The sequence below is a fragment of the Streptomyces sp. NPDC055815 genome, assembly GCF_053616475.1.
On record NZ_JBSHDU010000062.1, the window covers coordinates 1 to 51,430 of the forward strand.

The 51,430-nt window shown below is 71.5% G+C and carries 43 protein-coding genes, 2 tRNA genes and 1 pseudogene; 38 read left to right on the forward strand and 8 right to left on the reverse strand.

Translation table 11 applies throughout. The annotated features are described in order from the left end of the window. Positions 1–26: 26 nt before the first annotated feature. Positions 27–980: a hypothetical protein gene (locus tag ACWGN5_RS30765; protein WP_453521218.1), complete on the reverse strand. Its 954-nt coding sequence runs from the start codon at positions 978–980 to the stop codon at positions 27–29. Positions 981–1,118: 138 nt separating this feature from the next. Here ACWGN5_RS30765 and ACWGN5_RS30770 point away from each other — a divergent pair, with 138 nt between their 5' ends. Both ACWGN5_RS30770 and ACWGN5_RS30775 read left to right on the forward strand, forming a co-directional pair. Continuing rightward, positions 1,119–3,740 (forward strand): valine--tRNA ligase, encoded by a 2,622-nt coding sequence (locus ACWGN5_RS30770; protein WP_453521220.1) that lies wholly within the window; start codon positions 1,119–1,121, stop codon positions 3,738–3,740. 137 nt (positions 3,741–3,877) lie between these two features. After that, entirely contained in the window at positions 3,878–5,011 is a 1,134-nt protein-coding gene (locus ACWGN5_RS30775) for a sensor histidine kinase (protein WP_453521222.1), read from the forward strand. A gap of 1 nt (position 5,012) precedes the next feature. Here the strand turns inward: ACWGN5_RS30775 and ACWGN5_RS30780 are convergent. Then, positions 5,013–5,240: pseudogene (locus ACWGN5_RS30780) on the reverse strand (rod shape-determining protein); the annotation flags it as partial. A gap of 127 nt (positions 5,241–5,367) precedes the next feature. Between ACWGN5_RS30780 and folC the strand changes: the two are divergent. From folC to galE, 19 genes are all read left to right on the forward strand, one after another. Further along, positions 5,368–6,870: a bifunctional tetrahydrofolate synthase/dihydrofolate synthase gene (gene folC / locus ACWGN5_RS30785; RefSeq protein ID WP_453521224.1), complete on the forward strand. Its 1,503-nt coding sequence runs from the start codon at positions 5,368–5,370 to the stop codon at positions 6,868–6,870. 5 nt (positions 6,871–6,875) lie between these two features. Further along, entirely contained in the window at positions 6,876–7,232 is a 357-nt protein-coding gene (locus ACWGN5_RS30790) for a DUF4233 domain-containing protein (RefSeq protein WP_453521226.1), read from the forward strand. 66 nt (positions 7,233–7,298) lie between these two features. Continuing rightward, a complete protein-coding gene (ndk, locus tag ACWGN5_RS30795) occupies positions 7,299–7,712 on the forward strand; it encodes a nucleoside-diphosphate kinase (protein ID WP_041129227.1) in 414 nt (137 codons plus the stop codon). 211 nt (positions 7,713–7,923) lie between these two features. After that, a complete protein-coding gene (locus ACWGN5_RS30800) occupies positions 7,924–8,943 on the forward strand; it encodes a rod shape-determining protein (RefSeq protein WP_017239313.1) in 1,020 nt (339 codons plus the stop codon). Between the two features lie 62 nt (positions 8,944–9,005). Further along, complete coding sequence (mreC, locus tag ACWGN5_RS30805) at positions 9,006–10,007, forward strand: rod shape-determining protein MreC (RefSeq protein ID WP_453521229.1); 1,002 nt, start codon at positions 9,006–9,008, stop codon at positions 10,005–10,007. Then, a complete protein-coding gene (gene mreD, locus ACWGN5_RS30810; RefSeq protein WP_453521230.1) occupies positions 10,004–10,672 on the forward strand; it encodes a rod shape-determining protein MreD in 669 nt (222 codons plus the stop codon). Before mreC ends, mreD begins: the two co-directional genes overlap by 4 nt. Positions 10,673–10,691: 19 nt before the next feature. Then, a complete protein-coding gene (gene mrdA / locus ACWGN5_RS30815; protein WP_453521232.1) occupies positions 10,692–12,926 on the forward strand; it encodes a penicillin-binding protein 2 in 2,235 nt (744 codons plus the stop codon). A gap of 10 nt (positions 12,927–12,936) precedes the next feature. Beyond that, positions 12,937–14,136, forward strand: coding sequence for a rod shape-determining protein RodA (rodA, locus tag ACWGN5_RS30820; protein ID WP_453521234.1), 1,200 nt, complete (start codon positions 12,937–12,939; stop codon positions 14,134–14,136). 19 nt (positions 14,137–14,155) lie between these two features. Continuing rightward, on the forward strand, positions 14,156–15,673 hold the full coding sequence (locus ACWGN5_RS30825) for a CYTH and CHAD domain-containing protein (protein ID WP_453521235.1): 1,518 nt from the start codon (positions 14,156–14,158) through the stop codon (positions 15,671–15,673). A gap of 52 nt (positions 15,674–15,725) precedes the next feature. Next, the gene (locus tag ACWGN5_RS30830) at positions 15,726–17,654 is read left to right on the forward strand and encodes a TIGR03960 family B12-binding radical SAM protein (protein ID WP_369144227.1); all 1,929 of its coding nucleotides are present in this window, start codon (positions 15,726–15,728) and stop codon (positions 17,652–17,654) included. Between the two features lie 64 nt (positions 17,655–17,718). Continuing rightward, a complete protein-coding gene (locus ACWGN5_RS30835) occupies positions 17,719–18,354 on the forward strand; it encodes a hypothetical protein (RefSeq protein WP_453521237.1) in 636 nt (211 codons plus the stop codon). 230 nt (positions 18,355–18,584) lie between these two features. Then, a complete protein-coding gene (locus ACWGN5_RS30840; protein WP_453521240.1) occupies positions 18,585–19,376 on the forward strand; it encodes a TIGR03936 family radical SAM-associated protein in 792 nt (263 codons plus the stop codon). Between the two features lie 235 nt (positions 19,377–19,611). After that, entirely contained in the window at positions 19,612–23,448 is a 3,837-nt protein-coding gene (locus ACWGN5_RS30845) for an Rne/Rng family ribonuclease (protein ID WP_453521241.1), read from the forward strand. 243 nt (positions 23,449–23,691) lie between these two features. Continuing rightward, the gene (gene rplU / locus ACWGN5_RS30850) at positions 23,692–24,012 is read left to right on the forward strand and encodes a 50S ribosomal protein L21 (RefSeq protein ID WP_015033583.1); all 321 of its coding nucleotides are present in this window, start codon (positions 23,692–23,694) and stop codon (positions 24,010–24,012) included. Positions 24,013–24,025: 13 nt separating this feature from the next. Beyond that, positions 24,026–24,280, forward strand: a complete 255-nt coding sequence (gene rpmA / locus ACWGN5_RS30855; RefSeq protein ID WP_010041940.1) for a 50S ribosomal protein L27 — start codon at positions 24,026–24,028, stop codon at positions 24,278–24,280. A gap of 107 nt (positions 24,281–24,387) precedes the next feature. Then, the gene (obgE, locus tag ACWGN5_RS30860; protein ID WP_453521246.1) at positions 24,388–25,827 is read left to right on the forward strand and encodes a GTPase ObgE; all 1,440 of its coding nucleotides are present in this window, start codon (positions 24,388–24,390) and stop codon (positions 25,825–25,827) included. A 75-nt stretch (positions 25,828–25,902) separates the two neighbouring features. After that, complete coding sequence (locus ACWGN5_RS30865; protein WP_453521287.1) at positions 25,903–26,094, forward strand: hypothetical protein; 192 nt, start codon at positions 25,903–25,905, stop codon at positions 26,092–26,094. After that, a complete protein-coding gene (locus ACWGN5_RS30870) occupies positions 26,091–27,737 on the forward strand; it encodes a glycosyltransferase family 2 protein (protein ID WP_453521247.1) in 1,647 nt (548 codons plus the stop codon). Before ACWGN5_RS30865 ends, ACWGN5_RS30870 begins: the two co-directional genes overlap by 4 nt. 16 nt (positions 27,738–27,753) lie before the next feature. Then, a complete protein-coding gene (gene galE / locus ACWGN5_RS30875) occupies positions 27,754–28,740 on the forward strand; it encodes a UDP-glucose 4-epimerase GalE (protein WP_453521249.1) in 987 nt (328 codons plus the stop codon). Between the two features lie 65 nt (positions 28,741–28,805). On the opposite strand, the gene ACWGN5_RS30880 is transcribed toward galE, so the two are convergent. From ACWGN5_RS30880 to ACWGN5_RS30890, 3 genes are all read right to left on the reverse strand, one after another. After that, entirely contained in the window at positions 28,806–29,912 is a 1,107-nt protein-coding gene (locus tag ACWGN5_RS30880; RefSeq protein WP_453521280.1) for a glycosyltransferase, read from the reverse strand. Between the two features lie 62 nt (positions 29,913–29,974). After that, positions 29,975–32,845, reverse strand: coding sequence for a bifunctional glycosyltransferase/CDP-glycerol:glycerophosphate glycerophosphotransferase (locus ACWGN5_RS30885; protein WP_453521250.1), 2,871 nt, complete (start codon positions 32,843–32,845; stop codon positions 29,975–29,977). 364 nt (positions 32,846–33,209) lie between these two features. Next, complete coding sequence (locus tag ACWGN5_RS30890; protein WP_453521252.1) at positions 33,210–34,820, reverse strand: DUF6056 family protein; 1,611 nt, start codon at positions 34,818–34,820, stop codon at positions 33,210–33,212. Positions 34,821–35,060: 240 nt separating this feature from the next. On the opposite strand from ACWGN5_RS30890, the gene ACWGN5_RS30895 reads away from it, so the two are divergent. The 7 genes from ACWGN5_RS30895 (at position 35,061) to ACWGN5_RS30925 (ending at position 41,627) form a co-directional block, all read left to right on the forward strand. Then, the gene (locus ACWGN5_RS30895) at positions 35,061–36,056 is read left to right on the forward strand and encodes a glycosyltransferase family 2 protein (protein ID WP_453521254.1); all 996 of its coding nucleotides are present in this window, start codon (positions 35,061–35,063) and stop codon (positions 36,054–36,056) included. Next, on the forward strand, positions 36,056–36,517 hold the full coding sequence (locus ACWGN5_RS30900) for a GtrA family protein (protein WP_453521256.1): 462 nt from the start codon (positions 36,056–36,058) through the stop codon (positions 36,515–36,517). Before ACWGN5_RS30895 ends, ACWGN5_RS30900 begins: the two co-directional genes overlap by 1 nt. 121 nt (positions 36,518–36,638) lie before the next feature. Beyond that, a complete protein-coding gene (gene proB / locus ACWGN5_RS30905) occupies positions 36,639–37,742 on the forward strand; it encodes a glutamate 5-kinase (protein ID WP_453521282.1) in 1,104 nt (367 codons plus the stop codon). Positions 37,743–37,893: 151 nt separating this feature from the next. Beyond that, entirely contained in the window at positions 37,894–38,403 is a 510-nt protein-coding gene (locus ACWGN5_RS30910) for a hypothetical protein (protein WP_453521258.1), read from the forward strand. Positions 38,404–38,488: 85 nt separating this feature from the next. Then, positions 38,489–39,772: a glutamate-5-semialdehyde dehydrogenase gene (locus ACWGN5_RS30915; protein WP_453521260.1), complete on the forward strand. Its 1,284-nt coding sequence runs from the start codon at positions 38,489–38,491 to the stop codon at positions 39,770–39,772. Between the two features lie 88 nt (positions 39,773–39,860). Next, complete coding sequence (locus ACWGN5_RS30920; protein WP_453521262.1) at positions 39,861–40,445, forward strand: SCO2584 family spore wall biosynthesis protein; 585 nt, start codon at positions 39,861–39,863, stop codon at positions 40,443–40,445. A 99-nt stretch (positions 40,446–40,544) separates the two neighbouring features. Then, a complete protein-coding gene (locus ACWGN5_RS30925) occupies positions 40,545–41,627 on the forward strand; it encodes an SCO2583 family membrane protein (RefSeq protein ID WP_453521265.1) in 1,083 nt (360 codons plus the stop codon). Here the strand turns inward: ACWGN5_RS30925 and ACWGN5_RS30930 are convergent. Then, positions 41,612–42,760: a M48 family metallopeptidase gene (locus ACWGN5_RS30930; RefSeq protein ID WP_453521267.1), complete on the reverse strand. Its 1,149-nt coding sequence runs from the start codon at positions 42,758–42,760 to the stop codon at positions 41,612–41,614. The genes ACWGN5_RS30925 and ACWGN5_RS30930 overlap by 16 nt on opposite strands. Positions 42,761–42,889: 129 nt before the next feature. Here ACWGN5_RS30930 and ACWGN5_RS30935 point away from each other — a divergent pair, with 129 nt between their 5' ends. The 7 genes from ACWGN5_RS30935 (at position 42,890) to ACWGN5_RS30965 (ending at position 47,139) form a co-directional block, all read left to right on the forward strand. Then, the gene (locus ACWGN5_RS30935; protein WP_453521288.1) at positions 42,890–43,102 is read left to right on the forward strand and encodes a hypothetical protein; all 213 of its coding nucleotides are present in this window, start codon (positions 42,890–42,892) and stop codon (positions 43,100–43,102) included. Between the two features lie 83 nt (positions 43,103–43,185). Continuing rightward, positions 43,186–43,347, forward strand: a complete 162-nt coding sequence (locus tag ACWGN5_RS30940) for a hypothetical protein (protein ID WP_453225155.1) — start codon at positions 43,186–43,188, stop codon at positions 43,345–43,347. A 52-nt stretch (positions 43,348–43,399) separates the two neighbouring features. After that, the gene (gene nadD, locus ACWGN5_RS30945) at positions 43,400–44,020 is read left to right on the forward strand and encodes a nicotinate-nucleotide adenylyltransferase (RefSeq protein WP_369144211.1); all 621 of its coding nucleotides are present in this window, start codon (positions 43,400–43,402) and stop codon (positions 44,018–44,020) included. Between the two features lie 19 nt (positions 44,021–44,039). Further along, on the forward strand, positions 44,040–45,749 hold the full coding sequence (locus ACWGN5_RS30950) for an LCP family protein (protein ID WP_453521270.1): 1,710 nt from the start codon (positions 44,040–44,042) through the stop codon (positions 45,747–45,749). 107 nt (positions 45,750–45,856) lie between these two features. Next, a complete protein-coding gene (rsfS, locus tag ACWGN5_RS30955) occupies positions 45,857–46,321 on the forward strand; it encodes a ribosome silencing factor (protein ID WP_041129201.1) in 465 nt (154 codons plus the stop codon). Further along, the gene (locus ACWGN5_RS30960) at positions 46,318–46,971 is read left to right on the forward strand and encodes a histidine phosphatase family protein (RefSeq protein ID WP_453521284.1); all 654 of its coding nucleotides are present in this window, start codon (positions 46,318–46,320) and stop codon (positions 46,969–46,971) included. Before rsfS ends, ACWGN5_RS30960 begins: the two co-directional genes overlap by 4 nt. Positions 46,972–47,066: 95 nt before the next feature. Further along, positions 47,067–47,139, forward strand: a tRNA-Ala gene (locus ACWGN5_RS30965). 47 nt (positions 47,140–47,186) lie between these two features. Here ACWGN5_RS30965 and ACWGN5_RS30970 read toward each other — a convergent pair. Further along, positions 47,187–48,053 carry a helix-turn-helix transcriptional regulator gene (locus ACWGN5_RS30970; protein ID WP_453521272.1) on the reverse strand — a complete coding sequence of 289 codons (867 nt, stop codon included), beginning with the start codon at positions 48,051–48,053 and terminating at the stop codon, positions 47,187–47,189. Between the two features lie 101 nt (positions 48,054–48,154). Between ACWGN5_RS30970 and ACWGN5_RS30975 the strand changes: the two genes are divergently transcribed. Next, the gene (locus tag ACWGN5_RS30975) at positions 48,155–49,588 is read left to right on the forward strand and encodes an MFS transporter (protein ID WP_453521274.1); all 1,434 of its coding nucleotides are present in this window, start codon (positions 48,155–48,157) and stop codon (positions 49,586–49,588) included. A 137-nt stretch (positions 49,589–49,725) separates the two neighbouring features. Further along, positions 49,726–49,959, forward strand: a complete 234-nt coding sequence (locus tag ACWGN5_RS30980; RefSeq protein WP_015033559.1) for a hypothetical protein — start codon at positions 49,726–49,728, stop codon at positions 49,957–49,959. On the opposite strand, the gene ACWGN5_RS30985 is transcribed toward ACWGN5_RS30980, so the two are convergent. Beyond that, complete coding sequence (locus ACWGN5_RS30985; RefSeq protein ID WP_453521277.1) at positions 49,938–51,179, reverse strand: glycosyltransferase 87 family protein; 1,242 nt, start codon at positions 51,177–51,179, stop codon at positions 49,938–49,940. The two genes, ACWGN5_RS30980 and ACWGN5_RS30985, sit on opposite strands and share 22 nt — an antisense overlap. Before the next feature lie 122 nt (positions 51,180–51,301). Between ACWGN5_RS30985 and ACWGN5_RS30990 the strand changes: the two genes are divergently transcribed. After that, positions 51,302–51,374, forward strand: a tRNA-Ala gene (locus tag ACWGN5_RS30990). Positions 51,375–51,430 lie beyond the last annotated feature (56 nt).

The following is a 51,430-nucleotide window of genomic DNA, read 5'->3' on the forward strand; positions in this document are numbered from 1 at the left end:
CCCCTTCTCCGTGTGCGCGCCTCGGATCAGGCCTTGACGCGGACTTCCTTGCGGAGCTTGGCGGTGGTGGCGGCGGCGTCGTCGAGGGAGCCGCCCTTGCCCGCCATCATCGAGGCCATGTCGACCGGGACGACGAAGCCCACGGTGCTGTGGTCGGCCCACACGCACATCGGGATGGTGAACGCGGGCGCGCCGGTGGACGCGTCGGCCTTCGTCTTGGCCTGCTGGCACTTCAGGACCGCGCCGTCGAGGTCGGCGGGTGTGAACTCCTGGGGGCTGCCCTCCAGCTGCGGCGCGTCGCCGTTGCCGGCGTCCTTGTCGGCCTCGGTCTTGGCGCTGGCGAAGATGGCGTCGACGACCTTCTCGGGGTCCTCGATCTCGCCGTACAGACCGTTGAAGGAGAGCATTTTGGCCGCGAGCGGGTTGGCCTTGTTCTCCACCTGGTAGGAGGCCTTGACCTGCTGGGCGTTCTTGACGCCGTTCTGCTCGGCCTCCTTGAGGGAGTCGTCGCCGCTCGACTTGCCCTTGTCAGGGCCCTTCTTGTACTCGCCCAGCACCGTCTCCGGCGTGATCAGCTTGTGCGGGCCGTCGTCCGCGACCGCGCCGCCGCCACCGCCGCCGATCACGAAGTACGCGCCCACGCCGATCGCCGCGACGACCGCGACCGCGGCGATGATCCAGCCGGCCTTGGACTTCTTCGGGGCCGGCGGGTGGGGGACGTAGCCGCCGGGGCCCTGGGGGGCGCCGTACTGCGGCTGCTGGCCGTACGGGCCGGGCTGCTGGGGCTGCTGCGGGTAGCCGTAGGGCGGCTGCTGCGGCGGAACGCCCTGCGGGGCCTGCTGGGGGTACCCGTAACCCGGCTGCGGAGCCTGCGGCTGGCCGTACGGGCCGGGCTGCTGCGGCTGCTGGCCGTAAGGGCCCGGCTGGCCGTAGGGACCGGGCTGCTGGCCGCCGTACGGGCCCGGCTGGTTGTAGCTCATGGACAGGTTCCCCTCACAGGATGTTTATGTCTGCCGAACATCCTGGCGGAACCCGTGGCCGGTGAGTGCGGCGGGGGCCACACCGTTACCGAACCAAAGCGTTTCAGGACACCACCGGGACACCCCTAAACTGGCCCCGTGACCGAGAACACTCAGCAGCAGACAGCGCCCACCACCGAACTGCCGACCCAGTACGCGCCGGCCGAGGTAGAGGGGCCGCTGTACGAGCGCTGGGTAGAGCGCGGGTACTTCGAGGCGGACGCGAAGAGCGAGAAGCCGGCGTACACCATCGTCATCCCGCCGCCGAACGTCACGGGCTCGCTCCACCTGGGCCACGCCTTCGAGCACACGCTGATCGACGCCCTCACCCGCCGCAAGCGCATGCAGGGCTTCGAGACGCTGTGGCAGCCGGGCATGGACCACGCCGGCATCGCCACCCAGAACGTCGTCGAGCGCGAGCTCGCCAAGGAGGGCAAGTCCCGCCACGACCTGGGCCGCGAGGCCTTCGTCGAGCGTGTCTGGGAGTGGAAGGCCGAGTCCGGCGGCCAGATCGCCGGCCAGATGCGGCGCCTCGGTGAGGGCCTCGCCTGGAGCCGGGACCGCTTCACCATGGACGAGGGCCTGTCCCGTGCCGTCCAGACCATCTTCAAGAAGCTCTACGACGACGAGCTGATCTACCGCGCCGAGCGCATCATCAACTGGTGCCCGCGCTGTCTGACGGCCATCTCCGACATCGAGGTGGACTACCAGGAGGACGACGGCGAGCTCGTCTCCATGACGTACGGCGAGGGGGACGACACCATCGTCGTCGCCACGACACGCGCCGAGACGATGCTCGGTGACACCGCCGTCGCCGTCCACCCCGACGACGAGCGCTACGCCCACCTGATCGGCAAGCAGATCAAGCTGCCGCTGACCGACCGTACGATCCCGGTCGTCGCCGACACGCACGTCGACCCCGAGTTCGGCACCGGCGCCGTCAAGGTGACCCCGGCGCACGACCCGAACGACTTCGCCATCGGCCAGCGCCACAACCTCGAATCCATCGAGGTCCTCGACGAGCGCGGTGTGATCACCACCCACGGCCCCTTCCAGGGTCTGGACCGCTTCGAGGCCCGCTCCGCCATCGTCGCCGCCCTGCGCGCCGAGGGCCGGATCGTCGCCGAGAAGCGCCCGTACGTCCACTCCGTGGGCCACTGCTCGCGCTGCAAGACGACGCTGGAGCCGCGTCTGTCCCTGCAGTGGTGGGTCAAGGTCGAGACCCTCGCCAAGGCCGCCGGCGACGCGGTCCGCGACGGTCGGGTCAACATCCACCCGGCCGACATGTCGCAGCGCTACTTCGACTGGGTCGACAACCTCAACGACTGGTGCATCTCGCGCCAGCTGTGGTGGGGCCACCGCATCCCCGTCTGGCACGGCCCGAACGGCGAGCTGGTCTGCGTCGGCCCGGACGAGGAGCCGCCGACGGGTGAGGGCTGGACGCAGGACACCGACGTCCTCGACACGTGGTTCTCCTCCGGCCTGTGGCCGTTCTCCACGATGGGCTGGCCGGAGCAGACCCCGGACCTGGAGAAGTTCTACCCGAACTCCGTCCTGGTCACGGGCTACGACCTGATGTTCTTCTGGGTCGCCCGGATGATGATGTTCGGCCTGTACGCGATGGACGGGCAGCCGCCGTTCCACACGATCGCGTTCCACGGCATGGTCCGCGACGAGTTCGGCAAGAAGATGTCGAAGTCGTTCGGGAACACGGTCAACCCGCTGGACTGGATGGACAAGTACGGCTCCGACGCCCTGCGTTTCACCCTGGCCAAGGGCGCCAACCCGGGCGTCGACGTCCCGATCGGCGAGGACTGGGTCCAGGCGTCCCGGAACTTCGCCAACAAGATCTGGAACGCGACCCGCTTCGCGATGATGAACGGCGCCACGATCGAGGGCCCGCTGCCGGACGCCTCCGAGATGTCGGCGACCGACCGCTGGATCCTGTCCCGCCTGAACAACGTCGTCGCCGAGGTGGACGCCTACTACGACGACTACCAGTTCGCCAAGCTCGCCGACGCCCTCTACCACTTCGCGTGGGACGAGGTCTTCGCCTGGTACGTCGAGCTGTCGAAGACCACGTTCTTCGCGGGGGGCGAGGGTGCCAAGGTCTCCGGCCGGGTCCTCGGCGAGGTCCTGGACGTCATGCTGCGGCTCCTTCACCCGATCGTCCCGTTCGTCACCGACACCCTGTGGACGACGCTCACCGGCGGTGAGTCCCTCGTGATCGCCGACTGGCCGAAGGACAGTGGCTTCCGCGACGCGGCCGCCGAGAAGGAGATCGAGCTCGTCCAGCAGGTCGTCACCGAGGTCCGCCGCTTCCGCAAGGAGCAGGGCCTCCAGGACGCCCAGAAGGTGCCGGCCCGCCTCACGCTCGACGGCACCCCGCTCGTCGCGCACGAGGCGGCCATCCGCCAGATCCTGCGCCTCCAGCCGGAGGGCGAGGGCTTCTCCGCCACCGCCACCCTGCCGGTCGCCGGTGCCACCGTCGCGCTCGACCTCTCGGGCACGATCGACGTCGCCGCCGAGCGCAAGCGCCTCGCGAAGGACCTCGCGGCGGCCGAGAAGGAGAAGGCGCAGGCCGAGGCCAAGCTCGGGAACGAGGCCTTCCTGGCCAAGGCCCCCGACAACGTCGTGGACAAGATCAAGGGCCGGCTCGCCAAGGCGGACGAGGACATCGCCCGCATCCAGAGCCAGCTGGCGGCCCTGCCGCAGGCCTGATCCGGACGCCCGAAGGGGCCCGGAACCGCTTCCCGCGGTTCCGGGCCCCTTCGGCTTTGTCCGTTTGTGGGTGACATCACGCGACTTGTGACCGAAGTCCATGGGCCCGGGACGAAAGACCCGGGATGATGGAAGGCATGCTCCGCCTCCCCACCGTCCCCGCGCTCCGCCGTTGCGTGGACCGGTGGGCCGTCTCGCCCCGCGCCCTCGACGTCGTCGCCGCGCTCAGCGCCTTCGGCCTCATGGTCCTGGACGTGCCGGGGCTCGCCCGCGCCGACAACTCCCTCACCGGCGTCACCGCGACCCTCGTCCTGGCCGCCGGCGCGGCGACCCTGGTCCTGCGCCGCCGGCTGCCCTGGCTGCCGTACGTGGTGGCGCTCGGCCTGATGGGCTGGCTGCACGAGCTGACCATGATCCAGTTCGCGCTGTACTCGATCGGCCGGTTCCGCGGGCGGCGCGCCGCGATCGCCGCGACCCTGCTGTACGTCGCCGTCGCCTACGCCTACTTCCTCCTGCCCGGCTGGCCCGCCGAACACGGCGAGACCGTCAGCGACTTCCTCAGCCTCGTCGTCCCGATCGGCGTCCTCGCGGCGGGCGTCGGCATCGCCGCGTACCGCCAGGACCTCGTCCGCGCCCTGGAGGTCCAGCGCCGCGACGCCGCCGCCCGGCAGGCCGTGCAGGAGGAGCGGATCTCCGTCGGCCGGGACGTCCACGACCTGGTCGGCCGCGAGCTCACCGTCCTCGCGGTGCGGGCCGAGGTCCTCGCCGTACGGGCCAGGGGAGAGGCCCACCAGAAGGACTTCGAGGAGCTCGCGGACACCGCTCGGCGCGCCCACCTCATGCTCAACGAGACGATCGTGCGCCGCGCCGACCGGGACGCCGCCACCCCCGGCCTCGAAGGGCTCGCCGGGCTCGCGGGGGAGAGCGAGCGGATGGGCAGCCCCGTCGAACTGACGGTCGCCGAGGAGGCCAAGGCGCTGTCCCCGCTCCGGCAGGCCGCCGTCCACCGCGTCGTCCGGGAGTGCCTGACGAACGCCGCCAAGCACGCGCCCGGCCTCCCCGTGACGGTCGCGATCGGCGTGGCGGGACCCGATCTGCGGATCGAGGTGCGCAACCCGCTGCCGAAGAGCCCGCCGGACCCGGCGCCCGTCTCGACCGGCACCGGCCTGTTCTCCATGGAGGAGCGCGTCACGAGCATGGGCGGCACCCTGAAGGCCCGCCGGGAGGACGGCGCCTACGTGGTGACTGCACTACTCCCGACGGGGCTCTAGCTCAGCGGACCGTCTCCGCCTTCCCCAGGACCCGCTGGAGCCCGTCGAAGTCCTCCACGCACCGGCCCGAGCCCAGCGCGACGCAGTCCAGCGGCTCGTCCGCGACGAAGACCGGGATGCCGGTCGCCGAGGCCATCCGCAGGTCCAGGCCCGGCAGCAGCGCCCCGCCGCCGGTCAGCACGATGCCGTGCTCCATCACGTCGCCGGACAGCTCCTGCGGGCACTCCTCCGTGCCGGGGTCGATCCCCATGTCCATGATCGCCACGTTTGCCGGGGTGATCGCGCCGACGGTGGACCGAAAGTCCCGAAAGGGGTGGGTCCATCGTCCTGTCGGTGCCGCTCCGTAGACTGGGCCCGTGAGCGAGCCGAGCGACCAGAGCGACGACCAGTTCGACGACATCGTCGACACCGAGACCCAGCGCGACCCCGACCTGGCGGTGATCGAGGCCGGCAGCCGTACCCTGCGCACGCAGGGCGGCCCGCCGCAGGGCGACCCCGTGCCCAGCCGCCCCGAGGACCCCGAGCTGGACAAGGCGCTGCGCGAGGTCGAGACCGAGCTGTCCACCCGCTGGGGCGAGACCAAGCTGGATCCCTCGGTCACCCGGATCGCGGCCCTGATGGACGTCCTCGGCGAGCCGCAGCGCGCGTACCCCTCGATCCACATCACCGGCACCAACGGCAAGACGTCGACGGCCCGCATGATCGAGGCCCTGCTCGGCGCCTTCGAGCTGCGCACCGGGCGCTACACCTCGCCGCACGTGCAGACCATCACCGAGCGGATCAGCCTGGACGGCGCCCCGATCTCCGCGGAGCGGTTCATCGAGACGTACCAGGACGTCAAGCCGTACGTGGAGCTGGTCGACGCCCGCGAGGAGTACCGGCTCTCCTTCTTCGAGGTCCTCACCGGCATGGCGTACGCGGCCTTCGCGGACGCCCCGGTCGACGCGGCCGTCGTCGAGGTCGGCATGGGCGGCACCTGGGACGCGACGAACGTCATCGACGCCTCCGTCGCCGTCGTCACCCCCATCGACCTCGACCACACCGACCGGCTCGGCGGCACGACCGCCGAGATCGCGGCCGAGAAGGCGGGGATCATCAAGCAGGGCGCGACCGTCATCCTGGCCCAGCAGCCGGTCGACGCGGCCCAGGTCCTGCTGAAGAAGGCCGTGGAGGCGGACGCGACCGTGGCCCGCGAGGGCATGGAGTTCGGCGTGGTCTCCCGCGAGGTCGCGGTCGGCGGCCAGCTCCTCACCCTGCGCGGCCTCGGCGGCGAGTACGAGGACCTCTTCCTGCCGCTGCACGGCGCCTACCAGGCGCACAACGCCGCGGTGGCGCTCGCGGCGGTCGAGGCCTTCTTCGGGATCGGCGCCGAGCACGCCAGGACGCTGGACATCGACACGGTCCGCCGGGCCTTCGCCCAGGTGGCCTCGCCCGGCCGCCTGGAGATCGTCCGCTCCTCACCGACCGTCATCCTGGACGCCGCGCACAACCCGCACGGCGCGCGGGCGACGGCGGAGGGCATCAGCGAGGCCTTCGGCTTCTCCCGGCTCGTCGGCGTGGTCTCCACGAGCGGCGACAAGGACGCCAAGGGGCTCCTGGAGGCCTTCGAGCCGATCTTCGCGGAGGTCGTGGTCACCGCGAACTCCAACCCGCGGGCCACCGACGTGGACGCGCTCGCCGCGATCGCGGTCGAGGTCTTCGGCGAGGACCGGGTCGTCGTCGAGCCGCGGCTGCCCGACGCCATCGAGGCGGCCATCACCCTCGCGGAGGAAGAGGCCGAGTACGGCGGCGCGGGTGTCCTCGTGACCGGTTCGATCTTCACGGTCGGCGACGCCCGGCTGCTGCTGCGAAGGGGCTGAACCCGATGCGTGTGCTCTGTTCCTCGACGCTCATCGGCGAGTTCTTCGTGATCGGCTTCGCCGGTCTCGTCGCCATGAAGGACGACAGCCTCGCCACGTCCACCGTCTGGTGGGTCTGCGGCGTGGCCATGGCCGTCTCGGTGCTGCTGTGCGGGATGCTCACCAGGCCCGGCGGGGTGCAGCTCGGCTGGGCGCTCCAGGTCGGGCTGATCCTCAGCGGCTTCTTCGTCCCCACCATGTTCTTCCTGGGCGCGGTCTTCGCCGGTCTGTGGTGGGCCTCGGTGCACTACGGCCGTCGGATCGACGAGACCAAGGCCCGCTGGGCCGCGGCACAGGCCTCGGCAGGGCCTGACGCTGCGTAATCGACGGGGGTGCGGGCCCTGTAGCCTCGGAGGTCCCGCACACCGTTTTTCCGAAGGAGTCCCCCCGTGAGCCAGCGATCGCTCGTCCTGCTCAAGCCCGACGCCGTCCGCCGTGGTCTGATCGGCGAGATCATCGGCCGTATCGAGCGCAAGGCCGGCTGGACCATCACGGCCCTGGAGCTGCGCGAGCTCGACCAGGACACGCTGGAGCAGCATTACGGCGAGCACAAGGGCAAGCCCTTCTACGAGCCGCTCATGGGCTTCATGCAGTCCGGTCCGGTCGTCGCGCTCGTCGTCGAGGGCGAGCGGGTCATCGAGGGCCTGCGCACGCTGGCCGGCCCGACCGACCCGATCGCCGCCGCGCCGGGCTCCATCCGGGGCGATTTCGGCACCATCGTCCGCGAGAACCTGATCCACGCCTCGGACTCGGAGGAGTCCGCGGCCCGCGAGCTGAAGATCTTCTTCCCGGGTCTCGTCTGACGCGAAGTCAGCCGAACGATGCACACTGTGGGGCGACCGAAGGAATTTCGGCCGCCCCCAGGCATATGAACGCCAATCCCGGGAACGGATCGCCGCGTCCTGCCGTCACCAGTACTGAGGTGGACCAACGCGCGCCATCCGCGCGGGCGGCACTACGATGGAAAACTCCACGCCGCACCACTCTCAGCCATGGGAAATCAAGGGGAACTTCATGTCGTTCATCGGCCGTGACATGGCTGTCGACCTCGGGACCGCCAACACGCTGGTGTACGTCAGGGGTCGAGGCATCGTTCTGAACGAGCCGTCAGTCGTCGCCATCAACACCAACACCGGGGGCATCCTCGCGGTCGGCGCCGAGGCGAAGAAGATGATCGGCCGGACCCCCGGCAACATCGTCGCCGTGCGCCCGCTCAAGGACGGCGTGATCGCCGACTTCGAGATCACCGAGCGGATGCTCCGCTACTTCATCCTCAAGATCCACAAGCGCCGCTACCTGGCCCGCCCCCGCGTCGTCGTCTGCGTGCCCTCCGGCATCACCGGAGTGGAGCGCCGCGCCGTCATCGAGGCGTCGACCCAGGCCGGCGCCCGTCAGGTGCACATCATCGAGGAGCCCATGGCGGCGGCCATCGGCTCGGGCCTCCCCGTCCACGAGGCCACCGGCAACATGGTCGTCGACATCGGCGGCGGCACCACCGAGGTCGCCGTCATCTCCCTCGGAGGAATCGTCACGGCACAGTCCATCCGGGTCGCCGGCGACGAGCTGGACAACGCGATCATCCAGCACATCAAGAAGGAGTACTCGCTCCTCCTCGGCGAGCGCACCGCCGAGCAGATCAAGATCACCATCGGCTCCGCGTACGACCTCGACAAGGACGAGCACACCGAGATCCGCGGCCGCGACCTCGTCTCCGGTCTGCCCAAGACCGTGGTCATCTCCGCCGCCGAGGTCCGCAAGGCCATCGAGGAGCCGGTCAACGCGATCGTCGACGCCGTGAAGACCACCCTCGACAAGTGCCCGCCGGAGCTCTCCGGTGACGTCATGGACCGCGGCATCGTTCTCACGGGTGGCGGCGCCCTGCTCCGCGGCCTCGACGAGCGCCTCCGGCGCGAGACCGGCATGCCGATCCACATCGCCGAGGACCCGCTGGACTCGGTGGCGCTCGGCTCCGGCAAGTGCGTGGAGGAGTTCGAGGCTCTCCAGCAGGTGCTGGACGCCCAGCCGCGTCGCTAGCGACGACAGTTCAACCGAACAGCCGAACAACCGAACCACGAGGAAAGGCACGGCCGCCGCACGTGAGGGACACACGAGAGAGCCGGCTGCTCCTGGTGCTGCTGATCGCCATCGCGTTCGCACTGATCACGGTGGACATCCGCGGCGGTCAGGAGTCACCCGTCGACGGTGCCCGGCAGGCCGCAGCGGCGGTCTTCGGGCCCGTCGAGAACGGTGTGGCGGCCGCCGTCGATCCCGTCGGCAACGCCATAGGCGCGGTACGGGACTCCGGCGAGCGGCACACCCGGATCGCCGCCCTGGAGAAGGAGAACGCCGAGCTGAAGGCGAAGCTCGGCAGCGACGACCGCAACCGCAACCGGCTCCACGAGCTCGACACCATGCTCAAGACCGCCGGCGCCGGGCAGTACGGCATCAAGGGCGCCCAGGTCATCGCCATAGGAGCGGCCCAGGGCTTCTCCTGGACCGTCACCATCGACATCGGCGCCCGCGACGGCATCAAGCGCGACATGACCGTCCTCAACGGCGCCGGTCTGGTCGGCCGCGTCACCACCGTCGGCCCCTCCACCTCCACCGTCCTCCTCGCCAACGACCCCGACTTCACCGTCGGCACCCGCATGGAGAAGAGCGACGAACTCGGCTTCGCCACCGGCCAGGGCGACAGCCCCCTGCTCGTCCAGCTCCTCAACGGCAAGGCCAAGGTGAAGCCCGGCGACCGGCTCGTCACCTTCGGCTCCCGCGCCGACAAGCCCTTCGTACCGGGCGTCCCGGTCGGCGAGGTCGTCCGCGTCGACCCCTCGGGCGGCGGCCTGACCCGCAACATCTACGTCCGCCCGTACGTCGGCTTCACCAAGCTCGACATCGTCGGCGTCGTCGTCCAGGCCCCGCGCTCCGACCCCCGCGACATGGTCCTCCCGCAGAAGCCCAAGCCCGCGCCGACCGTCACGGTCACGGTCACACCGCCGCCACCGGACGGACAGCAGGCGAACGAGCAGGGCCAGGGACAGAATCAGAGCGACGGTCAGAACCAGCAGGCACAGCAGGACCAGGGGGGCGTGACACCGTGAAGTTCAACCGCATCCTCCTCTCCGCCACCCTGATCGTCGTCGCCCTCGTCGTCCAGGTCTCCGTCCTCGCCCGCCTCCAGCTCCCCGGAGCCGTACCCGACCTCGTCCTCCTCACCGTCGTCGGCCTCGCCCTCGTCTACGGACCGGTCAGCGGCTCCCTCATCGGCTTCACCGCCGGCCTCCTCTCCGACCTCGCCCCGCCCGCCGACCACGCCGCCGGCCGCTACGCCCTCGTGCTCTGCGTCATCGGCTACCTCGTCGGCCTCGCGAAGCCGGACAACGGCCGGCTGACCTCCGCGAGCGGCCCCATGGCCGTCGTCGTCGCCGCGGCCCTCGGCTCCACCCTGCTGTACGCCGGCGTGGGCGCCCTCGTCGGCGACACCGCCGCCCGCCATGTCGGCCTCGGCTTCCTGCTGTTCACCGCGGCCGTCTACGACCTGCTCCTCGCGCCCTTCACCGTGCCGCTCATCATGGCCCTGGCCCGCCGCGCCGAGAACGACCCGCTCGCCGACGCCGGCGGCGGCAACGGCGCCGACGTCGCCTCCGGCTGGCTCTCCTCCGGCACCGGCCTCAGGATCGGCGCCCAGCGCGGCGGCCTGCGCGTGAAGGCCGCACGGAGCCGCGCCTCACGCGCCGGACGCATCAAGGGAGTCAAGCGACTGTGACCGAGGGGGCCCCGGCAGCATGACCAACATCCCCGAGACAGGGCGGACCCCCCGGGTCCAGATCCGGCTCGTCGTCATCCAGATCCTCGTCTTCTCCCTGCTCCTCACGCTGGGGGGCCGGCTCTGGTACCTCCAGATCCGCAACGGCAAGGAGTACACGGACGAGGCGAAGAACAACCACGTCCAGCAGGTCGTCCAGCCCGCCGTCCGCGGCTCGCTCCTCGACGCCCGCGGCGTCCCGCTCGCCGACAACGAGACCCGGCTCGTGGTCTCCGCGTCCCGCACCGAGCTCATGAAGATGAAGGACGACGGCAAGGCCGTCCTCACCCGGCTCGCCGACGTCCTCGACATGAAGCCGCAGGACGTCATCAACAAGATCCGGCTCTGCGACTCCGAGACGCCCAAGCCCTGCTGGAACGGCTCGCCCTACCAGCCGATCCCGGTCACCGACGAGGCCACCACCCAGCAGGCCCTCCAGATCCGCGAGCGCGCCGAGGACTTCCCCGGCATCACCGCCGAGCCCACCGCCGTCCGCCGCTACCCGGCCCCCGGCAAGTCCCGCACCTCCCAGGTCCTCGGCTACCTCTCGCCCGTCACCGACGCCGAGATCGAGAAGGCCAAGGACACCGACTCGCCGTTCCTCCGCTCGGACCAGGTCGGCCGCTCCGGCCTGGAGCGCACCTACGACAAGGAACTGCGCGGCAAGGCCGGCGTCACCCGCTACGAGGTCGACAACCTCGGCCGCGTCATCGGCCAGGCCAAGAGCGACCCCGCCGTCCCCGGCTCCAACGTCGTCACCTCCATCGACGCCCGCGTCCAGGCGGTCGCCGAATGGGAGCTGCACAACGCGATGGTGGAAGCCCGCAAGACGTACGACAAGAACACCAGCGAGAACTACAAGGCCGACGCCGGCGCCGTCGTCGTCATGGAGAACAAGACCGGCCGCATCGTCGCCATGGCCTCGCAGCCCGACTACGACCCCAACGCCTGGGTCGGCGGCATCTCCGCCAAGGACTACGCCGCCCTCACCGGCAAGGACTCCAACTTCCCGCTCCTCAACCGGGCCATCCAGGGCCAGGCCGCCCCCGGCTCCATCTTCAAGGTCATGTCGACCACCGCCGCCGTCAACGCCGGATACGAGTTCAACGGCCGCTACCCGTGCCCGTCCTCGTACGCCATCGGCGGGCAGGTCTTCAAGAACTTCGAGTCCCAGGGCCACGGCTCCATCACCCTCGGCCAGGCCCTCGAAGTCTCCTGCGACACCGTCTACTACGCCCTCGCCCACCAGCAGTGGCTCAACGACGGCGGCATGAAGCCGAAGAAGGACGCCAAGGACTGGTTCTACCGGACGGCCCATCAGTTCGGCCTCGGCGCCGAGACCGGCATCGACCTCCCCAACGAGGTCACCGGCCGCGTCCCCGACCGCAAGTGGAAGCAGGACTTCTGGGCGGCCAACAAGGACTACTGGTGCAAGATCGGCAAGCGCGGCGGCACCTACGTCCAGCAGCTCTCCTACGAGAACTGCCTCGAAGGCAACCTCATGCGCGCCGGTGACTCCGTCAACTACTCCATCGGCCAGGGCGACACCCTCGTCACCCCCATCCAGATGGCCACCATCTACGCCGCCATCGCCAACGGCGGCACCCTCTGGAACCCCACCGTCGGCAAGGCCGTCATCAGCCCCGACGGCAAGAAGGTCACCGAGATCAAGCCCAAGTCCCACGGCAAGCTCCCCATGACGGCGGAGACCCGCGACTTGATAGAGGAAGCCCTCGCGGGAGTCGCCACCCGCGGTACCGCCGCCTGGCGATTCGGCGGCTGGCCGCAGGACAAGATCCCGATGCACGCCAAGACGGGTACCGCCGAGGTCTACGGCAAGCAGACGACCTCCTGGTTCGCCACGTACACCAAGGACTACGCGATCGTCATGACGATCTCCCAGGGTGGTACCGGCTCCGGCGCCTCCGGCCCCGCCGTGCGCAACATCTACGACGCGCTCTACGGACTCGACGACGCCGGCAACCAGGACCTCAAGCGGGCCCTGCTGCCGCGGCCGCAGGCGACCCTGCCGAAGATCGAGGCCGACGGCTCCATCGACGCGCCCAAGATCAAGCCGTACGACCCCGAGGTCGGGAAGATCGACCCGAACGCGCCCGTGAAGGCGGACGGCACCACGCCCGACCCGGACCCCACGAAGAAGCCGGACGACGACGAGACCCTCGCGGGCCCGCCCGCGGGCCGGCACCGGGACTGAGAAGGAACCCATGACCGCACCCCACGGCTTCTCCGTCTCCCGGTACGCACCCGAGCGCGGCACCCTCGCCAAGCTGGCCGCCCGCGACTCGGTGCTCCGCCGGCTCGACTGGCCCATCCTGCTGTCGGCGCTCGCCCTCTCCGGCATCGGCTCGCTGCTCGTCTGGTCCGCCACCCGCGGCCGCACCGAGCTCAACCAGGGCGACCCGTACTACTTCCTCTTCCGGCACGTGCTCAACACCGGCATCGGGCTCGCCCTGATGATCGGCACGATCTGGCTCGGCCACCGCACCCTGCGCGGTGCGGTGCCGATCCTCTACGGCCTCTCCATCGTGCTGATCCTCGCCGTCCTCACCCCGCTGGGCGCCACCATCAACGGCGCCCACGCGTGGATCGTCGTCGGCGGCGGCTTCTCGCTCCAGCCCAGTGAGTTCGTGAAGATCACGATCATCCTGGTGATGGCGATGCTCCTCGCCGCCAAGGTCGACGCCGGCGACCAGCTCCACCCCGACCACCGCACCGTCGCCAAGGCCCTCGCCCTGGCCGCCCTCCCCATGGGCATCGTCATGCTGATGCCCGACCTCGGCTCCGTCATGGTCATGGCCGTCATCGTGCTCGGCGTCCTGCTCGCCTCCGGCGCCTCCAACCGTTGGGTCCTCGGCCTCATCGGCGCCGGCGTCCTCGGCGCGGTCCTCGTCACCGCCCTCGGCATGCTCGACGAGTACCAGATCAACCGCTTCGCGGCCTTCGCCAACCCCGACCTCGACCCCGCCGGCGTCGGCTACAACACCAACCAGGCCCGCATCGCCATCGGCTCCGGCGGCCTCCTCGGCGCCGGCCTCTTCAAGGGCTCACAGACCACCGGTCAGTTCGTCCCCGAACAGCAGACCGACTTCGTCTTCACCGTCGCCGGCGAGGAACTCGGCTTCGTGGGCGCCGGACTGATCCTCGTCCTCCTGGGCGTCATCCTCTGGCGCTCCTGCCGGATCGCCCGCGAGACCACCGAGCTCTACGGCACGGTCGTCGCGGCCGGGATCATCGCCTGGTTCGCCTTCCAGTCCTTCGAGAACATCGGCATGACCCTCGGCATCATGCCGGTCGCCGGACTGCCCTTGCCGTTCGTCTCCTACGGCGGCTCGTCGATGTTCGCCGTGTGGGTGGCGATCGGACTGCTCCAGTCGATCCGGGTACAGCGGCCCATGACGGCCTGACGGCGGCTAGATTCGAGCTATGGCGGAGACCAAGCGCGAGATCGAGCGGAAGTACGAAGCCACCGCGGGCACGGAGCTCCCGGACCTCACCCGGGTCACCGGAGTCGCGACCGTCCTGGACGACGGCGTCATGGAACTCGACGCCGTCTACCACGACACCCCCGATCTGCGCCTGGCGGCCGACGGGGTCACCCTCCGCCGCCGCACCGGCGGGAGCGACGCCGGCTGGCACGTGAAGTTCCCCGTCGCCGCCGGAATCCGCGACGAGATCAGAGCCCCGCTCAGCGACACCCTGCCGGACGCGCTCGCGGGGCTCCTGCGCTCCCGGGTCCGCGACGCCGACATCGTCCCGGCGGTCCACCTCCACTCCTCCCGCGACGTCCGCCACCTCCGCGCCGCCGACGGCACCCTCCTCGCGGAACTCTCCCTGGACACGGTCCACGCCGAACGCCTCCCGGACGGGGGAGAGGCCACCTGGACCGAGATCGAAGTCGAACTGGCGGACGACACCGACGACGAGACGATCCTCGACGCGATCGAGAAACGCCTGAAGAAGGCGGGCATCACCCCGTCGAACGCCCCGTCGAAACTGGCGCGGGCACTGGAGGAGACCGGCGCCGCGCCCCGCTCGCGGACCACCCCCGGAAAGCCCGGCACCGCCGGAGCCGCCGTCCTCGCCTACGTACGCGAACAGGTCGAGGCGATCGTCGCCCTCGACCCCGCCGTCCGCCGCGACCTCCCCGACGCCGTGCACCAGCTGCGCGTCGCCTGCCGACGGCTGCGCAGCGCCTTCAAGACGTACCGCGCCGTCCTCGACCGGGACGTCACCGACCCCCTCGGCGACGAGCTGAAGTGGCTCGCCGGCGAGCTCGGCGCCGCCCGCGACCAGGAAGTCCTCACCGAGCGGCTGAGCGCCCGGATCGACGACGTCCCCAAGACCCTCCGCCTCGGCCCCGTCAGGGCCCGGCTGCGGATCTGGACCTCCGCCCGCGGCACCGGCGCCCGGCGCAGGGCCCTCGCCGCCCTGGACTCCGACCGCCACCTGGCCCTGCTCGAAGCGCTCGACGCGCTGCTCGCCGACCCGCCCCTGCGCAAGGCCGCCCGGCGCGACGCCCGCAAGGTCCTCGCCCGCGCCGTCCTCAAGGACCACGACCGCCTCGCCGGCCGCGTCGACGACGCCCTCGCCCTCGACCCCGGCCACGAGCGGGACCTCGCCCTGCACGCGGCCCGCAAGGCCGCCAAGCGCGCCCGGTACGCCGCCGACGCGGCCCGCCCCACCCTCGGCAAGCCCGCGAAGAAGCTCGCCAAGCGCGTGAAGGCCGTCCAGACCCTCCTCGGCGAACACCAGGACGCCGTGGTCGCCCGCGCGACCCTCCGGGAACTGGCGGTCCAGGCCCACGCCGCCGGCGAGTCCGCCTTCACCTGGGGACTTCTCCACGGCCGCGAGGAGGCGGCGGCCGCGGAACAGGAGCGGGAACTGCCCGCGGCGTGGGCGCGGGCCTCGGCCCCGAGAATCCGGGCGGCACTGAGCCGCTGAGCACCGGGGTACGCTTGAGAGTCGCCCCCCTGCCAGCTCACGAAGGTTCGAGATGTCTGCTGCCGAGTCTGTCTTCCCGCAGCTCGAAGCTCTGCTCCCGCACGTGCAGAAGCCGATTCAGTACGTCGGTGGAGAGCTGAACTCCACGGTCAAGCCGTGGGAGTCCGCCGACGTCCGCTGGGCGCTGATGTACCCGGACGCGTACGAGGTCGGCCTGCCCAACCAGGGCGTCATGATCCTCTACGAGGTGCTGAACGAGCGCGAGGGCGTCCTCGCCGAGCGCACCTACAGCGTGTGGCCGGACCTCGAAGAGCTGATGCGCGAGCACGACGTGCCGCAGTTCACCGTGGACAGCCACCGCCCCGTCGGCGCGTTCGACGTCTTCGGCCTGAGCTTCTCCACCGAGCTCGGCTACACGAACATGCTCACCGCCCTCGACCTGGCGGGCATCCCGCTGGAGTCGAAGGACCGGACCGTCGACCACCCGATCGTGCTCGCCGGCGGCCACGCCGCGTTCAACCCCGAGCCGATCGCGGACTTCATCGACGCGGCGATCATCGGCGACGGCGAGCAGGCCGTCCTCGACATGACCGAGATCATCCGCCAGTGGAAGGCCGAGGGCCGGCCCGGCGGACGCGAGGAGGTCCTCTTCCGCCTCGCGAAGACCGGCTCGGTCTACATCCCGGCGTTCTACGACGTCGAGTACCTGCCGGACGGCCGCATCGGCCGCGTCGTCCCGAACAAGTCGGGCGTCCCGTGGCGCGTGTCCAAGCACACCGTCATGGACCTCGACGAGTGGCCGTACCCCAAGCAGCCCCTCGTGCCGCTCGCGGAGACCGTCCACGAGCGCATGTCCGTCGAGATCTTCCGCGGCTGCACCCGCGGCTGCCGCTTCTGCCAGGCCGGCATGATCACGCGCCCCGTGCGGGAGCGAAGCATCACCGGCATCGGCGAGATGGTCGAGAAGGGCCTCAAGGCGACCGGCTTCGAGGAGGTCGGCCTGCTCTCCCTGTCCTCCGCGGACCACACGGAGATCGCCGACATCGCGAAGGGCCTGGCCGACCGGTACGAGGAGGACAAGATCGGCCTGTCCCTCCCCTCGACCCGCGTCGACGCCTTCAACGTCGACCTGGCGAACGAGCTCACGAGGAACGGCCGCCGCTCCGGCCTCACCTTCGCCCCCGAGGGCGGCTCCGAGCGCATGCGCAAGGTCATCAACAAGATGGTCTCGGAAGAGGACCTCATCCGTACCGTCTCGACGGCCTACGGCAACGGCTGGCGCCAGGTGAAGCTGTACTTCATGTGCGGCCTGCCGACCGAGACCGACGAGGACGTCCTGCAGATCGCCGACATGGCGATGAACGTGATCGCCGAGGGCCGCAAGGTCTCCGGCCAGAACGACATCCGCTGCACCGTCTCCATCGGCGGCTTCGTCCCCAAGCCGCACACCCCCTTCCAGTGGGCCCCGCAGCTCTCGGCCGAGGAGACGGACGAGCGCCTGCGCAAGCTCCGCGACAAGATCCGCGGCGACAAGAAGTACGGCCGCTCGATCGGCTTCCGCTACCACGACGGCAAGCCCGGCATCGTCGAGGGCCTCCTCTCCCGCGGCGACCGCCGCCTCGGCGCGGTCATCCGCGCGGTGTACGAGGACGGCGGCCGCTTCGACGGCTGGCGCGAGCACTTCTCGTACGACCGCTGGATGGCCTGCGCCGAGAAGACCCTCCCCGAGGTCGGCGTGGACGTCGCCTGGTACACCACCCGCGAGCGCACCTACGAGGAGGTCCTGCCCTGGGACCACCTGGACTCGGGCCTCGACAAGGACTGGCTCTGGGAGGACTGGCAGGACGCCCTCGACGAGACCGAGGTCGAGGACTGCCGCTGGACCCCGTGCTTCGACTGCGGCGTCTGCCCCGCGATGCAGACCGAGATCCAGGTCGGCCCGACGGGCAAGAAGCTGCTGCCGCTGACGGTGGTCAAGTAGTAACGCTTGCGTGACGGCCCGGCGAAGGGGAAACCCTTTGCCGGGCCGTCGCGTCGTTTCGGGCATGAACACGGAAAACCCGGGCTGTCTCACGGGAGTGGCGCGTGCCGTCGCCCTGGTGATCGTCCTGCCCGTCCGGCTGGTCTGGGACGCCTTCGCCTTTCTGATGAAGCAGCTGTGGCGCTGGGTCCTCGCGCCGGTCGGCCGGGCCCTCGGATGGCTGATCCACTACCTCGTCGTGATCCCGCTGCGGTTCCTGTGGGAGTGGGTGATCGTCCCGGTCGGCCGGGCCCTGTGGTGGGTGATCGACCTGCTCGTCGTCACCCCGCTGACCTGGCTGTGGCGCTGGGTGCTCCTCCCCGTCCTCAAGGGGCTGTGGTGGGTCGTCGACCTGCTGGTCGTCACCCCGCTGGGCTGGCTCTGGCGGTACGTGCTCGCGCCCGTCGCCCGGGCGGTCGGCGCCGCGCTCGCCTGGGCCTGGGACCTCGCCGGACAGATCCTGGGGGCCGTCGGCCGGGCGATCGGCTGGGTGCTGTGGAACCTCGTCGGCCGGCCCCTCGCCTGGGTGTACCGGACGGTCCTCACCCCCGTCGGCCACTGGCTGCGCACCTGGGTGTGGGCGCCCGTCGCCGCCGCCGCGCGCGCCGTCCGCACCGCCGCCCGTGAGGTCCGGATCGCCCTCTTCGGCGGAGCCCGCTGACCCGGCCCGGGGAACCGGAGGTGGCCCGGGCGCGTACTCTGGGTAGTACAGCGAACGTCCCCGGCGCGGCGCCCGCCCCCGAGATCTCCCCGCGGAAGCGGGGGTGAACCGGGCGGGACCCCTGGGGCAACCCGTACATCTCGTGGACGGCGCGCACCCGCGCCGCCCCGCACCGAGGAGAAGAACCACTGGGCAAGCGACAGCCCGAAGGCCCGCCGCCCGCACCGGCGGTGCAGCGCATCCGACTGCGCTACACCAAGCGCGGCCGCCTCCGGTTCACCAGCCACCGTGACTTCCAGCGCGCCTTCGAGCGTGCGCTGCGCCGTGCCGAGGTGCCCATGGCGTACTCGGCGGGCTTCACCCCGCACCCCAAGGTGTCGTACGCCAACGCCGCCCCGACGGGTACGGGCTCCGAGGCCGAGTACCTGGAGATCGCGCTCACCGAGACGCGCGACCCGGAGACCCTGCGGGTCCTGCTCGACGAGTCCCTCCCGGCGGGCCTCGACATCACCGACGCCGTCGAGGCCCGGACCTCGGGTCTCGCCGACCGGCTCACCGCCTCCGTGTGGGAGCTGCGCCTGGAGGGCGTCGCCGTCGGGGAGGCCGAGAAGGCCGTCGAGGCGTTTCTCGCCGCCGAGACGGTGGAAGTACAGCGCAAGACCAAGAACGGAGTCCGCACCTTCGACGCCCGTTCCGCCGTCACCGAGCTGACAGCACTCCGTCCCCAGGGTGATCCCCAGGGTGATAGGCCGCTGGACAGCGCCTGTGCGATACTGCGGCTGGTTGTTCGGCACGTGACACCTGCCGTGCGACCCGACGACGTCCTGTCCGGTCTCCGAGCTGTGGCCGACCTGGCGCCGCCGGTCCCCGCTGCGGTGACCAGGCTGGCGCAGGGGCTCTTCGACGAGGAGTCCGGCACGGTGACCGACCCGCTCGCGCCCGACCGCGAGGCAGTCACGGCCGCTTCACCCACGGCCGCCGCGACCGCCCCGGCGACGGCGCCGGGTACCGGTACCGCGTAGGGAGCGGTCGTCGTAGCGCCGCCCTGGTACTCGGGAGCCACCTGGGTCGGGCAGCGCACTGACCAGGAGACTTTCGCCAGGCCGTCCGCACAGGGCGTACGGAACCGGCGAGCCAGACATACAGCTCCCGTGCGGCGCCCGCGCCCCGGACGGCGGCACCGCGCCACTGGCGCGACCGTGCCGCCGGACCGGAACCAGGCGCGGCGCCCGGGAGCGTGACGGGAGAACCGCCCGCATGCTCGAGTCCAACGAAGACACCAACGCCCCCGGTGACAAGCTGCCGCCGCGCCGCAGGCGCCGCGCCGCTTCCCGCCCCGCCGGTCCGCCGGTGACGGGCGCGACCGCCGAGACCCCGGCGACCGAGGCCCCGGCCGTCGAGGCCGCCCCGGCCGAGACCGAGGCCGCCCCCGCGCCGCGCACCCGCCGCCGCGCCACCCGCAAGGCCACCGCGCCTGCCGTGGAGGCCGCGGTCGAGGCCGCGGTGGAGCCGGTCGTCGAGACCCCCGCGGCCGAGGCCGTCGAGGAGGCCCCCGAGGCCGCCCCCGCCCGCCCGCGCCGCCGTGCCACCCGTAAGGCCACCTCGCCGGTGACGGCAGTGGTCGCTGAGGAGGCTGCGGAGCCCGTGGTCGCTGCCGCTCCGGCCGCCGAACCGGTGGTCGCTGCCGCTCCGGCCGTCGAGACCGCCGTCGACGAGGCCGCCGCCGCGCCGCGGACCCGCCGTCGTGCCACCCGTAAGGCCACCTCGCCGGTGACCTCCACGGCCGTGGTCGCTGAGGAGGCTGCGGAGCCCGTGGCCGCCGCCGAGCCGGCCGCCGAGCCCGTCGTCGAGGCCCCGGTCGTCGAGGAGGCCGCCCCGCCGGCCCGTACCCGCCGTCGTGCCACCCGTAAGGCCACCTCGCCCGAGGCGAGCACCGAGGCCGCCACCGGCGAGTCGCTGCCGACGTCCGCCGTCGAGCAGATCACCTCCGACGAGGCCGAGGTCGCCGCCGCCGAGACCGCCGCCACCCGTGGCCGCGGCCGTCGCCGCGTCACCTCCCCGCAGTTCACCTCCGAGCCGGCCCCGGCCCGCGAGCCGCGCCGCGCCGCGCGCCCCGCCGTCGCCGTCTTCCAGGCCCCGGTCTTCGCCGAGCCGATGTTCCAGACCCCGGAGACCGCCGCCGCGGCCGCCGCCGCCGTGGTCGAGGAGCCGGAGGAGGAAGAGACCGTCGAGACCGTCGAGACGGTCGAGGCCGTCGTCGAGGCCGAGCCCGCCGAGCGCGCCGAGTCCGGCTCCCGCCGTCGCCGTCGCCGCCGTGGCGAGCCCGTGGCCGTCGCCGTCGAGCCCGTCCCGGCCACCGTCGCCGACGAGCCCGAGGTCGAGGCCGTCGCCGACGAGATCGAGGAGGCCGAGGAGGTCGAGGAGACGGACGAGTACGAGGACCGTCCGTCCCGCCGTCGCCGCCGTGGCGGCCGCCGCCGCCGTCGCGGTGAGCTCGCCGAGGTCGAGGAGACCGAGGAGGGCGAGGAGCCGCACGCCGAGGAGGAGGCCGAGGAGGCCGAGGAGGGCGAGGAGGAGCCGGAGGAGGCCGAGGCCTACGCCGGCGGCTCCAGCAGCTCCCGTCGTCGCCGCCGTCGCCGCCGTCGCAGCGGGGACGCCGCCGCCGAGGCCGAGGGCGCCGACGAGGACGGCGTCCGTACGGTCGTCAAGGTCCGCGAGCCCCGCCCGGCCCGTGAGAAGGCCGAGCCGTCCGACGAGGTCCAGTCCATCAAGGGCTCGACCCGCCTGGAGGCCAAGAAGCAGCGCCGCCGCGAAGGCCGCGAGCAGGGCCGCCGCCGCGTCCCGATCATCACCGAGGCCGAGTTCCTCGCCCGCCGCGAGGCCGTCGAGCGCGTCATGGTCGTCCGCCAGAACGGCGAGCGCACCCAGATCGGCGTCCTGGAAGACAACGTGCTCGTCGAGCACTACGTCAACAAGGAGCAGGCCACCTCGTACGTCGGCAACGTCTACCTGGGCAAGGTCCAGAACGTGCTGCCGTCCATGGAGGCCGCCTTCGTCGACATCGGCAAGGGCCGCAACGCCGTCCTGTACGCCGGTGAGGTCAACTTCGAGGCGCTCGGCATGGCCAACGGGCCGCGCCGCATCGAGTCCGCCCTCAAGTCCGGCCAGTCGGTCCTCGTGCAGGTCACGAAGGACCCGATCGGCCACAAGGGCGCCCGTCTGACCAGCCAGGTCTCCCTGCCCGGCCGTTACCTCGTGTACGTCCCCGAGGGCTCGATGACCGGCATCAGCCGCAAGCTCCCGGACACCGAGCGCGCCCGCCTGAAGACCATCCTCAAGAAGATCGTCCCCGAGGACGCGGGCGTCATCGTGCGCACCGCCGCCGAGGGCGCGAGCGAGGACGAGCTGCGCCGCGACGTCGAGCGACTGCAGGCGCAGTGGGAGGACATCCAGAAGAAGGCGAAGAGCGGCAACGCCCCGACCCTGCTGTACGGCGAGCCGGACATGACCGTCCGGGTCGTCCGCGACATCTTCAACGAGGACTTCTCCAAGGTCATCGTCAGCGGCGACGACGCGTGGGAGACCATCCACGGGTACGTCGGCCACGTCGCGCCCGACCTGGTGGACCGGCTGTCCAAGTGGACCAGCGAGGTCGACGTCTTCGCGACGTACCGGATCGACGAGCAGCTCATGAAGGCGCTCGACCGCAAGGTCTGGCTGCCCTCCGGCGGTTCGCTGGTGATCGACAAGACCGAGGCGATGATCGTCGTCGACGTCAACACCGGCAAGTTCACCGGCCAGGGCGGCAACCTGGAGGAGACCGTCACCAGGAACAACCTGGAGGCGGCCGAGGAGATCGTGCGCCAGCTGCGGCTGCGCGACCTCGGCGGCATCGTCGTCATCGACTTCATCGACATGGTCCTGGAGTCCAACCGCGACCTGGTGCTGCGCCGCCTCCTGGAGTGCCTGGGCCGGGACCGGACCAAGCACCAGGTGGCCGAGGTCACCTCGCTCGGCCTGGTCCAGATGACCCGCAAGCGGGTCGGCCAGGGCCTCCTGGAGTCCTTCTCCGAGACCTGCGTCCACTGCAACGGCCGCGGTGTCATCGTGCACATGGAGCAGCCGACCACCGCCGGTGGCGGTGGCGGCGGCAAGCGCTCGAAGAAGCGCGGCCGCGGCGGCGCCGAGCACGTCCACGAGCACGAGCACGCCGAGGCCGTGGAGCCGGAGACTGCCGAGGCCGAGGTCGAGACCGAGGCCGAGGTCGCCGCCGAGCTGGCCGCCCCGGTGGCCGTGCCGGTGCCGATCGCCCCGGACGAGGAGCTGTACGGCTCCGTCGCCGAGGCCGAGGCCGAGGCCGCCGCCACGCGCGGTCGTGGCCGCCGTCGCGCCACCCGCCGGGTGTCCGCGCCGGTCGTCTCGACGCCGGTCGCCCCGGCGCCGGTCGTGGAGACCGAGGCCGTGGACTTCGAGCCGAAGCCCGTCGCCGAGCCCGCCCCGGTGCCGGTCGCCGAGCCGGTCGTGGAGCCCGTCGCCGAGCAGGCCGCCGAGCCCGTGGCCGAGGAGGCGCCCGCGCCGGCCCCGCGTGGCCGTCGCCGCGCCACCCGTCGGGTGACGTCCCCGGTCGTCTCGACCACGGACGCCGCCGCCGAGATCGTCGCCGAGCCGGTCGCCGAGGCCGCTCCCGTCGCGGAGCCGGAGCCCGTCGTGGCGCCGGAGCCGGTGGCCGAGCCGGTCGTCGAGGCCGTCGCCGAGCCCGTCGTCGAGGAGGCCCCCGCGGCCGCCGCGCCGCGTGCCCGTCGCCGGGTGGTCCGTAAGGCCACCGCTCCCGCCGGTTCGCCCGCGGGCGCCGAGGAGGCGGCCGTCGTCGTGGTGACCACGGCCCCCGCCGAGGCCACCGAGGCGCCGGCCGAGGCGGAGGCCGCGCCGGCCAAGAAGACGGCCGCGCGCAAGACCGCGAAGAAGGCCACGGCCAAGAAGGCCGCCACCAAGAAGACGGCGGCGACCAAGAAGACCGCGGCGAAAAAGACCACCGCCAAGAAGGCCACGGCCAAGAAGGCGGCGGAGAAGACCGCGGCTCCGGCCCAGGACTGATCCACCGGGTGCGGGCCGTCCCTCCACGGGGCGGCCCGCACCCGCTCGGGCGAATTTGACCCCTTGTGGCAGCCGCCCGTAACCTAGACCGTCGGCGTGTCTGATCGACATGCCGCGCCTCTGAGCACCTCCCTCCCGCTCGTCGGGAGAGGCCGCTCGTCCGATTCCGGAACGCCGCGGGCCCCCGGGCCCGTGTGAGCGGCTGGCTTCAGAGGTTCCATCCCGAGTGAGAGAGAGATCCGCGTGTACGCCATCGTGCGCAGCGGTGGTCGCCAGCACAAGGTTGCTGTCGGCGACATCGTTGAGGTTGACAAGATTTCCACTGCCAAGGTTGGCGACACGGTCGAGCTCTCGACCCTGCTCGTTGTCGACGGCGACGCCGTGACCAGCGACCCGTGGGTCCTGGCCGGCATCAAGGTCACGGCCGAGGTCGTGGACCACCACAAGGGCGCCAAGATCGACATCCTGCGCTACAAGAACAAGACCGGCTACCGCCGTCGCCAGGGTCACCGTCAGCAGTACACGGCGATCAAGGTCACCGGTATCCCCGCGGCTGCGAAGTAAGAGGGACTGAGACATGGCACACAAGAAGGGCGCATCGTCCACCCGGAACGGGCGCGACTCGAATGCCCAGCGGCTCGGCGTGAAGCGCTTCGGCGGTCAGGTCGTCAACGCGGGTGAGATCCTGGTCCGCCAGCGTGGCACGCACTTCCACCCCGGCGCGGGCGTCGGCCGTGGCGGCGACGACACGCTGTTCGCCCTGCAGGCCGGTTCGGTGCAGTTCGGCACCCACCGTGGCCGCAAGGTCGTGAACATCGTTCCGGTCGCCTGATCGGAACACTTTGCGGAGGCGGACCTCACTTCCCGTACGGGAAGCGGGTCCGCCTTTCGCGTGTTACTAGATAGACATTCCGCACGTAATTCTCTGGAGGCACACCCATGACCACCTTCGTGGACCGCGTCGAGCTGCATGTCGCCGCGGGTAACGGAGGCCACGGCTGCGCCTCCGTCCATCGCGAGAAGTTCAAGCCGCTCGGCGGCCCCGACGGCGGCAACGGCGGCCGCGGCGGCGATGTGACCCTGGTCGTCGACCAGTCGGTCACCACGCTCCTCGAGTACCACCACTCCCCGCACCGCAAGGCGACCAACGGTCAGCCCGGTGCCGGTGACAACCGCTCCGGCAAGGACGGCCAGGACCTGGTCCTGACCGTGCCCGACGGCACCGTCGTCCTCGACAAGCAGGGCAACGTCCTCGCGGACCTCGTCGGCGAGGGCACCACCTTCGTCGCCGGGCAGGGCGGCCGCGGCGGCCTCGGCAACGCCGCGCTGTCCTCGGCCCGCCGCAAGGCCCCCGGCTTCGCGCTCCTCGGCGAGCCCGGCGAGGCGCGGGACATCGTCCTGGAGCTCAAGACCGTCGCCGACGTGGCGCTCGTCGGCTACCCGAGCGCGGGCAAGTCCTCGCTCATCTCCGTCCTGTCGGCCGCCAAGCCGAAGATCGCGGACTACCCCTTCACCACGCTCGTCCCGAACCTCGGCGTGGTCACGGCCGGCTCGACCGTCTACACGATCGCCGACGTGCCGGGCCTCATCCCGGGCGCCAGCCAGGGCCGCGGCCTCGGCCTGGAGTTCCTCCGCCACGTGGAGCGCTGCTCGGTGCTCGTCCACGTCCTCGACACGGCGACGCTGGAGTCCGAGCGGGACCCGGTCACCGACCTCGACGTCATCGAGGAGGAGCTCAAGCAGTACGGCGGCCTGGAGGACCGGCCGCGGATCGTCGTCCTCAACAAGATCGACATCCCGGACGGCCAGGACCTCGCGGACATGATCCGCCCGGACCTGGAGGAGCGCGGCTACCAGGTGTTCGAGGTCTCCGCCGTGGCTCGTACGGGTCTCAAGGAGCTCTCCTACGCCCTCGCCGGCATCGTCGCCGAGGCGCGCGCGTCCAAGCCGAAGGAGGAGGCGACCCGGATCGTCATCCGCCCGAAGGCCGTCGACGACGCGGGCTTCACCGTCACGTACGACGAGGCCGAGGACGTCTACCGGGTGCGCGGCGAGAAGCCGGAGCGCTGGGTCCGCCAGACCGACTTCAACAACGACGAGGCCGTCGGCTACCTGGCCGACCGCCTCAACCGCCTCGGTGTCGAGGACCAGCTGATGAAGGCCGGCGCCCGCGCGGGCGACGGCGTCGCGATCGGCTCCGAGGACAACGCGGTCGTCTTCGACTGGGAGCCCACGATGATGGCCGGGGCCGAGATGCTCGGCCGCCGAGGCGAGGACCACCGTCTTGAGGCCCCGCGTCCGGCGGCGCAGCGCCGCCGTGACCGTCAGGCGGAGCGGGACGACGCGCAGCGCGAGTACGACGAGTTCGACCCGTTCTAGCGGGTCGGCTGCGCCGGTCCGACGGACGGAGTCCGGCGCAGCCGTCCGAAGCCGGTGAGGCCCCTTGGGGCCGAGATGCTCGGCCGCCGAGGCGAGGACCACCGTCTTGAGGCCCCGCGTCCGGCGGCCCAGCGTCGCCGTGACCGTCAGGCGGAGCGGGACGACGCGCAGCGCGAGTACGACGATTTCGACCCGTTCCAGCAGTACCCCGGGGGCTTCCCGATCCCGTCGGAGGGGTCGGGGAGCTCCCGTAGGATCCTGGTGTGAGTAGCGTCCCCCCGCCCGAGACCGCAGGCCGGCTCAGTGTCGTCGTCATCGCCTACAACGACGAGGAGCTGGTCGCCCAGGCCATCGGCTCCGCGCTCGACCAGGGGCCCGTGGTGGCGGAGGTCGTGGCGGTCGACGACTGCTCCAGTGACGGGACGGCCGCGGTCCTCGGCGAGCTGGCCGCCCGGCACCCCCGGCTGCGGGTGGTGCGCCGCACCGAGAACAGCGGCGGCTGCGGAACCCCGCGCAACGACGGCATCCGCGCCGCCACCTCCCCGTACGTCATGTTCCTGGACAGCGACGACATCCTGCCGGCCGGCGCCGCCGAGGCCCTGGTCGCCGCCGCGGAACGGAACCGCGCCCCGGTCGCCGTCGGCGTCTGCGTACGGCGCGAACTGCCCGAGGGCCGGGACGTGCGCTGGCAGCCCGCCCTGTACCGGGAGCCGGCCGTCCTGGAGACGCCCGAGGAGCTGCGCCCGCTCGTCCACGACACGCTCTGCGTCAACAAGATCTACGACCGGGCCTTCCTCGACGAGCACGACATCCGCTTCCCCGACGGCCGCTTCGTCTACGAGGACTTCCTCTTCACCGCCCGGGTGTACGCCGCCGCTCCCCGCGTCGCCGTGATCCCCGACACCGTCTACGTCTGGCACGTGCGCCGCGCCGCCGCGCAGCTGTCGATCTCCCTGGACCGCGAGGGCGTCTCCAACTGGCGCGCCCGGATCGCCGCGCACGGCGCGGCCGTCGAGACCCTCGCCGAGGCGGGCCGCGCGGAGCTCGCCGCCGCCTGCCGCACCAAGTTCCTCGAACACGACCTGCGCATGTACGCCCGCGACCTGCGGCTGCGGGACGCCGGGCACCGCGCCGCATGGTGGGAGCTCACCCGCGCCCACCTGTCCGGCTTCGCCGACGAGGAGATCGCCGCGGCGGTCGCCCCGGCCCGCTGGACCGCCCGCTTCCTGCTGGCCGCGAAGGAGCCCCGCGACCTGCTCCGGCTGTCCCGGCTCACCGCCAACCCGGGCCGGCTGCTCCCGCCGTACGCCGGCGTCCGCACCGCCGCCGTCTGGGCCGACGACCTGCCGGAGGCCCGCCTCGACGGCATGGACGAACTGCCGCTCGACGGGCTGCCGCTCGTCGTGGACGCCGCGCTGCGCACCGGCGGGGGCGGCGAACTGCGGTTCACCGTCCGCGACCTGTACGGGCGGCTCGCCGAGGCCGGGCCCGTGCGCGCGGAACTCTCCTTCCTGCCGCGCGGCGACAGCGAGCCCGCCCGTACCGAGGAGGCCGCGCTGAGCGCCGTCACCGGGGCGGACGGCACGGCGGAGGCCTGGACCGCCCGGGTCCCCGTCGGGCTCACCCGGCTCGCCGGATCGGGCCGGCGGCGGGGACGCGAGGGCGTCCAGCTGTGGGACATCGGCGTCACCGTGACGTGTGCGAACGGTGAGTCGTTCACCACGTCGCTGCGTGCGCCGGACGCCTCCCAGCGGCGCTCGGTGCTTCCGAGCAGCCGGTACGGTGTACTCCTGGTGCAGCCGTACACCACGGCCAACGGTTCGCTGGCGGTACGGATCGCACCCGGCGCACGGGACGGGTTCCGGGCGGTCAGGGCCCGGCTGCGTCGGCTTGCCCGCAGTTCACAGTGAAAGGGTTTGGGGCACTATGACTTATCTGATCACCGGCGGCGCCGGATACATCGGCTCCCATGTGGTCCGCGCCATGACGCAGGCGGGCGAGCGGGTCGTCGTCCTCGACGACCTGTCCACGGGCTACGAGTCGAGAATCCCCGAGGGCGTCCCCCTGGTGGTCGGCTCCACCCTGGACCGTGAGGTCCTGGACCGGACGATCGCGGAGCACGGTGTGACGGGCGTCGTCCACCTCGCCGCGAAGAAGCAGGTCGGCGAGTCCGTCGAGCTGCCGCTGCACTACTACCGCGAGAACGTCATCGGTCTCACGGTGCTCCTGGAGGCCGTCGCGGCCGCCGGTGTGCGCAACTTCCTCTTCTCCTCCTCCGCCGCCGTCTACGGCATGCCGGACGTCGACCTCGTCACCGAGGAGACCCCGTGCCTGCCGATGAGCCCGTACGGCGAGACCAAGCTCGTCGGCGAGTGGCTGGTCCGCGCCGCGGGCGCCGCGCACGGCATCTCGACGGCCTGCCTGCGGTACTTCAACGTGGCCGGCGCGGCGACCCCCGAGCTCGCCGACACCGGGGTCTTCAACCTGGTCCCGATGGTCTTCGAGCGCCTCGACGCGGGGGAGTCCCCGCGGATCTTCGGCGACGACTACGACACGCCCGACGGCACCTGCATCCGCGACTACATCCACGTCGAGGACCTGGCCGACGCGCACCTCGTCGCCGCGCGGAAGCTCGCGGAGTGGGCCGCGGCGGGCGCGCCGCGCGACCTGACCGTCAACATCGGCCGTGGCGAGGGCGTCTCCGTCACCGAGATGGTCCAGCTGATCAACGAGATCACCGGCCACACCACCGAGCCGCTGGTCACCCCGCGCCGGGCCGGCGACCCTGCCCGGGTCGTCGCCGCCGCCGACCGCATCGAGTCGGAGCTGGGCTGGAAGGCCCGTCACGACGTGCGCGACATGATCGAGTCGGCCTGGGCCGGCTGGGTCTCCCGCCGCGGCGCGACCGTCTGACCTCAGAACAGCAGAAAGGGCCGGGGAGCGTGACTCCCCGGCCCTTTCCTCTTGCTGTTCTGCGGTCAGCGCTCCAGGAAGGCGAAGAGCGCCTCCCAGCGGTCCGTGATCTCGTCGGGCGCGTACCGCTTCACGTTCTCGAACGCGGCGTCGCCCATCCGGTCCCGCAGCTCCTTGTCGGACATCAGCGCGCTCATGTGCCCGCCGAGCTCCATGGCGTTGCCGAGCCGCGCGAGCAGCCCGTCCTCACCGTCGCGGATGATCTCCCGCACGCCCGGCGCGCAGTCGAACGCGGCGCACGGCACACCGGCCGCCATCGCCTCCAGGAGGGTGATCGGGAAGCCCTCGGCGCGGGACGCCTGGGCGAACACCGACGCCTCCGAGAGGGCACCGAGGACGTCGTTCGTCCGGCCCATCCACTCCACGGACCCGTCGAGACCGAGGTCGGTCGTCCGGGCGCGCAGCGCCGTCTCCTCGTCGCCGGTGCCGTAGATCCGCAGCTTCCAGTCGGGGTGACGGGAGGCGATCTCGGCCCAGCTGTCGAGCAGCATGTCCACGCCCTTCTCGTGGGAGAGACGGCCGATGGAGACGACCAGCTTCTCCTCGCGGGCCACCGGGCGCTCCGGGACGAACGGCAGGGCGTTCGGCATGTGGCCGACGTTGTCCATGCCCGCCCGGATCCACCGGTCGGCGTCGCCCGGCGTGAGGACGAGCATCCGGTCGACGTCCTGGTAGTACCGCTTCACCCGGGCCAGCCGGGAGGACGCGGCGCTGGCCTCGTACGACTCGTGGCTCATGCCGATGACGGTGAGCCCCTTGGTGTCGGCGAGGGAGACCCACTCCATCGCCCACACCTGGGTGACGATCACCACGGAGCCCGGGCGGGCCGCCCGGAACAGGGCCGTCATTCGGTCGGCGCGCTCCCGCATGCCCGCGGCGCGGGCTGCGTGCCGGCGCCGCTCCGCCGCGTTGAGCTTGCCCTTGATGCCCCGCAGCGGCTTCACCTGCGGCGGGTGCGCGTCGTACAGGGTGGTGGTGGCGTACGGCAGCGGGTCCGGGAACTCGTGCTGCCGGCCGGCGGGGGCGGGGGTGATGCCGATGACGTGGACTTGGTGACCGCGGTCGGTGAACGCCCGGGCCATCTGGTGCGTCCAGGTCGTCACACCGCCCATCTCGTCCACGCTGTTGGAGACGATGAAGATGTCGCGGCCGCCGGACACGGTGGTCTGGTTGGTCACTTCCCGCTCCTGCTGAAGAACTTGGCGACGATCTGACGGGCCGCGTCACCCCGGTCGTACTCGCTGAACTCTGCGTTGAACCGCTGACGGGCGGCCGCGTACTTGGTGTCGGCCTCGTCCTTGAAGTTGGAGATCACTCCGTAGAGCTCCTCCTCCGTGGCGACGACCGGGCCCGGCGCGCGCTCCTTCAGGTCGAAGTAGGTGCCCCGGTTCTCCTTCGCGTACTCCTCGTAGTCGTACGTGAAGAAGATCATCGGACGGTCGAGCAGCCCGTAGTCGAACATCACGGACGAGTAGTCGGTGATCAGCCCGTCCGCGAGGGCGAGCAGGGGAGTGATGTCGTGGTGCGACGACACGTCGATCACCCGGCCGCGCACCGACGGCGGCAGCGTCACGCTGTTCAGGTAGTGGGTCCTGATCAGCAGGGTGTGGGTGTCGCCGAAGCGCTCGGCGAACTCCTCGACGGAGAACGGCGCCTTGAACTGCTGCACCTTGCCGCCCGGGGCGGCCCGGAAGGTCGGCGCGTACAGCAGCACCTTCTTCTCCGGGTCGATGCCCAGCTCGGCGGCGAGCGGGCCGCGGTCACGGGTGCCGGTCTCGGCTTCCTTGCGGCGCGCCTCGGCGAGGTCGTCGTTGCGCGGGTAGCCGACGGGCAGCAGCACCTCGTCGCGGAGCCGGAAGCCCTTCGCGAGGGTGCGCCGGTCGTGCTCGCCGCGGATCAGGAAGTGGTCGAACCGGTCCAGCGACTGCTGGAAGGACGCCTGGGCGGCGAGCCCGCGCGCCTTGGTGTTCGGCTCGTCGAAGCCCATCCGCTTCAGGGCGGTGCCGTGCCAGGTCTGGATGTACGTGGTCCCCGGTCGCTTGGCGAGCCGCAGCGGGAAGCCCTGGTTGTCGATCCAGAACTCGGCCTGGGCCAGTGCCCGCAGGTACTGCCAGCTCCAGCGCTTCACCAGGGTCGCGTCCTTGGGGAAGCCGGTCGGCTTGGCGCCCGCGTAGGACCAGACGGCCTCGAACTTGACGCCCTGGCGGCGCATCTCCTCGTAGATCGCCTTCGGGCTGTCGCTGTACTGCTTGCCGAGGTGGCTCTCGAAGACGACGAGCCCCTTCTTGATCGGCAGCTTGCTGTACAGCTCGTGGTAGACGCGGAGCTTGGTCTCGCCCGAGTTCAGGTCCCGCTTCGCCTTGAGCAGCCGGCGCAGGCTCGTCTTGGCCAGTTCGGCGGGGCGCCCGTGCATCGCGCCCTCGATCATCGCCGAGGTGTGCACGGCCGCCTTGCCCTCGGCGGCGAGCACGTACGACAGGTTGCCCTTCTTGGTGATCTCCGGCACGAAGCGGTCGGAGACCAGCGAGGTCAGCCGGGGGCGGACGCGCAGGGAACGGGCCTCGTCGAGCGGGGTCCCGCCCACGGAGACGCGGGTCCTGAGCTGCTCGCCGTCGACGGAGAGCATCAGCCGGACGTCCCAGACGGCGTCGATGATGCCGAGCGGGCGGACGGTGCGGGCCACGTCGACCGTGCCCTCCCACTCGATCCACTCGCCGGTGTGGCGGACCGAGGTCACGGGGATGCGGGCGGTCTTGCCGCCGACGCTGCGGCGGGCCGAGAATTCCAGGACCGCCTGGAGCTTCGCGTCCGGGCGGATCCGGCCCAGCGGGTTGACCACCCGGCCGGCCAGCTTCACGACGCCGTCCGTGCTCTCGTACGAGGTCAGGCGGTTGCCCAGGACCAGGGAGGTGAGCGGCTTGGCGTGGTAGCCGGCGGCGGTCATGTCCAGGATCTCGCGACCCTGCTCGCTGTCGAGGTGCTGGTCGCACCAGTAGACCTGGCCGTCCCGCTCGGCGAGCGGGCTGGTGAGCCGGCCGGGGTTGGTGAGCGCGTCGGTGGCCGGGAGCAGGTTGTCCCAGTCCTCCTTGCTCAGCAGGTAGGCGCAGATGGCGTGCAGGCGCTGGACCTCGGAGTACGCCTGGGGATCTATCTCGGCGAGGTAGCCGTTGGCCAGCTCTGCGAACTCGCGCCGGTAGTCCTCGTCGAGGAGCGCGAGGTCGCGGAAGTGGAGGACGAGGTCGTGCTTGAGGAACTTGATGTCCTTGCGGTACTTCAGGTCCTCGTAGCCCTTGCTCTCCAGCAGGGCGTCCACCCGGCGGTGGATCTCCATCCGGTGGACGAAGTTCGCGATCTCGTGACGCCGGTTGCTGATCGACTTCGAGGCGGCGCTCTCCTGCACGTTCCAGTAGTAGACGTGGTTCGGGATGAGCGTGATCCGGCTCGCGGCGACGTACGCCTGGGCCGAGAAGAGCAGGTCCTCGTAGTGGATGCCGACGGGGAACTCCAGCGCCTGCTCCAGGAGGAACTCGCGGCGGTAGCACTTGTTCGTCGACAGGGTGTCGAAGACCAGGAGGTCGGGCAGCTCGGTGATGGAGTCGATCGTCCGGGTCTGCGAGTAGATCCACGGGTACCACTCGGTGGTCTTCCGGTGGCGGCTGTCCAGGTGGACGCGGACGCAGAGGCCGGACACCAGGTCGGCGCCGGTGGACTCGGCCGCGTTCAGCATGTTCCGGCAGGCGTTCCGCTCCAGCACGTCGTCGCTGTCGAGGAACATGACGTAGGTGCCGGCGGCCTGCTGGATGCCGAAGTTGCGGGGCGCACCGCAGCCGCCGCTGTTCTGCGGCAGCTGGAACGCTCTGACCCGGTCCGGGGTCTCGGCGGCGAGCGCCTTGGCGACCTCGAAGGTGCTGTCCTTGCTGCAGTCGTCGACGATCACGACTTCGACGCCGTGCAGGCTCTGGTCCAGCACCGACCGTACGGCCGTCGGCAGACGCTCTGCGTCGTTGTAGGCGATGACGACCACGGAGACGTCAGGCACTTCCACCTCGATCCACTTGTCTTTCCTCCAGACGCACCCAAGCTACCTGGTGTTCCCCACCCCTTTTGTCGCGCCGTCCGGCGGTTACGCCGTCTGCCGTGTCCTGATCGGACCGGACAGGAGGGGGCAACCATCCGCACGCGTCAGGAGTCGCCCTTACGGGCGATGCCTGGTCAGCCGCGATACGTGCGGGCCGCTAGTGCCGCGAAACTACCTCACATCCCCTCGCGGCCGTCTTCCGGAAGTGACGGGGAACACACCCGTCCCCCGGATTCCGGAGCCGGAACCGGGGGGAGGGGCAGGGGCGCGGCAGCCGGATGTGTCCGACCCGACACGCGGAATGTGGTGTCGGGTGGCACTCGTCGGTCGGTCAGCCGCGGTGGATCCGGTCCACCTCGTAGTACTTGGCCGCGCACTGGGCCGCCCAGTCCCGCGCGTACACCTTGGTGAAGAAGGGCTCCGCGAGCCAGCCGATGTACATGGGGCGGTACGCGACGTCCGTGGCGCCGTGGGCGATCTCCGCGCGGATCCGCGTGTTCTGCCGGTCCCAGGCGATGCTCCGCGCCACCGTGCCGGTGGCCGTCGTGTGTACGGGGTGCACCAGGGCGATCGCGCTTCCCACGGCGAGCGCGCCCGCCGCGAGCAGCGTGACGGCGCGGGCCGCGCGGGCGGCCGGGCGGGGGGCCACGAGACGCCGGCCGAGCCGGTAGCCGGCCCAGGTGCCGTACGCGCAGAGGATGAGCAGCATCGGGACGAGGAAGTTCGTCCAGGTGCGGGCGTAGGTCCAGCCGGTGATGCCGTAGCCGCTCCGCAGGCCGTACGCGACGCCCAGGCTCGCGAGGGCGAGCAGCGGCAGCGGCAGGAGCGCCGCGAGGACCGTCAGGCCGCGCGGGCGGCCCCCGGCGGCCGCGGCACGGCGGCCGCGGCGGCGCGAGCGGCCGTCCTCGGCGGGGGAGGCGGGGAAGGCGGGGGCGGCGGGACGGTGGCCGGCGATCGGGCCGGCGAAGACGAGGCCCAGACCCAGCAGGACGCCGACGGCGAGGGCTCCCGCGTACGCCCACTGGTCACCGATGGTCTGCCACATGCGCCACCAGTCGTGGATCGTCTCGCCCACCTCGTCGAGCGTCAGCGGCTTCTTCGGGACCTGGGCCCGCCGCCACTGGGCGCCGGGGGAGGTGTACAGAAGGGCGAGACCGGCGGCGAGACCGACGCAGGCCGCGGCGCACCAGGTGGAGACGTACCAGTCCTTGGCCCAGCGCAGGCGGGGCAGGCAGAGGACGCCGACGGAGGCCGCGGAGATGCCGGCCACCATGGTGAACGGCTCGCTGAGCGTTCCTATGGCCATGCCGGTCAGGACGGCCGTGACCACGGCGGCGGGGCGGGCCCACCGGCGCCGGGAGCGGGCCGCGACGACGGCGACGACCACGGCCCAGAGGCCGATCACGCTCGGCAGCGTGTGGGAGATGGTGGCCGGCGCCCAGAGCAGCACCTGGTAGGGGCGCGTACCGGCGAAGAACAGCAGCGCCTCGATCAGACCCACGGCGGCCACGAGCAGCACCGCGGGGGGCTGCGGACGGCCGAGGGCGCGCAGCGCGGCGCGGGCGAGCAGGAAGAGCGCGACGCCCAGCGACACCACCAGGAAGGCCGGCAGCACCTTCGGGCCCAGCATGTCGTCGGCGTAGATCACGCCGCTGAGGAAGGCGTTGGTGACGCGGCCGTTCTGGGTGTTGTAGAAGTCCGAGGCGAGCCCGAAGGGACCCATGTCCCGGGCCTTCCAGAGGGCGCACCAGTCGTCGGACGTGGGGCGCACGTAGAGACCGAGGAAGGCACCGACCGCGAGCAGCGCGCCCGAGCCGACGGCGACGGCGAGCCCGATCCCGCCGAGGGCCCGCCGGAACCCCTTCCCACCGGGAGCGCCGGTGCCCGCTTCGTCCTCCGGAAGCGGTGTCTCACCGCGCTCAGAGATGGTGGTACTGCTCACCGGTGGTTGCTCCCCTGGCCTCAAGGCCGTCTCCAGTTGTGCCAAATACGTGAAGATGCCACGCATATTCACGGTCTTCCGTGATGCTTTATTGTATGGACGGCATGCCGACCGGGATGGCCACGCGGGGCACGCCCGACGGCCCCCACCCGCCTTGTACCGCACCGTGCTGTTCAAGGAAGAGTCTGCTGGTCGCCGCTCAGGGCGCGCCCTCGCTCATCCCGATGGAGTGAACGTTCCATGACCAAACTTTCCGTCGTCGTTCCCTGCTTCAACGAAGAGGACGTCGTCGAGCGGTTCGATGCGCGGATGCGTCAGGTACTCGACGCCCTCCCGGTCGACTACGAGATCTGCTACGTGGACGACGGCAGCTCCGACGGAACACTGGGCAAGTTGCGTGCCATTGCGGCTCTTCACCAGAACCGCACACAGTATGCCTCCTTCAGTCGCAACTTCGGCAAGGAGGCCGCCATGCTGGCGGGCCTCCGGAAGTCCACCGGCGACGCCGTGGTCATCATGGACGCCGACCTCCAGCACCCGCCGGAGCTCCTCGCGCGCATGCTGGACCTGCACCACCAGGGTCACGACCAGGTCATCGCGCGAAGGACTCGTGAAGGCGACAAGAAGCTCCGCTCCGCGCTGAGCCGTATGTACTACCGGGCCGTCAACCGCTGGGTCGACGTGGAGCTCACCGACGGCGTCGGCGACTTCCGGCTGCTCTCCCGCCCCGCCGTCGACGCGCTGCTCTCGCTGCCCGAGTACAACCGCTTCTCCAAGGGCCTGTTCTCCTGGATCGGCTTCGACACCGTCACCTTCGACTACCAGAACGCCGCACGCGAGGGCGGTGAGACGAAGTGGAAGTTCAGCTCCCTGGTCAACTACGGCATGGACGGGCTGATCTCCTTCAACAACCGTCCGCTGCGCATCGCGCTCTGGCTCGGGATGATGCTGAGCGGCCTCGCGGCCCTCTACGTGGTCTGGGTGGCCGTCGCCGCCATAGTCCACGGCGTCACGGCCCCCGGATACGTCACCCTGGTCGCCATCATCGTGGGCCTCGGCGGCGTGCAGATGATGATGCTGGGCCTGATCGGCGAGTACATCGGCCGCATCTACTACGAGACCAAGCGCCGCCCGCACTTCCTCGTGAAGGAGACCCACCGCTCCTTCGGGCACACGTCCGCCGAGCAGCTCGCCGCCGAGCGGGTCCGCATCTCGGCCACCGACGGAGAGCGCTGATGGGATCCGGCTCGCCCACCGCGGGGCGGGCACGGCTCGCCGAGATCTTCAGGTTCGGTCTCGTCGGCGGCGTCAACACCGGCACCTTCTTCGGCTGCTACCTGCTCCTGCACCCGTGGATGCCGTACTTCGCCGCGTACTCCCTGGCCTTCGTCCTGAGCATGATCGGCTCCTTCTTCCTCAACACCTACTTCACCTACCGCACCCGGCCGACGTGGAAGAAGTTCGCCCTCTTCCCGCTCACCAACGTCACCAACTACCTGGTGCAGAGCGTCGGCCTCTACGCCCTCGTCACCTGGGCCGGAATGGACGACAGGATCGCGCCACTCGTCGCGGCCGTCGTCGCCATCCCGTTCACCTACCTGATCTCCCAGCGGATCCTGGTGCCCCGCTCCGCCGAGGCGCCCGCCGCCGGTCCAGGGAGCGAAACGGACGAGCGGCAGCCCTCCCGGACCGCGTAGATTGCCTCGCAGCCGCGGCGGGGAGCACGCGGCGCGTGGGGACAGCCGAGTGAGGACGACGCAGGTGGCGACGCAGGTGACGGGACACGTGACGGGACAGACGGACGTGGCGAGGCAGTACGTGACGGAGGCCCGCAGGATCGTCGTCAAGGTCGGCTCCTCCTCGCTCACCACCGCCTCCGGAGGCCTGGACGCCGACCGGGTCGACGCCCTCGTCGACGTCCTCACCAAGGTCCGCAGCGGCGGCGAGAAGGAGATCGTCCTGGTCTCCTCCGGCGCCATCGCCGCCGGACTCGCCCCGCTCGGCCTCACCCGCCGCCCCAAGGACCTCGCCCGGCAGCAGGCCGCCGCCAGCGTCGGCCAGGGCCTCCTCGTCGCCCGCTACACCGCCTCCTTCGCCCGCTACGGCGTCCGCGTCGGCCAGGTCCTCCTCACCACCGACGACACCAGCCGGCGCGCCCACTACCGCAACGCGTACCGCACCCTGGACCAGCTCCTCGCCATGGGCGCGGTGCCCGTCGTCAACGAGAACGACACCGTCGCCACCGACGAGATCCGCTTCGGCGACAACGACCGGCTCGCCGCCCTCGTCGCCCACCTCGTCCGCGCCGACCTGCTCGTGCTGCTCTCCGACGTCGACGGGCTGTACGACGGCGACCCGTCCAAGCCCGGCACGTCGAGGATCGCCCAGGTCGCCGGCCCCGCCGACATCGCCCACGTGGAGATCGGCTCGGCCGGCAAGGCGGGCGTCGGCACCGGCGGCATGGTCACCAAGGTCGAGGCCGCCCGGATCGCCGCCGCCGCCGGCATCCCCGTCGTCCTCACCTCCGCGAGCCGCGCCGCCGACGCCCTCGCCGGCCGGGACACCGGCACGTACTTCCACCGCACCGGCCGCCGCTCCGCCGACCGGCTGCTCTGGCTCGCCCACGCCTCCACCCCGCAGGGCTCCCTCAGCCTCGACGACGGAGCCGTACAGGCCGTCGTCGAGGGCAAGAAGTCCCTGCTCGCGGCCGGAGTCGCGGCCGTCGAGGGCGACTTCGTCGCCGGCGACCCCGTCGAGCTGCGCGACGCCTCCGGCCGGGCCGTCGCCCGCGGCCTCGTGAACTTCGACGCCAAGGAGCTGCCGCGGATGCTCGGCCGCTCCACCCACGAGCTCGCCAAGGACCTCGGACCCGAGTACGAGCGCGAGGTCGTCCACCGCGACGACCTCGTCGTCATCCGCTGATTCGGCCGACGCCGAAACGGCTGAAAGTCTGGCCATCCGGAAGGGACGTTTACCAAAACCGCCCCATGTACCGCCTCGGGCTGGTCAACTTTGTCTCGGGGGTAAGACAAGGCGGGGTACAGCACCACACGCATCACACAGGAGGCCGCCGGTGAGACGAGCGCGCCCAGGGGCACCGCCCCGCGGGACTGCCGAACGCGCCCTGACCAGTGTCGAGGCCGGAGCCGACTTCGACGAGGCACGGGACAGGTCGGACAGGTCAGACAGGTCCACGGACAGGAAGACCGAGACGACCACCGAGACACGTGAGGAACGGCCGGTGTCCAAGCTCTGGCACATCACCCTCAGTGTGTCGGGCGTGGAGTCACCGCTGAAGGAGGTGCGGCGCGGGCTCGAACAGCTGGCCCATGACCACCCCTTCCTGCTGACCAGCCGCTATGCCAACGACCACGCCGAGATCCGGTACTGGGAGGAGGCCCGCGACCTGCACGACGCGGCGGCCGTCGCCCTGCGGCTGTGGGGCGAGCACCGGCAGACCGCCAAGCTGCCGCCCTGGGAGATCGTGGGCCTGGAGGTCATCGATCGCGAGACCTACCACCAGCGGATCGCGGAGGGCTACGGCCCGCCGCCCGCCGCACCGGTCGGCGTCCACCCCTACTGACGGACCCGTCTCGTGCCGGCGCGGGTACGTCTCGGAGTGCGGGATACGTGAGGGATGTCCGCGGGGGTGCCAGTACCCTGCGGACATGACCTCGCTCACGCCCCTCGACAACCTCTCCCCGGTCACCCGGGCCGCCTACCGGGCCCGTGGCGCCGCCGCCGAAATCGCGCCACTCCCGCGCGCGGCCAAGGACGACGCGCTCCTCGCGATCGCGGACGCCCTGGAAGTCCGTACCGCCGAGATCGTCGAAGCCAACGCCGTGGACATCGCCAAGGCCCGCGAAGCCGGGACCAGCGAGGCCATCATCGACCGTCTGACCCTCACCCCGGAGCGCGTCCGGGCCATCGCCGCCGACGTCCGCGACGTCGCCGCGCTGCCCGACCCCGTCGGCGAGGTCGTCCGCGGCTCGACCCTGCCCAACGGCATCGACCTGCGCCAGATCCGCGTCCCCCTCGGCGTCGTCGGCATCATCTACGAGGCCCGGCCCAACGTCACCGTCGACGCCGCCGCCCTGTGCCTCAAGTCCGGCAACGCCGTCCTGCTCCGCGGCTCCTCCTCCGCGTACGCCTCCAACTCCGCCCTCGTGACCGTCCTGCGCGACGCCGTCGGCGGCGCCGGGCTGCCCGCCGACGCGATCCAGCTCGTCCCCGGCGAGTCCCGCGATTCGGTCCACGAGCTGATGCGCGCCCGCGGCCTGGTCGACGTCCTCATCCCGCGCGGCGGCGCCTCCCTGATCAAGACCGTCGTCGAGGAGTCCACCGTCCCGGTCATCGAGACCGGCACCGGCAACTGCCACGTCTACGTCGACGCCCAGACCGACCTCGACATGGCCGTCGACATCCTGATCAACTCCAAGGCCCAGCGGGTCAGCGTCTGCAACTCCGCCGAGACCCTCCTCGTCCACCGGGACGTCGCCGCGGCGTTCGTGCCCAGGGCCCTCTCCGCGCTCGCCGAGGCCGGCGTCACCGTCCACGCCGACGAGCGGGTCCTCGCCCTCGCCGAGGGCTCCAAGGCCACCGTCGTCCCGGCCACCCCCGAGGACTGGGAGACCGAGTACCTCTCGTACGACATCGCCGCCGCCGTCGTCGACTCCCTCGACAAGGCCGTCGAGCACATCCGGATGTGGTCCTCCGGCCACACCGAGGCGATCGTCACCACCTCGCAGGCCGCGGCCCGCCGCTTCACCCAGCTGGTCGACTCCACCACGGTCGCCGTGAACGCCTCCACCCGGTTCACGGACGGCGGCCAGTTCGGCTTCGGCGCGGAGATCGGCATCTCCACCCAGAAGCTCCACGCCCGGGGCCCCATGGGCCTTCCCGAGCTGACCTCGACCAAGTACATCGTCACCGGCGACGGTCACGTGCGGTAACACCTCCTCAATCGGTACGGGCAGGGACGGGCAGGGAGGCTTCGCACTCTCCCTGCCCAAAACCACCTTCCGGGTCTACTCTGAATCCGTGCCGGACGACGTGGGGGGCAGGCCGTTCCAGGACGGCGGGGACCCCGAGGACTCTGTCGACCGCGGAGGCGCTGACGAGGTCCACGCCGACGTGGTCTTCGACGAGGCCTTCGTCAGGGCCGCCACCATCCACGAGCCCAGCGCGGTCGAGCGGCTCCTCGCCGCCGCCCAGGCCCGTGCCGAGGCCGAGGCCGCCCGCGCCCGCGCCGGCGGCGGATCCGTCGAGGACGACCCGTACGAGGACGGCCACGACCCCCTCGGCCTCACCTACGAGCCCGATGACATCGGCGACGACGCCAGCCCCTACGGCCGCCACGGCGGCGCCCTGCGCCCCTACCGGGGCCGCGCACGCTGGCTCCGGCCCGTCGCCTGGATCCTCGCCCTCGTCATGGGCGTCGGGATGGTCGCCCTCGCCTTCAGCGCCGTCTACCGCGGCGCGGCCGCCAACCGCGAGGACAAGGTCCCGCCGCCGGCCACCAGCGGCGTCGACACACCGAACCCGAACCCCGCCCCACCGGCCGCCCAGGCCCCCGCCCGCACCCCCGCGGTCGCCCCCGCGGCCCGGTCGGCATCACCCCGATAGGCGCCCCGCGCGCCCCGGCACACCCTGACGGCGGAATTCTTCCGAACTTGTCGTGTACCTGGGCGTTTACCGAAGCCCCGGCGGACCTACCCTGAAGGTATGGCAGGGCGTGGCGACCCGCCTGAGGGGACACCCGAGGGTCTCCCCGGCGGTGAGGACGAATACCGATCCGTCGTCTTCGACGAGGCGTTCATCCGGGCTGCCCACCTCCAGGAGTTCTCGGCCCAGGAGCGGATGGGCGGGCACGCCCAGGCCGTCCGCAGCCGCTCCTCCTGGGAGAGCCGGAGCGGCTCCCGCCAGGCGGTCCTGCTCGTGCTGCTGATCCTCCTGGCCTTCGGCACCGCCATCTATCTCGGCGTACGCAACCCGTACCAGCCCCCCGTCGACCAGCGGGCCGAGCCCCTGCGGACCACCGTCGTCCCGCTCGCCCCCCAGGGCACCGTCCCCGGCGGCACCCCCACCCAGCTCTTCGCCCACAGCCCCGCCGCCGAGTACCGCACCGGCGCCGCCGGCATCAACCTGCCCGTCGCGGGGCGCACCTCCCACTTCGCCGAGAGCCAGGTCGTCACCGGCCTGAGCATCGCCAAGGAGTACCTGGTGGCCTCCGCCCTGGAGCCCGACGTCCTCTCCGGGGCCACCGTCCGGCCCGCCCGCCTGCTGCTCGACCCGGACCTGCTGGAACAGTTCGACCGGAGCGTCGAGTCCCCCGCCGACGACGGCCGGCACGCCCTCGCGGGCTGGCTGGTCCGCTTCGACCCCCGGCAGGTGGCCCTCGCGGAGCCCGCCGCCCGGGTGCAGGGCACCCTCCGCTTCGAGGAGACGAGCCCCGACACCCTGGACGTCACCGCGGACCACACGTACACCTACGCGCTCCGCCCGGCCGCCCAGGGCGCGGGTCCGGTCGCCGCGGCGTCCCTCTTCACGGTCCACCGGGTGGTGCACTTCCGCTTCGACCGCGAGGACCTGCGCATGCACCGCGCCGAGCTGCTGACCAGCACCGTGGAGGCCGGGCCGCAGGCGTGCGGCGCCGACACCACGGGCTCCCTGAGGCCGCTCCTGGCGGGCGCGCGGGCCTCCGACGCGGGTGGCGGCCCGGCGGTCACCGACCCGTACGCCACGGCCCGGCCCGCCGCCCCCGCGCTGTGCGGAGCGCTGGCTCCGGGCGCTCAGCCCTCGCTCTGACCGTCCCCGGTCCCGTCGCCCGCCGGCTTCCCGGCCTCGCCGCCGTCCGTCTTCTGGGCGCCGTCCGCCTTCGGGCCGCTGTCCGTCTTCTGGTCGCCCTGGCCGCCGCCGAAGCGGTTGCGCAGCCGCCCGCCGAGGTCGCCCGCCAGGTCACCGGCGCCGCCGGCTATGTCCCCGACCAGCTTCAGCAGGGGATCCTTGCTGGTCCGCACCGTGTCGGCGTAGTGCCCGGCCGACTCGCGGAAGGAGTCCGTGACCGAGGTGTCCTTGTCCTCCGTGCGCTTCGGGTAGTGCCCGTCCATGATCCGCTGGAAGTCGCGGGTCTCCGACCACTTCCTCAGCTCCGCCGCCCGGACGGTGGTGAAGGGGTGCGAGCGCGGCAGCACGTTGAGGATCTTCAGGACCGAGTCCCGCAGGTCCCCGGACTTCTCGTACTCGTCGGCCTGGGCGAGGAACGCGTCCACGTTCATCTCGTGCAGGTGGTTGCCGCCGGCGATCTTCATCAGACCGCGCATCGAGGCCCGTACGTCCTGGCCGACGAGGAGGCCGGCCCGGTCGGCGGAGAGCTCCGACTTGCGGAACCACTCGCGCAGCGCGGTCACGATGGCCGTGATCGCGACCGTCCCCAGCGGGATCCACGCGATCTTCAGCGCGAGGTTGGTGAGGAACAGCAGCACCGTGCGGTACACGGCGTGTCCGGAGAGCGCGTGCCCGACCTCGTGGCCGACGACCGCCCGCATCTCCTCCTCGTCGAGGAGCTCCACCAGACCGGTGGTGACCACGATGATCGGCTCGTCGAGACCGATGCACATCGCGTTGGGCTTCGGGTCCTGGGTGACGTACATCGGCGGGACCTTCTCCAGGTCCAGGATGTAACAGGCGTCCCTCAGCATGTCGTTGAGGTGGCTGAACTGCGCGTCGCTCACCCGGACGGAGTCCGAGAGGTAGAGGAGCCGCAGGCTGCGCTCCGGCAGCAGCCCGCTGAGCGCCTTGAAGGCCGTGTCGAAGCCGCTGAGCTTCCGCAGCGCCACGAGGGCCGAGCGGTCGGCCGGGTGCTCGTAGGCCCGCGAGGAGATGCCCGGGAACCTCTTCCGCTGCCTGCTCGGCACGTTCCCCTGGTCGTTCTCGGTCATGGATGCCCCCTGTTCGTACGAGTCGGTGCTCGTCCCCCTGACTGACCCCAGCGTAGGCGGTGGCGCTACCGTGTGCCGGGGCCCTGTGGATAACTGGGGCACCGAGGACGACCGAAGGACACGACCGACATGCCGGACACCGCCGACGCCGCGGCCGAACTGCTCGCGACCGCCGCACAGCAGGGGCCGGGCGACACGCTCCGGATCGTGCTGCTCGTCTCGATCGTGGGCTGCGCGCTTGCCGCCTGGTTCCTGCTGCGCGGGTACCGCAGGGACGACACGGACGGCGACGGCACCGCCGGCGGCACGGACACCGACGCGGAGCGCGACGCCAACGCCTGAGTCGGCGTGAGCGCGCCGCGACCGCCCGCATACGATGTGCGCGAAGTCTCCGCTCCCATCCCCGATCGATAGGTCTGCCGAAGATGAGCCTCCACAGCACCGCCGCCCACCTGGTCACCCTCGCCGAGGGCGCCGAGCACGGCGGCAACCACGACAGCCTCAGCCCCTACCTCACCGGCTTCGGTGCCTTCGGTGCCCTGCTTCTGCTGCTGTGGATCACCACCCGCTTCAACCGCGACCGCTGAACCGGAGACCGCTGATCCGGCGTCCGCCGCCGTGCCAGTAGGCTCTGCACGCATGGGAGAGCAGGAAGTGCCTACTGGCGGGCGCGGCAAGCGCCGACTCGGCGTGATGGGCGGAACCTTCGACCCGATCCACCACGGACACCTGGTGGCGGCCAGCGAGGTCGCCGCCCTGTTCCACCTGGACGAGGTGGTGTTCGTACCGACCGGGGAGCCGTGGCAGAAGAGCCACAAGGTCGTCTCGTCGCCCGAGGACCGCTATCTGATGACGGTCATCGCCACGGCGTCCAACCCGCAGTTCTCCGTGAGCCGCATCGACATCGACCGCGGCGGCGCGACGTACACCATCGACACCCTGCGGGACCTGCGGTCTCTCAACAGCGACTCGGACCTGTTCTTCATCACCGGGGCCGACGCGCTGTCGCAGATCCTCACCTGGCGCGATGCCGAGGAGCTCTTCTCGCTCGCCCACTTCATCGGCGTCACCCGGCCGGGCCACGACCTCACCGACGACGGACTGCCCAAGGGCGGCGTCTCGCTCGTCGAGATCCCCGCGCTCGCCATCTCCTCCACCGACTGCCGGGCGAGGGTCGCGCAGGGCGATCCCGTCTGGTACCTGGTCCCGGACGGCGTGGTGCGCTACATCGACAAGCGCCAGTTGTACCGCGGCGAGTGAGCTTCGGGGAGGGCCACCGGTGAACGATCAGCAGCACCCGTACGACCCGTACTATCCGCAGCCGCAGATCATCGGCTACGACGAGTACGGGCAGCCGGTGTACCAGCAGCCGCAGGCACAGCAGCAGGCGCCCGCGCAGCACTACGACCCCTACGGACAGCAGCAGCCGCAGCAGCAGGCGTACGGCTACGACCCGTACGCCCAGCAGCAGCCGCCGCCCGCCCAGGAGCAGGGCCAGGCCCCGCAGTACGACCCCTACGGGCAGCAGGGCTACGCCTACCCGTCCTACGACACCGGGCAGCAGTGGGCCCCCCAGGCCGAGCCCGCCCCCGCACCCGCTCCCCAGCCCGTCCAGGCGCCCGTCCAGGCCGCGCCCGCCGCCCCGGTCGCCGCGCCGGCCGGAGTCCCCGGTCAGCGCCCCGCACCCGAGCGGCCCGCGCCGCCCCGGCGGGACGAGGACGACCGCGCGTACCGCACCGAACAGTTCTCGTTCATCGAGGAGCCCGACGAGGACTCCGAGGACGTCATCGACTGGCTCAAGTTCACCGAGAGCCGCTCCGAGCGGCGCGAGGAGGCCAGGCGCCGCGGCCGCAACCGCATCGTCGCGCTCGTCGTCGTCCTCGTGCTCGCCGTCGCCGGCGGCCTCGGCTACCTCTGGTCCGCGGGCCTGCTCCCCGGCTCGTCCGACCCGGAGCAGAAGGGCGGGACCACGGCGACCGGCCCGCAGCAGCGCGACACGATCGTCGTCCACCTCCACGACCTCAAGAACGGCAACACCTCCACCGCCCTGCTCGTGGACAACACCACCACCCGCCAGGGCACCACGGTCCTCCTCCCCAACTCGGTCGTCGTCGCCGACGCCGAGGGCTCGGGGACCACCCTCGGGAAGTCCGTCGAGGACGACGGCTCCAGCGGCACCCGGGAGGCCATCGGCAACCTGCTCGGGGCGAAGATCACCGGCACCTGGCGTCTCGACACCCCGTACCTGGAGAACCTCGTCGAGTCCGTCAGCGGCATCGAGATCGACACCGACGCCACCGTCCCGGACCCCAAGAAGGGCGCCGAGCCGCTGGTCAAGCAGGGCGAGAAGCAGAGCCTGAACGGCCGTGCCGCGGTCGCCTACGCCACCTACCGGGCGCCCGGCGAGGCCGAGGCCAAGCAGCTCCAGCGCTTCGGCCAGGTCATGTACGGGGTGCTGCGCAAGTTCTCCAGCGACCCCGAGGCGGCCACGGTCACCATCGAGACCCTCCAGCAGATCCTCGACCCCTCGCTCCCGGAGAAGGACCTCGGCGCCTCCCTGGCCAAGCTCGCCGAGCACGCCAAGGTCGGCGACTACAAGACGGCCCTGCTCCCGGTGGGGCAGGACGGAGCGCTGACCGAGGGCGCGAGCGACAGCGTGGTCAAGGACATCCTGGGCGGCAAGGTCACCGCCCCCGAGGCGGGCGAGGTGCCCCGGGTCTCGGTGCGGGACGGTTCCGGCAAGAAGGCGGCCGAGGCGGCCAGGGTCGCCCTGATCAACGGCGGCTACGCCTTCGTGGGCGGCGCCGACGCCCCGGCCCGGGAGGAATCGCAGATCCTCTACGGCGACGACAGCCAGAAGGCGACGGCGGCCGAGGTGGCCAAGACGCTGGGGCTGCCCGCCGGCTCGGTCGAGAAGGGCAAGCCCTCGGGAACGATCGCCGTCACCGTGATCCTGGGCCGGGACTACAAGGTCCCGGGGGCCCGCTGAGGGGCGCGCTGAGGGGCGTGTGAAAGCGCCCCGGAAAAACGCCGACGGGCGCGTCGGCGGTCCGTGAGACCCTGGAGGGGTACTGGACCGCCGACGAAAGCCTGCTTGTGACCGCCACGGACCGTTCCATCGAGCTCGTCAAGACCGCCGCCCAGGCGGCCGCCGACCGGCTCGCGCACGACATCATCGCGTACGACGTCAGCGACGTGCTGTCGATCACCGACGCCTTCCTGCTCGCCTCCGCGCCCAACGACCGCCAGGTCAAGTCGATCGTCGACGAGATCGAGGAGCGGCTGCAGAAGGAGCTCGGCGCCAAGCCGGTCCGCCGTGAGGGCGACCGCGACGCGCGCTGGATCCTGCTGGACTACGTCGACATCGTCGTCCACGTCCAGCACAGCGAAGAGCGGGTCTTCTACGCCCTGGAGCGGCTGTGGAAGGACTGCCCCGAGCTCGACCTGCCCGAGGACGCCCTGAAGACCCGCGGCAAGGCCGCCGAGCACGCCGCTCTGACCGGCGCCGACATCGAGGCCGGCTCCGGCCTCCCCGAGGGACCGGACGGTGAGCTGAGCTGAGCGCCACCAAGGGCGGCAGCGGTCGCCGCATCGTCCTCTGGCGTCACGGCCAGACCTCCTGGAACCTGGAGCGCCGCTTCCAGGGCTCGACCGACATCGAGCTGACGGAGACCGGCGTCGCCCAGGCGCGCCGGGCCGCACGGCTGCTCGCCGCGCTCAAGCCGGACGCCATCGTGGCCTCCGACCTGAAGCGGGCGGCGGCCACCGCCGCCGAGCTCGCCGCGCTCACCGGCCACGCCGTCGCCCACGACTCCGCCCTGCGCGAGACGTACGCGGGGGAGTGGCAGGGACTGACCCACGACGAGATCGTCGCGCGGTACGGCGAGCAGTACGCCGCCTGGAAGCGCGGCGAGCCCGTGCGCCGGGGCGGCGGCGAGCTCGAGACCGAGGTGGCCGACCGGGCCGCCCCGGTGGTCCTGGAGCACGCCGACAAGCTCCCCGTGGACGGCACGCTCGTCGTGGTCAGCCACGGCGGCACCATCCGCACCACCATCGGCCGGCTCCTCGGCCTGGAGGCCCGGCACTGGGAGAGCCTGGGCGGGCTCTCGAACTGCTGCTGGTCGGTGCTCGGCGAGGGCGCCCGCGGCTGGCGCCTGATGGAGCACAACGCGGGCACGCTGCCTGAGCCGGTCCTCGGCGACGACGACTGAGCCCCCCGACCGGCCTGCCGGACCCGGATTTCACTTTCCGGCAGGTCACAGGCTAAAGTTCTTCTTGTTCGCAGCGCGGAGCGCGAAGAACACGAGGGGCTATAGCTCAGTTGGTAGAGCGCCTGCATGGCATGCAGGAGGTCAGGAGTTCAATTCTCCTTAGCTCCACAGTCACCGGATCCCGTCCCCATCAGGGGGCGGGATTCGTCGTTCCGTCACCTCTTCGCCCGGTGCAGGACCTCGAGCCCCCGGCGGCTCTCCTCGTCGCTCGGCGTGTACGTCACGATCCGGCACTCCGGCATCCCGTTGACCGAGAGGGAGACCGAGGTCAGCCGGATCTCGCCCACCAGGTCGTGCCGGAAGGTCTTCACACGCGTCCCCGGGGGCACCACGTCTCCGCTGCGCCAGAGCCGGGCGAACTCCGGGCTGGTCTCCGCGAGGCGCCGTACGAACTCCTCCCACTCGGGCTCGCCCACATGACGGCCGTACGCGCCCCGCAGCTGGGCCACCATCAGCGGCAGCTCCCGCTTCCGGTCGACCACCGGGCACTTGGGCCCCGGCACGCTGAAGAGCGCCCAGAGCACGTTGCGTATGCCGAACGGGCCGGTGTCCAGTCCCGGTCCGTCCTGCATCAGGAGCCGCTCGTACAGGGCGTTGGTCGCCAGCACGTCGTACCGCGCGTTGTACAGCACCGCCGGGAGCGGGTGGAGGGCGTCGAGGATCCCCTGGATCTCCGGGCTGACCTCCGGGATGTCGGCCCCGGACCGGTCGGGGGCGTACGGCACTTCGGCGAGGTGGTAGAGGTGCTCGCGCTCCGGCCGGTCGAGCCGGAGGGTGCGGGCCACGGCGTCCAGGACCTGCGCGGAGGCGTTGATCGGCCGGCCCTGCTCCAGCCAGGTGTACCAGGTGACGCCGACGCCGGAGAGCTGGGCGACCTCCTCGCGGCGCAGCCCCGGTGTGCGACGGCGGAGTCCCGGCGGCATGCCCACGTCCTCGGGGGTCACCCTGGCCCGGCGGCTGCGCAGGAACGCGGCCAGTTCCGGTCGTCGTCGCTGCGCCGGCAGTGCTGCCACGATCGTCACACCCCCATGGTCGAGTCTCCGTGCCGCCGCTGCCAGGTGCTGTCGGTACCAGCATCGGCGGGCTCTCGTTACCCGTATCCGATCGCGGTCACGCTCGACGCATGACCTCGACCACGACACGTCCCGTACTCAGTAAAGACGGTGCCACCGACAACCGGCCCGGACTGCTGCTCGGCGTGGTGCTCGCAGCCCAGTTCATGGCACTCCTCGACGTCTTCATCGTCAACGTCGCCGCACCCACCATCAGGGCCGAACTCTCCGCGTCCGGAGGCGCGCTCCAGCTCGTCATCGCCGGATACACCATCTCCTACGCGGTGTTGCTGATCACCGGAGCCCGCCTGGGCGATCTGTTCGGCCACCGCCGGGCGTACCTCGGCGGGCTCGCCCTGTTCACGGCGGCCTCCCTCGCCTGCGGACTCGCCGCGGGCGCCGGGCAGTTGATCGCCTTCCGGCTGGTGCAGGGCGCGGGCTCCGCCCTGATGATCCCTCAGGTGTTGAGCCTCATCCAGCGCAACTTCACCGGCGAGCGGCGGGTCCGGGCCCTCAGCGCCTACTCCGCGGTCCTGGCCACCGGCGCCGCCGCCGGGCAGGTCGCCGGCGGGATCCTGGTGAGCGCCGACCTCTTCGGCACCGGCTGGCGGCCGGTCTTCCTGGTCAACGTGCCCATCGGGCTCGCCCTGCTCGTCCTCGGTGCCCGGGTGCTGCCCCGGGACGCCCACGCCGGGCCCACGCGTGCGCGTGCCCTCGACCTGCCGGGTCTGCTGCTGCTCGGCGCCGCCGTGTCCCTGCTGACCGTCCCGCTGGTCCTCGGGCAGGAGCAGGACTGGCCGCTGTGGTCCTGGCTCTGTCTCGGCGGCTCGCTGGTGTTCGCCGCCGTCTTCGGCGCGTACGAGTCCCGGCTCGCCCGGCGCGGCGGCGCACCGCTGATCGCCCCGCGCGTGCTGTGCGTCCCAGGGATGGGGCGGGCCGTCCTGTGGATCTCGGTGGCGATGGGCGTCAACGCCGGCTTCCTGTTCACCCTCACCCTGCACCTGCAGGGCGGGCTCGGCCACAGCGCGCTGCGCGCCGGTCTCACCTTCGGACCCGCCGCCGTCGTCTTCGGGGCCGTCGGCATGACCTGGCGGCGCTGGCCGGCCCGGCTGCACCGCGCGCTCGTCCCGGCCGGATTCCTGCTCGCGGCCGCCGCGGTCCTCGCCCTCGGCGGGCTGCTCGGGGACGGCGGCACCGGGGGCTGGGGTCTCTACCCGGCCCTGGGCGCGTTCGGCGCGGGGATCTCGATGGCCTTCAGTCCGGCCCTGACCGGGGCCCTGGCCACCGTACGGCCCGAGGACGCGGCCGACGCCAGCGGACTGCTCGCCACCGTCACGCAGCTCGGCCAGATCGTCGGCGTCGCCACGTTCGGCACCCTCTTCCTCGGCCGGTACGCGGGTTCCGGAGCCCAGGACTCCGCCGACGCGCTGTGGGCGACGGCCCTGGCCCTGGCCGCCGCCTCCGTCGTGGGCGCCGCGGCGGGACTGCCGCGACGATCACGCTGACCCTCTTGCGGGGCCATGGCAGAATCGGACGGCCGGAGGGGGACGAGGATCCGGACGGGAGGGTGACCCAAGTGCTCGGCGACAACGGCAGGGTGTCCTATGGGTGCACGGCCTGCGGCCACAGCTGGAGCTGATTGATGGGTGCACACAGGCGGAAGTGCGACTGGTGCGGCAGCGGCACGCCCATCGTGCGCGACATGGACCCCGTCAACCCCGGGTTCCAGTACTGGTGCGAGGAGTGCGCGCGGGCGCTGATCATAAAAGGCGACCCCATCGAGACCTACCGCGAGCTGGAGGGGGAGCCGATCTACGGCCGGCTCCTCGACGAGCACTGCACCCTCAAGCGGTTCTACTCCTTCGCGACGGCCTGACGTCCTTCGCCGCGTGCCGATGCCCGCCGCGTGAGCGCGTACCCGACGAACAGCGCCGTCGCCGTCAGCGGGTAGATCGCCGACAGCAGCATCTGCCCCGCGTTCTGGTCCAGTTCGGGGCGGCCAGGGTCGTGCGGGACCCACCACAGCGCGAACGAGGCGAAGGCCAGCGCCACCGCCCCCGTCACCGGCCACGCGCGCGTGGCGCGGTCCGCGAGCAGGATCAGCAGGGGCACGCACCACACCCAGTGGTGGGACCAGGAGATCGGGCTGATCATCAGCGCCGTGAACGCACAGACGACCACGGCCACCGCCTTGTCGCCGCGCAGCGCCGCCCGTACCGCGAGCACCATCGCCGCGCCGCCCAGGAGGGCCGCGGTCACCGCCCACCACATGCCCGGGTCGTCCGTGTGCATCAGTCGGGCCAGGACCCCGCGGATCGACTGGTTCGCGGTCTCCTCGGCGAAGCCGACCCGGCCGGTCTCGAACAGGGTCTCCGTCCAGAACCGCTTCGAGTCCGCGGGCAGGGCGAGCGCCACGGCCAGCGTCGTTCCCAGGAACACCCCGGTCGCCGTCAGCGCGGTGCGCAGCCACTGGTTCATGCCCCGGTCCCTGCGCCACAGCAGCAGACCGGCGGCGAGCAGCAGGACCACGAAGAGTCCCGGTGTGAGCTTCACCGCGGTCGCCAGGCCGATGCCCAGGCCGGCCCAGCGGCTGCCCTCGCGGCGGGTGAGGTCCCAGAGCACCGCCACCGCTATGAGCAGGTTGATCTGGCCGTACCGCAGGGTCGTCCACACCGGCTCGCACCAGACCACGACGGCGGCGACCCAGAGCGTGGTGCGCCACAGGTCGGTCCGGGACAGCGAGGGGCGCACCAGCTGGAGCGACAGCTGCACCAGGGCGACCACCAGGAGCAGGTTCCCCGCCGTGGTCAGTGTCCGCATCAGCGGGACGCCCACCAGGGTCAGCGGGACGAACAGCAGAGCCGCGAAGGGCGGGTAGGTCATGCCGAGGTTCGCCGAGGTCGCGCGCATCGCGTACAGGTCGCCGCCGGCCCGGACCGTCTCGCCCTCGGCCCGGTAGACCATCACGTCGAGCATGTTCACGTGGGCGAGGCGTTGCGCCACCCAGAAGGCGACGAACGAGAGCAGACAGACCGCCGCGGCGGTGGCCAGGGGCCACGGACGGGCGCGGGTTCGGGAGAGCACGGAGACGGACACAGTCGGCGACCCTACCCGGGGCCCCGTAGGGGGCGGAGAAACCGATTTGGCGATCTGCCGGGCGGGCCGTTACTGTTCTGTCCGTCGCCGCGAGCGAGAGTGAAGCGGAGACGACAAATCGAGGGGCTATAGCTCAGTTGGTAGAGCGCCTGCATGGCATGCAGGAGGTCAGGAGTTCAATTCTCCTTAGCTCCACAGAAGCCAGTCTCTTAAACACATCAGACTCTGCCGACGAATATATTGGTGTATAT

What these genes read in the sequence shown, in the direction of transcription:
- mrdA (WP_453521232.1), top strand. Translation starts at nt 10,692, where the DNA reads ATGACCAACATCCCCGAGACAGGGCGGACCCCCCGGGTCCAGATCCGG.
- ACWGN5_RS30980 (WP_015033559.1), top strand. Translation starts at nt 49,726, where the DNA reads ATGGGTGCACACAGGCGGAAGTGCGACTGGTGCGGCAGCGGCACGCCC.
- ACWGN5_RS30830 (WP_369144227.1), top strand. Translation starts at nt 15,726, where the DNA reads ATGTCTGCTGCCGAGTCTGTCTTCCCGCAGCTCGAAGCTCTGCTCCCG.
- ACWGN5_RS30790 (WP_453521226.1), top strand. Translation starts at nt 6,876, where the DNA reads ATGCGTGTGCTCTGTTCCTCGACGCTCATCGGCGAGTTCTTCGTGATC.
- obgE (WP_453521246.1), top strand. Translation starts at nt 24,388, where the DNA reads ATGACCACCTTCGTGGACCGCGTCGAGCTGCATGTCGCCGCGGGTAAC.
- galE (WP_453521249.1), top strand. Translation starts at nt 27,754, where the DNA reads ATGACTTATCTGATCACCGGCGGCGCCGGATACATCGGCTCCCATGTG.
- ACWGN5_RS30925 (WP_453521265.1), top strand. Translation starts at nt 40,545, where the DNA reads ATGGCAGGGCGTGGCGACCCGCCTGAGGGGACACCCGAGGGTCTCCCC.
- ACWGN5_RS30895 (WP_453521254.1), top strand. Translation starts at nt 35,061, where the DNA reads ATGACCAAACTTTCCGTCGTCGTTCCCTGCTTCAACGAAGAGGACGTC.
- rpmA (WP_010041940.1), top strand. Translation starts at nt 24,026, where the DNA reads ATGGCACACAAGAAGGGCGCATCGTCCACCCGGAACGGGCGCGACTCG.
- ACWGN5_RS30865 (WP_453521287.1), top strand. Translation starts at nt 25,903, where the DNA reads ATGCTCGGCCGCCGAGGCGAGGACCACCGTCTTGAGGCCCCGCGTCCG.
- rodA (WP_453521234.1), top strand. Translation starts at nt 12,937, where the DNA reads ATGACCGCACCCCACGGCTTCTCCGTCTCCCGGTACGCACCCGAGCGC.
- ACWGN5_RS30825 (WP_453521235.1), top strand. Translation starts at nt 14,156, where the DNA reads ATGGCGGAGACCAAGCGCGAGATCGAGCGGAAGTACGAAGCCACCGCG.
- ACWGN5_RS30915 (WP_453521260.1), top strand. Translation starts at nt 38,489, where the DNA reads ATGACCTCGCTCACGCCCCTCGACAACCTCTCCCCGGTCACCCGGGCC.
- ACWGN5_RS30775 (WP_453521222.1), top strand. Translation starts at nt 3,878, where the DNA reads ATGCTCCGCCTCCCCACCGTCCCCGCGCTCCGCCGTTGCGTGGACCGG.
- ACWGN5_RS30800 (WP_017239313.1), top strand. Translation starts at nt 7,924, where the DNA reads ATGTCGTTCATCGGCCGTGACATGGCTGTCGACCTCGGGACCGCCAAC.
- ACWGN5_RS30900 (WP_453521256.1), top strand. Translation starts at nt 36,056, where the DNA reads ATGGGATCCGGCTCGCCCACCGCGGGGCGGGCACGGCTCGCCGAGATC.
- ACWGN5_RS30940 (WP_453225155.1), top strand. Translation starts at nt 43,186, where the DNA reads ATGAGCCTCCACAGCACCGCCGCCCACCTGGTCACCCTCGCCGAGGGC.
- nadD (WP_369144211.1), top strand. Translation starts at nt 43,400, where the DNA reads ATGGGAGAGCAGGAAGTGCCTACTGGCGGGCGCGGCAAGCGCCGACTC.
- ACWGN5_RS30975 (WP_453521274.1), top strand. Translation starts at nt 48,155, where the DNA reads ATGACCTCGACCACGACACGTCCCGTACTCAGTAAAGACGGTGCCACC.
- ACWGN5_RS30930 (WP_453521267.1), bottom strand. Translation starts at nt 42,760, where the DNA reads ATGACCGAGAACGACCAGGGGAACGTGCCGAGCAGGCAGCGGAAGAGG.
- ACWGN5_RS30880 (WP_453521280.1), bottom strand. Translation starts at nt 29,912, where the DNA reads ATGGGCGGTGTGACGACCTGGACGCACCAGATGGCCCGGGCGTTCACC.
- ACWGN5_RS30765 (WP_453521218.1), bottom strand. Translation starts at nt 980, where the DNA reads ATGAGCTACAACCAGCCGGGCCCGTACGGCGGCCAGCAGCCCGGTCCC.
- ACWGN5_RS30835 (WP_453521237.1), top strand. Translation starts at nt 17,719, where the DNA reads ATGAACACGGAAAACCCGGGCTGTCTCACGGGAGTGGCGCGTGCCGTC.
- ACWGN5_RS30845 (WP_453521241.1), top strand. Translation starts at nt 19,612, where the DNA reads ATGCTCGAGTCCAACGAAGACACCAACGCCCCCGGTGACAAGCTGCCG.
- ACWGN5_RS30935 (WP_453521288.1), top strand. Translation starts at nt 42,890, where the DNA reads ATGCCGGACACCGCCGACGCCGCGGCCGAACTGCTCGCGACCGCCGCA.